This is a genomic window from Enterococcus termitis (genome assembly GCF_001730305.1).
In the GTDB taxonomy this organism is placed as follows: Bacteria; Bacillota; Bacilli; order Lactobacillales; family Enterococcaceae; genus Enterococcus_L; species Enterococcus_L termitis.
In genome coordinates, this window is record NZ_MIJY01000044.1 from 230,687 (window position 1) to 274,647 (window position 43,961).

The 43,961-nt window shown below is 37.7% G+C and carries 38 protein-coding genes; 32 read left to right on the forward strand and 6 right to left on the reverse strand.

Annotation, left to right across the window (positions count from 1 at the left end; genetic code table 11):
- Positions 1-90 precede the first annotated feature (90 nt).
- Positions 91-1,122: a tRNA preQ1(34) S-adenosylmethionine ribosyltransferase-isomerase QueA gene (queA, locus tag BCR25_RS16500; protein WP_069664698.1), complete on the forward strand. Its 1,032-nt coding sequence runs from the start codon at positions 91-93 to the stop codon at positions 1,120-1,122.
- An 86-nt stretch (positions 1,123-1,208) separates the two neighbouring features.
- Here the strand turns inward: queA and spxA are convergent, their stop codons facing one another.
- Complete coding sequence (gene spxA, locus BCR25_RS16505) at positions 1,209-1,607, reverse strand: transcriptional regulator SpxA (protein WP_069664699.1); 399 nt, start codon at positions 1,605-1,607, stop codon at positions 1,209-1,211.
- Between the two features lie 372 nt (positions 1,608-1,979).
- Here spxA and lanM point away from each other — a divergent pair, with 372 nt between their 5' ends.
- Both lanM and BCR25_RS20485 read left to right on the forward strand, forming a co-directional pair.
- Complete coding sequence (gene lanM / locus BCR25_RS16510; protein WP_069664700.1) at positions 1,980-4,883, forward strand: type 2 lanthipeptide synthetase LanM; 2,904 nt, start codon at positions 1,980-1,982, stop codon at positions 4,881-4,883.
- A 71-nt stretch (positions 4,884-4,954) separates the two neighbouring features.
- The gene (locus BCR25_RS20485) at positions 4,955-5,128 is read left to right on the forward strand and encodes a hypothetical protein (RefSeq protein ID WP_169819033.1); all 174 of its coding nucleotides are present in this window, start codon (positions 4,955-4,957) and stop codon (positions 5,126-5,128) included.
- A 114-nt stretch (positions 5,129-5,242) separates the two neighbouring features.
- On the opposite strand, the gene BCR25_RS16515 is transcribed toward BCR25_RS20485, so the two are convergent.
- Together BCR25_RS16515 and BCR25_RS16520 are read right to left on the reverse strand one after the other, a co-directional pair.
- Entirely contained in the window at positions 5,243-5,500 is a 258-nt protein-coding gene (locus tag BCR25_RS16515) for a hypothetical protein (protein ID WP_245792175.1), read from the reverse strand.
- 19 nt (positions 5,501-5,519) lie between these two features.
- Positions 5,520-5,774: a helix-turn-helix transcriptional regulator gene (locus tag BCR25_RS16520; protein ID WP_069664701.1), complete on the reverse strand. Its 255-nt coding sequence runs from the start codon at positions 5,772-5,774 to the stop codon at positions 5,520-5,522.
- A 693-nt stretch (positions 5,775-6,467) separates the two neighbouring features.
- On the opposite strand from BCR25_RS16520, the gene BCR25_RS16525 reads away from it, so the two are divergent.
- The 21 genes from BCR25_RS16525 (at position 6,468) to BCR25_RS16620 (ending at position 32,755) form a co-directional block, all read left to right on the forward strand.
- Complete coding sequence (locus tag BCR25_RS16525; protein WP_069664702.1) at positions 6,468-9,122, forward strand: cation-translocating P-type ATPase; 2,655 nt, start codon at positions 6,468-6,470, stop codon at positions 9,120-9,122.
- Positions 9,123-9,861: 739 nt separating this feature from the next.
- A complete protein-coding gene (locus BCR25_RS16530) occupies positions 9,862-11,814 on the forward strand; it encodes a KUP/HAK/KT family potassium transporter (RefSeq protein ID WP_069664743.1) in 1,953 nt (650 codons plus the stop codon).
- A gap of 237 nt (positions 11,815-12,051) precedes the next feature.
- The gene (locus tag BCR25_RS16535; RefSeq protein ID WP_069664744.1) at positions 12,052-13,347 is read left to right on the forward strand and encodes a hemolysin family protein; all 1,296 of its coding nucleotides are present in this window, start codon (positions 12,052-12,054) and stop codon (positions 13,345-13,347) included.
- A 160-nt stretch (positions 13,348-13,507) separates the two neighbouring features.
- Entirely contained in the window at positions 13,508-14,416 is a 909-nt protein-coding gene (locus BCR25_RS16540) for an L-lactate dehydrogenase (RefSeq protein WP_069664703.1), read from the forward strand.
- A 26-nt stretch (positions 14,417-14,442) separates the two neighbouring features.
- On the forward strand, positions 14,443-15,168 hold the full coding sequence (locus BCR25_RS16545; protein WP_069664704.1) for an epoxyqueuosine reductase QueH: 726 nt from the start codon (positions 14,443-14,445) through the stop codon (positions 15,166-15,168).
- Positions 15,169-15,499: 331 nt separating this feature from the next.
- Positions 15,500-17,764: a 5-methyltetrahydropteroyltriglutamate--homocysteine S-methyltransferase gene (metE, locus tag BCR25_RS16550; protein ID WP_069664705.1), complete on the forward strand. Its 2,265-nt coding sequence runs from the start codon at positions 15,500-15,502 to the stop codon at positions 17,762-17,764.
- Complete coding sequence (gene metF / locus BCR25_RS16555) at positions 17,765-18,628, forward strand: methylenetetrahydrofolate reductase [NAD(P)H] (RefSeq protein ID WP_069664706.1); 864 nt, start codon at positions 17,765-17,767, stop codon at positions 18,626-18,628.
- 454 nt (positions 18,629-19,082) lie between these two features.
- Positions 19,083-19,976, forward strand: a complete 894-nt coding sequence (locus BCR25_RS16560; protein WP_069664707.1) for a signal peptidase I — start codon at positions 19,083-19,085, stop codon at positions 19,974-19,976.
- Positions 19,977-20,042: 66 nt separating this feature from the next.
- On the forward strand, positions 20,043-21,290 hold the full coding sequence (locus BCR25_RS16565; RefSeq protein WP_069664708.1) for a hypothetical protein: 1,248 nt from the start codon (positions 20,043-20,045) through the stop codon (positions 21,288-21,290).
- A gap of 41 nt (positions 21,291-21,331) precedes the next feature.
- Complete coding sequence (locus tag BCR25_RS16570) at positions 21,332-22,066, forward strand: cell wall protein (RefSeq protein WP_069664709.1); 735 nt, start codon at positions 21,332-21,334, stop codon at positions 22,064-22,066.
- A 16-nt stretch (positions 22,067-22,082) separates the two neighbouring features.
- Positions 22,083-22,925, forward strand: a complete 843-nt coding sequence (locus BCR25_RS16575; protein ID WP_069664710.1) for a BsaA family SipW-dependent biofilm matrix protein — start codon at positions 22,083-22,085, stop codon at positions 22,923-22,925.
- A gap of 12 nt (positions 22,926-22,937) precedes the next feature.
- Positions 22,938-23,555, forward strand: coding sequence for a hypothetical protein (locus BCR25_RS16580; RefSeq protein ID WP_069664711.1), 618 nt, complete (start codon positions 22,938-22,940; stop codon positions 23,553-23,555).
- Between the two features lie 116 nt (positions 23,556-23,671).
- Positions 23,672-25,891: a MucBP domain-containing protein gene (locus BCR25_RS16585; RefSeq protein ID WP_069664712.1), complete on the forward strand. Its 2,220-nt coding sequence runs from the start codon at positions 23,672-23,674 to the stop codon at positions 25,889-25,891.
- 68 nt (positions 25,892-25,959) lie between these two features.
- Positions 25,960-26,136: a hypothetical protein gene (locus BCR25_RS20490; RefSeq protein WP_169819034.1), complete on the forward strand. Its 177-nt coding sequence runs from the start codon at positions 25,960-25,962 to the stop codon at positions 26,134-26,136.
- A gap of 6 nt (positions 26,137-26,142) precedes the next feature.
- The gene (locus BCR25_RS16590; protein ID WP_069664713.1) at positions 26,143-26,853 is read left to right on the forward strand and encodes a recombinase family protein; all 711 of its coding nucleotides are present in this window, start codon (positions 26,143-26,145) and stop codon (positions 26,851-26,853) included.
- Positions 26,854-27,082: 229 nt separating this feature from the next.
- Positions 27,083-29,182 carry a BglG family transcription antiterminator gene (locus BCR25_RS16595; RefSeq protein WP_069664714.1) on the forward strand — a complete coding sequence of 700 codons (2,100 nt, stop codon included), beginning with the start codon at positions 27,083-27,085 and terminating at the stop codon, positions 29,180-29,182.
- Positions 29,183-29,206: 24 nt separating this feature from the next.
- Positions 29,207-29,512, forward strand: a complete 306-nt coding sequence (locus BCR25_RS16600) for a PTS sugar transporter subunit IIB (protein ID WP_069664715.1) — start codon at positions 29,207-29,209, stop codon at positions 29,510-29,512.
- A 26-nt stretch (positions 29,513-29,538) separates the two neighbouring features.
- Positions 29,539-30,828: a PTS sugar transporter subunit IIC gene (locus tag BCR25_RS16605; RefSeq protein ID WP_069664716.1), complete on the forward strand. Its 1,290-nt coding sequence runs from the start codon at positions 29,539-29,541 to the stop codon at positions 30,826-30,828.
- Positions 30,829-30,843: 15 nt separating this feature from the next.
- Entirely contained in the window at positions 30,844-31,245 is a 402-nt protein-coding gene (locus tag BCR25_RS16610; protein WP_069664717.1) for a hypothetical protein, read from the forward strand.
- A 24-nt stretch (positions 31,246-31,269) separates the two neighbouring features.
- Positions 31,270-32,133, forward strand: coding sequence for a class II fructose-bisphosphate aldolase (locus tag BCR25_RS16615; RefSeq protein ID WP_069664718.1), 864 nt, complete (start codon positions 31,270-31,272; stop codon positions 32,131-32,133).
- A gap of 4 nt (positions 32,134-32,137) precedes the next feature.
- Positions 32,138-32,755, forward strand: coding sequence for a P-loop nucleotide/nucleoside kinase family protein (locus BCR25_RS16620; protein WP_069664719.1), 618 nt, complete (start codon positions 32,138-32,140; stop codon positions 32,753-32,755).
- A gap of 78 nt (positions 32,756-32,833) precedes the next feature.
- Here BCR25_RS16620 and BCR25_RS16625 read toward each other — a convergent pair whose 3' ends face one another.
- The 3 genes from BCR25_RS16625 to BCR25_RS16635 all read right to left on the reverse strand — a co-directional run bounded on the left by BCR25_RS16625 (position 32,834) and on the right by BCR25_RS16635 (position 36,267).
- Positions 32,834-33,985, reverse strand: coding sequence for a pyridoxal phosphate-dependent aminotransferase (locus tag BCR25_RS16625; RefSeq protein ID WP_069664720.1), 1,152 nt, complete (start codon positions 33,983-33,985; stop codon positions 32,834-32,836).
- A gap of 103 nt (positions 33,986-34,088) precedes the next feature.
- Positions 34,089-34,811, reverse strand: a complete 723-nt coding sequence (locus BCR25_RS16630) for an amino acid ABC transporter ATP-binding protein (protein WP_069664721.1) — start codon at positions 34,809-34,811, stop codon at positions 34,089-34,091.
- Positions 34,804-36,267, reverse strand: coding sequence for an ABC transporter substrate-binding protein/permease (locus BCR25_RS16635; RefSeq protein WP_069664722.1), 1,464 nt, complete (start codon positions 36,265-36,267; stop codon positions 34,804-34,806). The genes BCR25_RS16630 and BCR25_RS16635 overlap by 8 nt, the downstream gene beginning before the upstream one ends.
- 232 nt (positions 36,268-36,499) lie before the next feature.
- On the opposite strand from BCR25_RS16635, the gene BCR25_RS16640 reads away from it, so the two are divergent.
- The 8 genes from BCR25_RS16640 to BCR25_RS16675 all read left to right on the forward strand — a co-directional run bounded on the left by BCR25_RS16640 (position 36,500) and on the right by BCR25_RS16675 (position 43,708).
- A complete protein-coding gene (locus BCR25_RS16640; protein ID WP_069664723.1) occupies positions 36,500-37,588 on the forward strand; it encodes an iron-containing alcohol dehydrogenase family protein in 1,089 nt (362 codons plus the stop codon).
- Positions 37,589-37,745: 157 nt separating this feature from the next.
- The gene (gene tgt, locus BCR25_RS16645; RefSeq protein WP_069664724.1) at positions 37,746-38,891 is read left to right on the forward strand and encodes a tRNA guanosine(34) transglycosylase Tgt; all 1,146 of its coding nucleotides are present in this window, start codon (positions 37,746-37,748) and stop codon (positions 38,889-38,891) included.
- A gap of 81 nt (positions 38,892-38,972) precedes the next feature.
- Positions 38,973-39,344: a preprotein translocase subunit YajC gene (gene yajC, locus BCR25_RS16650; protein WP_069664725.1), complete on the forward strand. Its 372-nt coding sequence runs from the start codon at positions 38,973-38,975 to the stop codon at positions 39,342-39,344.
- A 131-nt stretch (positions 39,345-39,475) separates the two neighbouring features.
- Complete coding sequence (locus BCR25_RS16655) at positions 39,476-39,724, forward strand: post-transcriptional regulator (protein ID WP_245792177.1); 249 nt, start codon at positions 39,476-39,478, stop codon at positions 39,722-39,724.
- Positions 39,725-39,912: 188 nt separating this feature from the next.
- Positions 39,913-42,510: a bifunctional acetaldehyde-CoA/alcohol dehydrogenase gene (gene adhE / locus BCR25_RS16660; RefSeq protein WP_069664727.1), complete on the forward strand. Its 2,598-nt coding sequence runs from the start codon at positions 39,913-39,915 to the stop codon at positions 42,508-42,510.
- A 115-nt stretch (positions 42,511-42,625) separates the two neighbouring features.
- Positions 42,626-42,913, forward strand: a complete 288-nt coding sequence (locus BCR25_RS16665; protein ID WP_069664728.1) for a hypothetical protein — start codon at positions 42,626-42,628, stop codon at positions 42,911-42,913.
- A complete protein-coding gene (locus BCR25_RS16670; RefSeq protein ID WP_069664729.1) occupies positions 42,913-43,170 on the forward strand; it encodes a hypothetical protein in 258 nt (85 codons plus the stop codon). Before BCR25_RS16665 ends, BCR25_RS16670 begins: the two co-directional genes overlap by 1 nt.
- Before the next feature lie 121 nt (positions 43,171-43,291).
- Positions 43,292-43,708, forward strand: a complete 417-nt coding sequence (locus tag BCR25_RS16675) for a GNAT family N-acetyltransferase (protein WP_069664730.1) — start codon at positions 43,292-43,294, stop codon at positions 43,706-43,708.
- Positions 43,709-43,961 lie beyond the last annotated feature (253 nt).

A 43,961-nucleotide genomic window follows, 5' to 3' on the forward strand; every position in this document is an offset into this window, starting at 1 on the left:
TTTTTGATTTGTCAGCTGCTTTCTTCATAGCCATATAGAACAAAAAATGTTAGAATAGCCAAGACAAATCAAGTAGAGAGAGTGACAAATATGCTTAGTACAGAAGATTTTGATTTTGAATTACCGGAAGAACTGATTGCTCAAACACCATTAAAAGACCGAACAAGTTCACGTCTTTTAGTTTTAAATCGTGAAACTGAAGAAATGGAAGATAAACACTTTCATGATATTGTAGATGAATTACAGGCTGGAGACGCGTTGGTCATGAATGATACTCGAGTGCTACCAGCACGTTTATATGGAGAAAAACCTGATACTGGCGGTCATTTAGAGGTGCTTCTTTTGACCAACACAGAAGGAGATACTTGGGAAACACTAATAAAACCAGCTAAAAGAGCCAAAGTAGGCACGCACATTCATTTTGGTGACGGTCGATTGACCGCGACCGTCGTAGAAGAATTGGATCATGGCGGACGAATTGTGACGTTTGATTATGATGGGATTTTTTTGGAAATCCTAGAATCACTGGGAGAAATGCCGTTGCCACCGTACATCAAAGAACGTTTGGAAGATCCTGAACGTTACCAAACTGTGTACGCTAAAGAAAATGGCTCTGCGGCAGCTCCTACGGCTGGTTTGCACTTCACGCAAGAGTTACTTGATAAAATCCAAGAAAAAGGTGTGAAGCTAGTCTATTTGACGTTACACGTAGGTTTAGGTACATTCCGTCCTGTTAGTGTGGATAATATCGCTGAACATGAAATGCATAGTGAATTTTACCGTCTAACAGAAGCTGCCGCAGAACAGTTAAATGAGGTTCGTAAGCAAGGAGGCAAAATCGTCGCTGTTGGAACAACATCTATCCGTACATTGGAAACGATTGGTACAAAATTTGATGGTCAAATCAAAGCTGATAGTGGTTGGACAGATATTTTTATTACTCCTGGCTACGAATTTAAAGTCGTACAGGCTTTTTCAACAAATTTTCATTTACCTAAGTCAACCTTAGTAATGTTGGTTAGCGCTTTTGCTGGTCGAAATTTGACATTAGCAGCGTATCAGCACGCCATTGACGAACATTACCGATTTTTTAGTTTCGGTGACGCGATGTTTGTAAAATAATCAATCAAAAAAATAAAAACGCATTAGCTGCTTCCCCTAATTAGGTTGGCAGTCAATGCGTTTTTTTGGATTCGAGGTAGTAACAGTTATAAGCCGCTTAATAATAAGGTTTGAGATAACTCTCTTTTACGGACGGATCTTGGTAGGAAGCAACGAATTTCATCTTCATTGAATCCGATTTGTAGTCTTTTTTCATCGATCATAATTGGACGACGTAATAGTCCAGGATTATCTTTTACAAGTTCTAAAAGTTCGTGTAAAGGCAATTCATTGATATCTATAGCAAGTTTTTGGAAGATTTTAGAACGAATCGAGATAATATCTTCTGTTCCTTCTTCGGTAAGAATTAATATATTTTTTAGTTCATCAAGTGTAATAGGTGTAGTGCCAAAGTTTTTTTCTTCAAATGGAATCTCATGGTCAACCAGCCACTTTCTCGCTTTTCTACATGATGTACAGCTATTTGTCGTATAGAGTTTTAACATAAATTTCATATCCTTTCGAAAATATTGGTACATACCTCTTAACAACTATAATATACGAAAAGTAAAAAATTAACAAAACAAATGCTTTCGAAAAGGTGGCTTATTTCTATTAAAAGAGAGAAATAAATACATTTTTTATTTTTTTGTTATTCTTTTGTCGAAATCAGGCTATTTTATAGGTTATCTTGATATAGAAGCATGTTATCTAAATATATACATTTTATTAAGAATGTTAGTGAATAAAATGAGAATAAAATTACTTATTTTACATGAGGCAGAAAGAAAACACCGAAAAAATAAAATGGACATAGTATTTTAACTATTTTTTTATTATTATTAAGGATAAGGGGTTTTAAAAAAGGAGAGGAAATCATGATAGAAGAGTTGACTTATAGTTATGCGGCAACAAGTTCAGAACGAATCCAAAGCTGGCGTAGTTTACAACTAGGTGAAGAAGAGTGTCAACGTGCATTAACTAAATGGCAAGCGCGAAAAAGTTTACTGAAACCGCTTGATTTTAAAAGAATGCTAGAACAAAGTTCTTACGATGAACGTACGTTTAGCCGGGCGCTGGTCTCATTTACTGAAGAGCGGGCAAACGTATTATTACCGCTGATCGAAAAGAGTCAATGGTTTCAATTACACCAAGAGATTTTTAGAGAAGAAATTCAGATTTGTGAGTTTAGTTTAAAAGCTGCCTTGCGCTTCCATTTGGCTTTTTATGAAAAACAGATTCGAAAGTTTAGTCAATCATTTTCTAAGATTCAACTACCAGAACAAGTAATTGCTCATTTAGTCGACCAGTTGGCAGAGGAACTCTTCTTTATTGCACAAAAAACACTTGCTTGGGATGTTCATCAAATGATTGAAGAGTATCAGCTCCAGAGTGAATCAAAAGAAACGGAGTTTACCCGCTACATCGAAGAATTTCTTGGAGATAAAAAGAGAACCTTCCTCTTTTTCGCAGAATATCCGACCTTGGCTAGAGTATTAGCGACCAGACTGACCTTTGCTTGTGAAGTCATCGAAGAATTTCTTACAGCTATAAATGACTCAACAGAGCTTTTGTCAGAAACTTTCGCTATTAAAGCACCTTTCCAATTAGATCACATAGAACTGGGACAAGGTGATAGCCATGATCGAGGCAAAACAGTGATTCAGTTTCAAATACAAGAAACACCTCTGATTTTTAAATTTAAGGATTTGACCATAGGTGAACGATTTAATGAGCTATTAACTTATATTGAAACCCTAAGCTCGGCTCCTCCTTTTTATAAAATAAAAAGGGTGCTCCAATCCGGATTTACTATTGAAGAAAAAGTAACCTATCAAGAATGCTTCAAAGAACATGAGGTGAGTGATTTTTATCACCAGTATGGTCAGCTTTTAGCTATTACTTATTGGTTAGGCGCAACGGATCTACACATGGAAAATCTGATCGCTCACGGTTGTCACCCCGTTCTGATTGACGTAGAGACACTTATTCGACCGGATATCTTAAGCTCGACTAAAAAAGATTCTCGGCAACGTAGAATAGAAAAAAATTCAGTGCTTGTTACTGGGTTGATCCCGCAGCGAGAGCAGTGGAAACGGGAACTGGATTTAGATGCCTTATCTGGGACAAAACAGAAACTTCCTCAAAAAGTACGAAGGTTGCAAGAGGCTCATTCAAGTAACATTGGCTTTCGTTTAGAAGAAGCGTACATGGAGGCAGCTCAAAATATTCCTCGTTTTAATGGACAAGATGTTGATTATCACAAGTACAGTCAGGTGATTCAACGGGCTTTTAAAGAGATGAATACTCTTTTACTAGAAAATAAGGCGGTCTTTATTGCCAAAGTTAAAGAATTATTCCAAGAAACAAGAATTCGTTTAATTTACAGAGATACTCAAGATTATGGGAATTTATTGAATTTTACACTGCATACTGATTGCATGTCTAATTATATTGAACGGGAAAAAATCATTGAAAATGTATGGGCAAGTAAAGTAGTTCCACCCCAGCTCAAGTCGGTAGAGGTACAGAATCTGCTCGTTCATGATGTTCCTTTATTTACCGCAAATACATCTTCCACTAGTGTTTATGCGGATGGTCAAGAATTTCAACAAGTGTTAAACATCTCGCCGTTAGAACACACACTTACACATATGGAAAAGATAACTGAAAAAACGAGTCATTTTTCTTATCTTTTACTGAAAGAAAGCTTAGAGACACTAGACTATACTTTGCAGGAAATAACAATCTCAGAAAAAAATTCAGAGATTCAGTCACCACTGCTACGTAAAGCCGCTAATATTGGCGATAAAATCATTGGTAATCTAGTAGTAGATCTCAAAGAACAAACAATTGACTGGTTGTCTGTTTTGCCGGAGCAAGGCAATAAAGTTGGGGTAACTTATCCAACGACTAATCTTTACGAAGGGAGTGCTGGACTGTATTTATATTTTGTCTACTTACATCATTATGTCCCTAAAGATGAGTATCAAATGGTCATTACGCTTTTAGAAAAGGAAGTTTTTCTTTCCGAAGACTCAAAAGAGGATTATGAAAGTGCCTTTTTCGCTGAAGGAATGCGTCTTACAACAGCATTTTATGTCAATCGATTGCTTAAGGATAAGAAGCATCGAGTCTATTTAGAAAAAAGTTTGGACGTTCTATATCAAAAGCCGCTTACTCAAACGGAGCAAGTGAATGATTGGATTTATGGAAGAAGTAGTTTGCTTGCTGTAGTAGCAGCGATTTTCACTGAATATCGGTTGCCCATTGCAAAAAAAATACTTGCAAGATACATTGATTCGATTGAGTGTCAAGAGATGGCCAACAATAGTTTTGCTCATGGGTATGGAGGGATTTTATACGGACTACACCAAGCAAATCAAGTGCTGCAAAGCAACAGAAGTGAAGCTCTTTTTCAATGGTATCAAGAACAATTCAAAGAAAATCTAGCAATAGAAGAAAGTCTAAATGATTCATGGTGCCGTGGTACATCGGGAATCAAGTACCTATGTGATGTACTCCATATTGATTTTCCAAAAAAACAAAGAAAAGTGACGCAAGAAGTCACTGATGATTGCCTCTGCCATGGAACTTGCGGACGTTTAGATTATTATGTAGATGATAATTTTTTGGCAAGGAACAACTACTTTTTAAAAGCTGATCAGGAAAATTGTCCACTGGGGCTTTTTTGTGGGCTTTCAGGCATAGGTTATCAATTACTGCGGGCATTTGATCCGGAAAAAGTTCCATCTATTCAATTTTTTGGCAAAACAATCTGAAAAAAGAACTTTACTTATTATGAAGAACGTCTTATAATCAAATTATTAAAGCAAGGGGGAGAAAAAATATTATGAGAAAATTATCTATTGAAAAAATGGAAGCAGAAAAGAATGTAAAAAATGTGGATGCAGTTGTTGGTGCTTCGTTTGAAAGAAGTAAAAACTCAGAAGATACTATTGATCGTTCAGAAACGATTGTTGCAAATACTGTAGGTGGTTGGTCAAGATTAATTTGCTGGCCGTAAAATTTTACAAAAAAAAAGCTAACTTCGGTTAGCTTTTTTTTAAATTGATTTTTTCAAAACCATAATACCAATGGCTTCGGTAGTAGAAATGATCAATACCGAAAAGTTTAAAATCTATGAGTATGCCAACTCGTTATAAGAAGCAACTTCATAGAATAAATTACTCAGTGAGAAAAGTATTATCAAAGTAATGATGAAAGAAATAAAGCTTGCTGTTGAAATTATTTTCTTTCCGCGCTCATCTTTTCCTTCTTTGCTGAAGAAAAAGTAAACAGAATACACGATAAATACAATAGACAATACAACTACTACTAGGCTAGACCAATGATTTACAGGCAAGTTATCAAAAAAAGATTTTAGTGATTCGATCATAATTTATCCTTTCCTTCCGTTAGTCGGTTGCGTTACTTGTTTGCTCGTCTTCTGTTAGTTTTTTGAACGTGAAGATTTGTTCAATCGGCACTTCAAAAACATCGGCTATGTCGTGAGCTAATAAAAGGGAAGGATTGTACCTATTTCTTTCTAGTTGAATGATAGTTTGTCTAGATACTCCAACTTTATCAGCAAGTTCCTGTTGGGTCATGCGTTTCATAGCTCTGTAGACGTGAATGGAACTCTCAAAGGATGAGTTCTTCTTTTTTGGCAATGCAAATCCCTCCAATAGTCTAATTTATGTATCAAATAAAAAGCGCATAGTCACTATACCATATCTTACTTTCACTTACAAATATCTTGCAAAGAAAAAAGCCAAGCTTCTCGAGGAGCTTGGCCGTTGTTTCTGGAAGGAATCAGCGTATTGAATGATGTTTTTTTTACTTTTAGATATACATGCAAAGTAAATAGTTGAATTTCTTGTTCATAAACCAAATGTTGTCTTCATTACATTTTCTACATTTCTTTAAAAAACTTTTTTTAATCAAACTATCTTTATATGCATATTTTAATAAAATGTGAGTGAAACGTTGTTACTTTTACGCATATTCACTATTTGTAAAGATGTTTTTATGATTTTTTTTTACTCTGCACATACAGTTTTGTGAAAGGTGAATCTTGTTCTGCTAACAATTTTGTGTTTACTCATTTCATGCTTCGAGAAATTCTTCAATACAGCTGATGTATCCTCCTTCCTTCTATAATTATAGTAACATAAAAAGTAAGCGTTTTCAATATAAAAGCACTTTTTTTATGCGATTTTTAGAAATAGTTCCTAATGATTAGAAGAATCTCAGAAAGAAAAATGAAAAATTAGCCATATTTATTGAAGTTCAAAAAAAAAACATGGTATAGTGGATATAGCTACTATATTAATAGAAGGAAAAATTAAGAATGGGGGGATAGGATGGAAGCTTATAAACAACCTATCGAAACAACTATTAACGAGGTAAATACAAATAGAGAACAAGGACTGACCGAACAAGAAGCAAAAAAACGACTCTCAGAACATGGAGCCAACACGTTTCAGGAAACAAAGAAAGATTCAGTATTAAAAAAATTTTTTCATAGCTTGTCTGATTTTACAACAATCATTTTATTAGTCGCTGCTGCGATTTCATTTTACACAGCAATTGCTACAGAACATGGCGATTACTTTGAAAGTGTTTTGATTATTGCTATCGTAGTCATTAACGCGGTATTGGCGATTGTTCAAGAAGGTAATGCAGAAAAATCATTATCCGCGCTTCAAGATATGAATAAGCAAAGTAGTTCCGTTCTAAGAGATGGAAAAGTAGAAACGATCGATGCGGAAGAGGTTGTTGTCGGAGATATCCTTGTTTTAGAGACAGGATCAATGATCACAGCCGATGCTCGATTGATTCAGAGTGCTCAGTTAAGGGTAGAAGAGTCTGCGCTAACTGGTGAAAGTGAACCTGTTGAAAAAGATTCAGAGTACATAGGAACAGGTGAAGCACCACTTGGTGACCAGCTGAATATGGTTTTCAAAGGCTGTACAGTTGCTAATGGTCGCGGACGAGCGGTTGTTACTGCAACAGGAATGCAAACTGAGATGGGAAAAATCGCTGGTTTATTGAATGATGATGTCACACAGCAAACACCATTACAAAAACGATTGAATCAATTAGGCAAACGGATCAGTTTGATTGCTTTAGGGGCGGCAGCTTTAGTTTTTATTATAGGTGAATTACAAGGTGAGCCAATGTTGGAAATGTTTATGACAGCTGTCTCGTTAGCTGTAGCGGCGGTTCCAGAAACATTGATGGTGATCGTGACACTGACTTTAGCTTTTGGTGTGCAGAAAATGGCGAAGAAGCATGCGATCATTCGTCGTTTGCCGGCTGTTGAAACGTTAGGAACTGCTAATGTTATTTGTTCAGATAAAACTGGAACACTGACTCAAAATAAAATGCGTGTCAGACGTGTCTGGACACGTGGGGACGAAGTGACAGATACTGAAGATGCGATGACAGATGAAGCAATGGAAGTTTTAAAAATGGCTGCTTTGTGTACAGATGTTATTGTAGATAAAGACGGCGATGATTTAGTGATTCAAGGTAATCCTACAGAAGCAGCAATCGTTCGAGCTGTTGAAGAAAATTATCATACAAAAGCCGAACTAGAAGAAAAATATCCAAGAATCGGTGAAATTCCTTTTGATTCAGATCGTAAAATGATGACAACCGTTCATAAAATGGGTAAAAAATACATTTCTGTTACCAAAGGTGCGTTTGATGTGTTGCTGACACGTTTTCGTTTTGGAGACTTGGATCAAGCAGCAGTTGTTAATGACCGTTTCGGAAAACGCGCTTTACGAGTGATTGCTGTCGGTTATGCGATTTATGATGAAGAACCTTCTGAAATCACTTCAGAGGCCTTAGAGAAGAATTTAAGGCTATTAGGATTGATCGGGATGATCGATCCTCCGAGACCTGAGAGTAAAGGAGCAATCGCCAGAGCGAAAAAAGCGGGAATCAAAACAGTTATGATCACAGGAGACCATGTGGTGACAGCTGGGGCGATCGCAAAAGAACTAGGCATTTTACGTGATAAGAGTGAAGCATTGACGGGATCAGAATTACAAAAGATGTCCGATGAAGAGCTTGATCAGCGAGTTAAATCGCTCTCTGTCTATGCTAGGGTTACGCCGGAAGATAAGATTCGGATCGTCAAATCATGGCAACGAACAGGTGCTGTTGTAGCAATGACTGGAGATGGAGTCAACGATGCGCCGGCCTTAAAAGCAAGTGATGTTGGTTGTGCCATGGGAATCACAGGAACGGATGTAGCGCAAGGTGCTGCGGATATGATTTTAACAGATGACAATTTTGCTACGATTGTTGATGCGGTAGCACAAGGACGTGCTGTTTATAGAAATATTCGTAAAGCAGTAAACTTTCTGCTTAGCTGTAATATTTCAGAAATTTTTATTGTATTGATCGCTATGCTTTTAGGCTGGGGAGCACCATTTACAGCAGTGCAGCTATTGTTTGTCAATGTTGTTGCTGATGGTTTGCCAGGCTTTGCTTTAGGAAAAGAGCCCGCAGAAAAAGGAATCATGGATGAAGCACCGATTCCTAGAAATGAAGGGATTTTTGCTCGCGGTTTATGGCAAAAAGTCGGAATCAATGCGTTTGTCTTTACGGTAATCACACTGTTTGGTTTTTACTTAGGGGCAAATGTCGATTCAGTATCTTATTTCTTTGATGCAAGTCATGAAGTAGGCCAAACAGTTGCTTTCTTGATTTTAGCTTATTCATCGATTTTACATGTGTTTAATGTACGCAGTACACAATCGATTTTTAGAGTAAAGCTTGCTTCGAATAAATCATTATTTGAAATGGCAGTATTAGCTGTGATCATTACGACAGTTATTGCCTTATTGCCATTCACGCAAGACTTATTTGGGTTGGTACCTATCGGTATGAACCATTGGCTTTTAGTTTTTGGTCTTTCGATCGTGCCGATTTTTGTGAATGAAATGATCAAGTTTCATTATTCGTCAGAAGATGAGGATGAGGAAGAATTCGATAACGAGTAAGGGGTTCGAAATATTCAAACTGCTGGACTGTTGCTCAGTAGAGACTTCCTTTACTTCATTGTTTACGAAGAAGTTGCTTCTGCTTACATCGTTTATTTGAATCAAAAAGTGACTGAGATGTAACTCATAGAGTTATGTCTCGGTCACTCATTTTTTTGTATAAAAATAGTTTTAAAATTATTTATATAAAAGACTTGCTAAAATGATGTAAGAGTATTATAGTTGTTATCAAAATCAGTTGTTTTTTGCTGACTTTTTTTGTTTAATTAAATAAAAATTACAACCGATATTCTTGTTTAGCTGGCTAAATAAGAATCTTAGGGGAGTAGCGACATAGTTTACTATGTTCTTAGATCAACAGCTAGTGTGAATAACACTGGTCTAGGAATGAAATTGCGAGACCTAAGTGTAAGGACCAAGTGTCGTTTCACTTAGGTCTCTTGTTTTATTTTTTTAGTAAACAATAGTGCAGTTTAGAAAAAGAATGACCCAGCTACTTGCGGGAAAGTTCGTACTGAACAAGGATGTTCAGCTTTAGCATCATCTAGCTTTACAGGCTAGCTCTTCGGAAAAAAGATAAAATCCGTCTGTGACTAAGAGCGTCACAAACTGATTTTCCTATTTTTCAGTCAGAGCTGAACGAGCCTGTTCAGCTTTTAAATTGGAGGAGAATCTTGTGGGAGAGAAATCGAAAGTTTCGCATCATCAGAAATTGACCGCTGCTGGTCTTTTAGTGGCTATGGGGGTTGTTTATGGCGATATCGGAACCAGTCCGCTTTATGTAATGAAAGCAATTGTTGGGGACAATGGTGGTCTTCAAAATGTGTCTGAGAATTTTATTATTGGAGCTGTGTCATTGATTTTTTGGACACTGACGATTTTAACAACGATCAAATATGTTGTGATTGCTTTGAATGCGGATAATCATGGAGAAGGTGGGATTTTTTCTCTATATACGCTGGTGCGTAAAAAAGGAAAGTACTTGATCATTCCAGCGATGATCGGAGGGGCTGCGTTGTTGGCCGATGGCGTATTGACTCCTGCTGTGACAGTGACAACAGCAATTGAAGGATTGCGGGGGATTCCGCCCTTTTTCGAGCGCTTTGGCAACGATCAAAATATTATTGTAATTATTACATTAGTGATTATTCTTGTTCTATTTTCGGTGCAGCGTTTTGGAACAGACGCAGTTGGAAAAGCATTTGGTCCGATCATGTTTGCTTGGTTTACCTTTATAGGAATTATGGGGCTAATCAATTTTGGACAGGACTGGACAGTGTTGCGCGCGTTGAATCCCTATTATGCAGTCCATCTGCTGTTGAGCCCGGAAAATAAGCTGGGTATCTTCGTTTTAGGAAATGTCTTTCTGGCGACAACAGGTGCTGAGGCCTTGTATTCTGATTTAGGACACGTCGGGAAACACAATATCCGAGCAAGCTGGCCATACATTAAAATCTGTTTGATCCTTAATTACCTAGGACAGGCCGCTTGGATTTTAAGTGCTAAAAATGATCCATCGATTTTAGCGATTGAAAATCTAAATCCATTTTTCCAAATGATGCCGAATAGTTTGATGCTATTAGGTGTTGTGTTCGCAACGGTTGCGGCAGTTATTGCTTCTCAAGCATTGATCTCTGGCTCGTTCACATTAGTATCAGAGGCAATCAAACTAAAATTATTACCAAGACTAAAAATCATCTATCCTGGTGCAAATATTGGTCAAATGTATATTCCGGCTGTCAATACATTACTATGGTTGGTCTGTTCATTGATCGTTGTCACATTTAGAACCTCTACACATATGGAGGCGGCTTATGGACTTTCAATTACGGTGACAATGTTGATGACGACGATTTTATTGATGTTTTACTTGTTACAAAAAGGGGCGCCGCGTTGGGTTGCCTATTTGATCACCTTATTTTTTGGTAGTATTGAGTCGATTTTCTTTGTTTCAAGTATCGCGAAGTTCTTCCACGGCGGTTATGTTGCAGTTGGGATCGCCTTGTTGATACTTGCGATCATGACCATTTGGGAATGGGGCAATATTATCAAAGAGAAAACGTCGGATACGGTTCCGCTTAAGCAGTATGTGGAACAATTACGAATGTTAAAAGATGATACTTCTGTACCAAAATCTCAAACAAACGTAGTTTTTATGACTCCAGATTTAATTGGAGACGAGATCGGTCGACAAATCATCTATTCTATTTTGGATAAACAGCCTAAAAGAGCAAATGTGTATTGGTTCGTCAACGTTGAAGTGACGGACGAACCGTTTACAAAAGAATATTCTGTAGATATGATGGGCACTGATTTCATCGTTCAGGTTCAGCTGTATCTTGGTTTCCATGTGGCGCAAGAGGTTAATATCTACATTCGTCAAATCGTTCATGATCTAATGAAGGAAGGCAGATTGCCTAAACAACCGCAAAGATATTCATTGACACCGGGGCGTGAAGTGGGTGATTTCCAATTCATTATCATTCGTGAAGAGCTTTCAAAAGTAACCGAACTGAAAAAATGGGATCGTCAAATCATGCAGTTGAAACTAGCAATCAAAAAAAGAACGACTTCTCCAGAAAACTGGTTTGGATTGGAATATAGTGAAGTAAAATATGAATCAGTTCCATTGATCATTGGTGACACACGTAAAACACGTTTAAGAGAAAGAAAAATGCTAAAAGAAGTGTAGTAGCGTTCATCTAGGTCAAGTCAATTTTATATCAATTAAGAAAGCCCTACACAGTGCGTTAAATACATTGTGTGGGGTTTTCGTAATTATTAGAGCATCTGGTTTTTCTGCATCGCTTATGCAGCGGGAAATTGAACATTCATCAGAGATCACTCGCTTTTTTAATAGCTCTTATTCGCACTATTTTACACAGACCAGTATAATAAATACAGAGAAGAAAACGAGGTGTAGAGAATGCTGGCTATAAATTTTTTTATTTTATTTTTAATGATCGCTATTACAGCGTTTTTTGTAGCAAGTGAATTTGCTTTAGTGAAAATCAGAATGTCTAGATTGGAACAGTTAAAAAAAGATGGGGTCAAAAATGCCGAACTGGCTATACATGTAACACATCATTTAGATGCTTACTTATCTGCAAGTCAGCTGGGAATTACATTGACTGGGCTGATTATTGGGTGGGTCGGGGAAGGCTCTGTAGCTGCTTTATTGCATCCTTTGATTGGGAATTTACCGATCAGTGGTGCGTTAAGTAGAACGATTTCTGTTATTTTAGGTTTTGCCATTGTGACCTATGTGGATGTTGTCGTTGGTGAACTATTGCCTAAAAGCTACAGTATTGCGCAGACAGAGAAAGTTGTGCTAACGATCGTTAAACCATTGCATTATTTTTATAAAGTGATGTATCCTTTTATCTGGTTGTTAAACCATTCGGCAGCAAAACTGGGAAAACTATTAGGCATCAAACTGGTTTCAGAAGGAGAAGAAACGCTCACACAGGAAGAATTGCTGTTTGTTGCGGTGGATTCTTATAAAAAGGGTGAATTGACGAAAGAAGAATACCATTACATGGAAAATGTATTTGAGTTTGATGATACCTTAGCAAAAGAAATCCAAGTCGATCGTACCTCAATGGAAGTTTTTGAGGCGAATGAGACTGTCACACAAGCGATCCAGCATTCCTTAGAACGCGGCCATACACGTTATCCAGTGATCCAAGAGTCAAAAGATCAGGTTTTAGGGTATGTGACGTTGCCGGCATTGATCAAAGAATCATTCATAGATGGAGAAAGAAAGGTCTGTGACTTAGTAGAAGAACCGATTGTAGCATTAGCTGCTACACCGATCAAAACCTTGTTGACCATGATGCGAAAAGAAGGAAAGCATATCGCAATTTTAAAAGATGAATACGGTGGAACGACCGGCATGGTCACGATCGAAGATATTTTAGAAGAACTTGTTGGTGATATCAGGGATGAAACCGATTTGGAAACAGCGTTGATCGCAAAAGAATCAGAGGATTCATATATTATTTCAGGAAAAATTACACTTGATGATTTTGAACGCTATTTTAAAGTCAAGATTCCAGCATTTGAGGATTCCGAAATGTCGACCTTAGCAGGCTTTATTGTCGAACAGAAAAACAATCAAATTGCGGTGGGAGATCAAGTCACGATCGATGAGTTTACATTTGAAGTTATGGACTATGAACATGCGCATATTGATTATTTTAAAGTAACGAAAGTGAGAAAATAGAGTGTTTTTCTTAGTATTGATTTTAATTTTTAGTGACCGGAATACAGCTCGTAGAGTTATATTCCAGCCGCTATTTTTTTACATACACCAATAAAAATGCCGATTGACTCAAGACCGATGTTCAGCTAGGATTAAGTAAAACTGAAAAAGAGGAGTTAGTATGCATAAAGTTGGAATTATCGGGTTAGGGCACGTGGGCGCAACACTTGCTTATTCACTAGTGACTGAAGGATTGGTAGATGAGCTTGTCTTGATCGATAAAGATGAACAGCTTGCTGTTTCGCAAGAGTATGATCTATTAGATGCACAAGTCTTTTTACCTACGAAAACAGCAATCACTATTCAAGATTATCATGCCTTAAAAAACGCATCGATCCTTGTTTTTTGTGCAGGTCAAATCAGTGCGTTGGGTGATGATGGAGATCGTTTTAAAGAACTTGAGATCACGAGGGAAATAGTTGAGGAAACAGTACCTAAAATTAAAGAATCTGGTTTCGATGGAATTATTCTATCGATAACTAATCCTTGTGATGTGATCGTTTCCTATCTGCAAAAATTGACAGGCTTTGCCCCAAGCAAAGTCATTGGAACAGGAACAATGTTGGATACAGCAAGAATGAAACAAGCCGTTGGGAAAAAATTATCGATCGATAGTGGAAATATTGGCGGTTATGTGTATGGAGAGCATGGAGATTCGCAATTTGTTGCCTGGTCTACTGTAACGGTTGGCGACCAACCGATTTTAGCTTGGAACCAAGAGCTTGATTTAGCACAATTAGATGAGGATGTCCGTGACGGCGGCTGGAAGTCTTTTGCCGGAAAAGGTTTTACTAGCTATGGAATTGCGTCTTGTGCTATAAAAATGATCAGAATGATTTTAAAAGATACAAAAGTAATTGTTTCAGCGTCTGTTTATGATGAATCGTCATCAGTTTATTACGGTCGGCCAGCTATTATTGGTAAAAATGGTGTAGAGTCTCTTATTGACTATCCTCTGAACGAACTAGAACAGAGCCAGTTGATGCGCTCGCTTGAAATAATTGATACTGGCTTGAAAAAACTATTATAAATAATTACGATCACGGAGGTTATTTAGTGATAAATGTAACAGAAATAACGGAGAAGCTATCGCCAAATCAAAAAATCAATTATGATCGAGTGCTGCAAAAAGTGATAGCTGATTGGCAAAAAGCAGAAGTTCGCCCAACGATTTTATTGCACAGTTGTTGTGCACCTTGCAGTACGTATACCCTTGAATATTTAACGAAGTATGCAGATGTAACGATTTATTTTGCAAATTCGAATATTCATCCCCGTGCTGAATATCAGCGGCGGGAACTTGTTCAAAAAAAGTTTGTCGAGGACTTTAATGAACAGACGAATAATCACGTGAAGTTTCTAGCCGCTTCTTACGAGCCGAATACATTCATAAAAATGGTACAAGAAAATGGCTTGACAGAAGAACCAGAAGGCGGCAAACGCTGCTCGGCTTGTTTTCAAATGCGTTTAGATCTGGTTGCAGAAAAAGCTCAAGAGCTGGGCTATGATTATTTTGGTAGTGCCTTAACCTTGTCGCCCAAGAAAAATAGTCAGCTGATCAATGAAATCGGGATCGATATTCAAAAATTTTATGCAACCAATTATTTACCTAGCGATTTTAAAAAGAATAATGGGTATAAACGCTCGATTGAACTATGTAAGGAATATGATGTCTATAGACAATGTTATTGCGGTTGTCTGTTTGCCGCAACGAAACAAGGGATTGACCTCAAAACTGTCAATAAAGAAGCCAAAGAATATTTAAAAGAACAGCAAGAATGACTTGTAGAGGAGGCTGTGACAGAAACGTTTGCCTCGAGAACCAAGTAGGTACTGTGCAACGCTGTTTATCTGCGACGAGTATTTGACGAGAAAGCATCAACTCGTTCCTCGTTGTGTTTTATAGCAATTTCAGCTGATTTCCGAAGGGGGTATTTCTGCTTCCGCTGTTTATTCGGATTCTAAGTGACTAGATTGTAACTCATCGAGTTATGGCCTAGTCTCTTCTTTTTTTTTATAGTTTTAAACTATATTTAATGATAGGAAATAAGTGTTATTCTATATTTCTTTCTCGTGGTAAAGTAGGTGAAATACCTTTTGAAGGAGGAAACGTATGAAAACATCAATTATTGGATTTCCCCGTGTTGGAGAACTAAGAGAGTTAAAATTTGCAACAGAGAAGTATTTTAGAAAGGAAATCACAGCTGATGAGTTAGAAGCAACGGGATATGCTTTACGTAAAAAACATTGGCAGCTTTTGGTGAATCAGGAGTTGGACTTTATTCCAAGTGGTGATTTTTCTTTTTTTGATACGACGTTGGATACAGCCGTTTCACTGAATCTTGTTCCAAAAAAGTACCAAGATCTACACTTATCACCGCTTGAGACCTACTTTGCTTTAGCGAGAGGTTATCAGGGGGAAGCGGGTGATGTGACGGCGTTAGCGATGAAAAAGTGGTTCAATACCAACTATCATTATATGGTTCCTGAAATCGATGATGAAACGAACCTCGAATTAGTCGGTCATACGCTGGTGGAGACCTTCAAAGAAGCCGCAGCTGCTGGAGTCAAAACGCGTCCGACCATACTTGGTCCATTTACACTTTTGAAATTGGCTACATATCATGGGGAAAAGCAGGCAGAAGATTTTTATCAAGCAGCGATTTCAGCATATAGTCAATTATTTACAGAACTTTCAGAAGCAGGCTGTGAATGGCTGCAAATCGATGAACCAGCCTTAGTCTTAGATTTGTCGCAGAAAGAAATTCAACAATTTGAAGCGTTGTATCAATCGTTGCTTTCTGAAAAAGGCACTTTAAAAATTTTGGTTCAAACGTATTTTGGAGACGTCCGAGATGTGTATCAAGAATTGATTCGTTTGCCTTTTGACGGCATTGGTTTGGATTTTGTTGAAGGGAGAAAAACGAGGGATTTAATTGAGCAATACGGTTTTCCAAAAGATAAAATTCTGTTTGCAGGTATCGTAAATGGAAAAAATATTTGGATCAACGATTACCAACAATCTTTAAACTTACTTGAAAACCTTGGTTCAGTTGCAGAGGTTGTTTTGAATACTTCCTGTTCCCTGCTTCATGTGCCCTTTACATTAACAAATGAGACTTCGTTGACCTCAGAGGTGAAAGATTATTTTGCTTTTGCAGTTGAAAAGCTGGCGGAGTTAAATGATTTGAAAAAAATCAGTGAAGATAAAGTTGCCTCACAAGCAATAGTAGAAAAAAATAGGGCTTTGTTCAAAAAAGAACGTTTTACTAAAAATGAACGCTTGAAACAACAACTTGAAAAGCTGACAGATGCTGATTTTATACGTTTGCCTGTTTTAACACAACGGACAGCTATTCAAAAAGAAAAATTAAAGCTGCCTCTTTTACCAACAACGACAATCGGCTCGTTTCCTCAAACCAAAGAAGTTAAACAGAATCGAGCGAAATTTAAACGAGGTGAAATCTCAGAAGCAGAATATACAGTGTTTAATCAAGCAAAAATCGCTGAATGTGTTGCCTTTCAAGAAGAAATTGGCTTAGATGTATTGGTTCATGGGGAATTCGAACGTAATGATATGGTGGAATATTTCGGTGAAAGCTTGGACGGATATTTATTTACTGAAAAGGCTTGGGTCCAATCATACGGGACACGTTGTGTAAAGCCACCCATTATCTGGGGAGACGTTTCACGTTCAAAACCAATTACCGTCGCGTATTCAACTTATGCTCAAAGCTTGACTGACAAACCAATGAAAGGAATGTTGACAGGACCTGTGACGATTTTGAATTGGTCGTTCCCTCGCGAGGATATCAGCTTAAGAGAATCAACACTGCAACTGGCCTTAGCCATTCAAGAAGAAGTGTTAGATTTAGAAGCTAACGGAATCGAGATCATTCAAATCGACGAAGCTGCCTTACGTGAAAAGTTGCCATTACGTCAGTCCGACTGGCATTCAGAATATCTAGACTGGGCTATTCCTGCTTTTCGTCTAGTTCATAGTAAGGTTCAACCGACAACTCAAATTCATACGCATATGTGCTATAGCGAGTTTGCCGATATTATTCGAGATATTGATAATATGGATGCAGATGTCATTTCATTCGAAGCGTCACGCTCCAGCTTAACAATCTTAGATGCTTTAAACAGGATTGATTTTCAAACACAAGTCGGCCCGGGCGTCTATGATATCCACTCACCGCGTGTTCCTTTAGTGGGGGAGATAGAAACGACGATCCACAATATTTTAAACAAATTATCCATTGAAAAAGTTTGGATCAATCCAGACTGTGGGTTGAAAACACGCGGAGTGCCGGAAACGGAAGCCAGCTTGAAAAATTTAGTGCTTGCAGCGAAAAAGGTGCGTGGAGGGGTATAAATGAGAACAGATACCTTGTTTAAAGAAAAAACAGTTTTTTCTTTTGAAATATTTCCACCGAGACGAACGGCTCCGGTTGATACGATCTATCATACTTTAGAACGTCTGAAAGGGCAGCACCCTGATTTTATCAGTGTGACGCTAGGCGCTGGCGGGGCAGGAAATAATTTAAGTACAGCAGATATTGCCCAAAAGATTCAAGAAGAGCAGTTTTTACCTAGTGTGGCTCATTTGCCTGCTGTGAATTTTTCTAAAGACGAGGTCATTGCTATTTTAGATGAATTAACACAGAAAAAAGTAGAGAATATCTTGGCATTGAGAGGAGATATTTTACCAGATAAAGAGCCTAAGAAAGATTTTACTTATGCTAACGATCTGATCGCTTTTATTCATGAACAAGGAAAGTTCAATATTATTGGAGCCTGTTATCCGGAAACCCATAGTGACGCGGCCAGTTCAGTGGCAGATATCCAAAATTTAAAACGAAAAGTGGATGCGGGGACCAATCAATTGATCACCCAGCTGTTTTTCGATAATCACTATTTCTATACATTCAAAGAGAAATGTGAGATTGCTGGAATCAACGTGCCCATCCAAGCGGGAATCATGCCTGTTGTAAATAAAAAGCAAATTGAACGTATTGTGAAAATGTCCAATGTAACTTTGCCGACAAAATTTTTAAAAATGATGGAACGCTATGAACATAATCCGGAAGCTATTCGTGATGCCGGCATTGCTTATGCAATCAATCAGATCGTTGATCTAGTCGCGCAAGGGGTAGATGGAATTCATTTATATACGATGAATAACCCTTATGTGGCGCAAAAAATCAGAGAAGCAACCCGTAGCTTGTTTGAAGTGTAAAAAGTATATTAAATGTTCTTTTATTAAAATAGACCGCATAGAATAACGAAAAAAAGTTATTCTACGCGGTCTATTTATATTTACTGGCTAAATATCTGATGAAAACAATAAATATAAAGTTTTAGATTGTATTTAAATAACATTATTTACAAAAATTTAAATTCATATAAAATAACATTTATTTTTAGATGTGTTATTTTGGTTAATATTCTTTTTATGAATTATTTTGTGACTTTTATGCAAATTGAAGCTGTTTTAAAAGTGTTTTTAAAAGAAAAACGAATACGATCAAATAAAATAAAAAAGAAACATAAAAGTGTGTTGACCTTAAAAATAACATGTAGTATGATTTTGTTTAGTGGTTAAAAATAATTACATTTAGGGTTGGCTACTGCTTTTTTTGTTAAAGGTTTACTTATACGCGGAAAGCAATTAGTGAAAAGGGGGACTGACTATGTCAAGGAAATCGTCTATCAGAAAAAAGAATCATTTTAACGAAGAGCATAGACCGCAACATCCGAAACACCGTTCCCGCAACAAAGAAGAACGCGAAAGATCACTTCAAAAAGTTGAGAGATATCACGAAGATGAAGGGACATCCAAACTAAAAATCAAAGCAAATAAAGATACGATTAAAACGTCCAGCAGAAAAAGACCGACCGTATCGCAACGTGTGCAGTCTGAAAAGCGTATTCCAAAGCAAAGAGTCAGCGCTGGATATAGTAAATATAATCAGCGATCTGCTGAGAAGAGCCCGGCTATAGTGGTATTTTCTGTTTTAAGTAATCTATTTTTTTACAGTGTAACCATTGGAATTATTGTGACGGCGCTTATGTTTTCCTTCAGTTCTAAATCATCTGCATCGATTTTTGGTTATCGATTCTATACCGTTTTGACGAACTCGATGGTTCCGCAAGAAAATGGCCCAAAGGGTGGTTTCTATGCTGGAGATATCGTAATCATCAAAATGACCGATGGGAACTCTGTTAAAAAAAATGATATCGTAACTTTTGCTGTTGGTGATGGTTCCCGCTACTTAACCCACCGTTTGGTCGAGCACAAAGATGAGTTGAACGGAGAGAAAGGCAAGTTTTTAATTACTAAAGGGGATGCAAATAAAAGCAATGATCCACCGATCCCAGCAGATCGTGTGTTGGGTAAAGTAATTATAGCGGTGCCGAAAGTGGGGATGATTTTAGATTTTATTCGGGATGAATTTTGGGCTTGTCTCGTTTCTGTTCTTTCGTTATATGGCTCTGTTTTGGTATTGAAAGCCTATTTATTTTCACCAAAGGAAAAACTTGTTCGAAAAGATAAGAGAATGAGACGACCGATATATGACCGATGATATTAGCACGTCGCCTTTTTTAGGAGGCGTGAGAATATAAATTATTATCTTTAGGAGGATAAAAAAATGAAAAAAAACAAAAAGAAAAAGTTGGTTGCTGCCGCATGTTTAGCGTTATTGGCAGCAGGAGCAGGTACTTTTGCATGGATCAATTCTCAAGATCAACGAATCAACCGTGTGAAAACTGCTGCAATCAAAGACGGGAGTGTCAGCGTGGAAGAGGTTTGGAATCCTAAACCGATTGTGCCAGGAACCGATGCGACCAAAGAAGTAGCGGTAACGAATTCTGGTAATACACCTGTTTTTGTACGTGTATCTTATGAAGAGGTGCTAAACTACTTGACTGAAAAAGGTACGGTAACAAACCGAACTGAAGGTTGGAAAGCAAGTGGTACACCAGCACTATCTGATGATGTTCCTGTTGAATTCGATGGGGATAAGTATACGGATGCGGGCAGCGGATATACCAATGTTACTGCTAAAGTGAAAGATGACCAAGATAAAGCTTTACCAGCAGGCGTTAAAGTGTATGCCAAAGGCTCAGTCACTAAAGATCCGGTGACCGGTGATGAGAATACGACATTTAGTTATTCAGCATTTTTCGAATATAGTGCTGGAAAATTTCAAGCAATGACAACAGATGTGTCAGTAAAAGATGGAAATACCGTTGGTTCGTCTGCAGCTGATTGGAATTTTGTTATGAACAAAGCAGAATACTCTGTTTATAAAGGTGGTTACAGTAACCAAGTAACCAATTGGGCAGCTTCGACACTAGAAGGTGCTTCTGCAGAAGCAACAGCTGCTAAAGCCTCTCTTTTAGGAAGCATAGGAAAAAAATATGATGTAGATTACGATTATACTGCTAAAACGCTAGGAATTGCCGCTATTCCAGCAGCAGCCCCAGCAACAGCAGCAGGACAGATCCCGACAGCGGTATCAGATAAAAAAGGGGTTCAAGCAGATACGAATGCTTTAGGTATTAGCGGAATCAATATTGAATACGGAACAGATATGATCGACACCGCAGCGTTGGCAAAAGATAAGTGGACGTACAACAAAGAAGATGGCTACTTCTATTATACGAGCCCGGTAAATTCAGGTGCGACAACACCACATCTATTGAAAAAATTAGTCTTTACAAATGCTATAGGAACTGAGTATACAAATGCGACATATGATTTGATCGTAAAAATGGAAGCAATCCAAGCAACGAAAGAAGCGTTGACGGATACGGCTGGTTGGAATTTACAAGGTGCAGATGGTTCTGATACGAAAAAAATCAATGTATACCTAGAAGGCCAAGCTGCTAGCTAATTGTCGTTGAAAAAAGAATAATTAAAAGGAAGGGGAAAAGTATGCTGCAAATATCAGTGCGAAAACGTTGGTCACTTCTGGTTTTGTATAGCTTGGTAAGTACTTTGATCACTTTTACCAGTGGAACGCTTTTAGCTGTTGCAAGCCAAACCCTTCCTCCTGGAGTGATCATTGGCGATGAGACGGGCATATCTGCTTCTTCCGAAGGAGAATATTATGTTGATTTGCCAAATGTTCTACCAGGAGAAAGTTATGAGAAAACGATTACGATTCGTGGTTTGGATATAAAAGAACCATTCGAACTGGGCGTTTTAGTCACTCCTGATTCGTCTAAAGGAGTAGTCGATTTTAATAAACTGATTACATTGACCTTATCGATTGAGGATAAAGTTTTATACCAAGGCCCGCTATTAGGCAATGGAGAATTTGATTGGACGATTCAACCTTTGATCATAGGAACAAGTGAATATGGAAAAGATCAGATTTTAACCGCACGTTTTGATGTAGACAAACATTTTACCACAGCAGATTTTAAAGAAGAGAGTCAGCTGTTGTATCATTGGACCTTTGTTGCAACGAAAAATCAACCAAAAGAGACGAGTTCCTCAAGCGATGAATCTGTTCCGGAAAAGCTAGCCAAAGCAAAAGGGATGTTTCCAATGACAGGAGAAGAAATCAAACATTTGATCTATAAACTATTGACCGGGTTGCTCCTTGTATTGATTGTCACTTTACTATGGAAAAAGCGTCGAGAAGAACAAAGCAAAACAGAGTAGCGAAAGGGGGCGGCAAATGAGGAAAGGAAGAAAGCTGTTAAAAATTATTCACCAGAATAAATTGTTATGGGGCTTGTTTTCGATCGTTTTAAGTTTGTTGCTGGTAGTGGGCAGTACGTATTCTTGGATCACTTATAGCGATGATAAAATCAATCGAAATCAACCGAACAGTAAACATTTTTCTGTTGCAATCGATGAAGTTTTCACCCCAAATTTGCAATGGAGCCCAGGTGCAGTGACTCAAAAAAAGTTATTTGTGAAAAATGATGGGCAGATGCCTGCTCTTGTTCGGATATCTATATATGAATTTTTAGTTCACTTTGAACTTGATATGGCTGACGGTACTGGAAACGGTGGATTGAAAACAGTCTCTACATCAAGCGGCACTGATATGATTATGGACGATGCTGAAACGTGGGCGAAGGGGCGTACTTATAAACTCGAAGCCAATCGATACTACAAGGCAGCAGAAGTTTATAAAGGAGATAAAAAAAATCCAGCTACAGCGTATGTTTACAAAGGTGCTCGACGTGGAGAGGCTCTTAAACATTTAACCATTCATTTTAATGATACCGATATTTTTGATCAGAATAAGCAGCCCAGCAAAGGAAAGAAGCATTATTGGTATTACTCAGATGGTTATTTTTATTATTCAGAAGTACTGCAGCCAAAAGAGCGAACGAAGGACTTGATTCAGCAGGTCAGCTTGGAGAAACAGTTACCGAATAAATTTAAAGGTTCGTTGTACCAACTAGTGCCGATCATGGATGCTCACGACCGTACAAAAGCGTTGCTGGATGACTGGAAGATTCCTTCTGGTTCCTATGTTGAAGCGATGTATCGGGAAAAAGTTCATTAGGAGGGATTGAAGATGAGAAAACAAAAACATACGATTTATTCTTTTGGATTGCTGCTCGTCTCTATCCTATGTTTGGTGGGTGGAATTACTGCGTATGCGGCGATGACGATGAAAGAAGAAAAAGTAAACTTTTTTCAAATTGGAAACCTTCAAACGAAAATCGATGAAGTTTTTACTGAGCCGACAACGATTGCCCCAGAGAAAGCGGTAGAAAAAAAAGTCAGTATTGTCAATACAGGAACGCTCAACCAGTTTGTCCGTGTGTTATTACATCCTGAAATTCATTTAGAAAGTGATGGTATTACAAGGTTGTTACCAGCAAATATTGGAGATGAACTATCAGTGGATATAAACAATACGCAGTGGAAACTAGGTGAAGATGGGTATTATTACTATTTGAATGTATTAAAACCTGGTGATGCGAACGCTTCAGAAGCATTGTTTACACAAGTAAAATTGAACGATGGCTTAGGAGCAGAATACCATAAGGCGAAATTTAATTTACTAGTAAAAGTAGAAGCAATTAGCTGTACAAAAGATGCCTATCGAGATGCTTGGTGGCAAGGCGTTGCCCCAGCTAAAGGTCAATTATTGGAAATCAGTAATCAATTAGCAGGAAAAGTGGAGTAAAAAGAGGCACATGGAATGATTATTCCATGTCTGCCTTTTTCATTCAATCCTTATGAAATGAGTGTTTTTGGTTAAGAAATCATTGATTTGATGAGTAGTGACAAGAAGGAGAGAAAATGAAAAAAAGAAAGCAGAAATTGAATCAGAAAAGTAAGTTACAATGGTTGTTTATGTTGCTGATTGTTTTTGTTGTTGGAGGTTATTTTTTTAGTCAAAACAAATTACGCGCTTTTACGATTGTCACTAACGGTGATTTTCGCTTGAAAGCAGAAAATCTCTGGAATGGAGAAGAGAAAAAAAGTTACGCCTCCTTAGAATGGGGAGAGGTCAGCGGCTTAAAGCAATCTGGTTATCAGTTGTTTCAGTCAGAAGATGGAACTACTTGGAACGTCCGCTCTATGAATTATGGAAAAACGATCAATGTTTTAAATGTTTATCCAGACAGACAAGATGCTCAAACCTTAAAAGAATGGATGGATAGCTTAAATCTAGAAGATTCAAAAGGAAATCAACTGATTCAGGTTAGTTATGTTAGTCAAACAGATTTAGCGTTGAATCCTAATAAGTATATGAAAAATGCTAAAGGAGATTATATTTACGATGTTATGATGTTTGGTTCGTGGGATTATAACAATCATAAGGATATTTCAGTTAGCGTCAAAAATGCAACACAAGAGTACATTAACTCGGGAAGAGGTGTTTTATTTGGTCATGATACGATTACACCAAATGACCGAGGACATACGAATTTCAATAGCTTTGCAAGTCAGCTAGGGTTTAAACTGCAAGCATCGTCATTTCAATTAGGAAGCAGAACAGTAAAGATCAATAACAACGGCTACTTAATGAAATATCCGTTTGAATTACAGAATGATTTAACTCTTACAGTTCCTTTGACCCACACTTGGGGACAGGGAATCTTACCTAATTCAAATACGATCAAATGGCTGGAATTTTTACCGCCGTACAACTGGAATAAACCTGGTGATGGCAGTGCGGATGCTACCTTTTATCTAGCTACAAATAATAATCTAGGCATGATCCAAACAGGGCACAGTAATGGTCAGTCTACGATAGATGAGCGGAAAATCATTGCCAATACCTTGTATAATCTAGCTCAGGTGTCTTTGGAAACAAAAGCGCAGGATTATACTGTAAAAGATGATCGACCGCCAAAGCTTGCAACAGCGATACAAAAACCAAATACAGGCATAGAAAATTTAGCGATAGAAATAGACAGTGTTGACATTGGAAAAGAGTATCAATGGTATGTAGAAGCCGATACGAGAGACAACGGACTAAAAAAATCTGATATTGTCAAAGAGATGATCACCAGTAATATTGCAGGATATTTTTATAAGATTGATAGCTCCTCAACGTCTAATCTAAATAGCACAGTAGAAAGCTACAAGGATGATTTTGGTCGAATTGCAGCTGAGCGTTATGATATTTACGTGGCACCTCAAGGAACGACAGATAAATCAGCGCCGAATTATGATCCATCAAAAGATGCTAATCTGCTTACCTATAACACGAAGGGGAGTATAACTGGAATCAATGGTTTAGTTGATTTTGATAAATATCTGCATGTGGTAACAGTTGACCGAGCAAATAATGTCAGTGGTGTCAAGACGATTCAAATCAAAGAGCTGATGACAGAATTTAGAATTTCGGAAAAATATTTGGATACAGAGGGCAAAGAAATCCAGCAAGAAAGCTACCAAAACATAAAAAAAGGTAGTCGTTATACACAGTCATTCAAACAGATTCATGGGTATGCTGTGGATAGTTATACGATTGATAATGGTACGTCTGTACCTAGCGATAGTCAAACAACTGTTGCGATCGACAAAATCGCTAAACATATGACGGTTACGTATTATTACAATAAATTGATTCAATTAAATATTAGACAGATTGTTTTAGCCGATCATCAAGAGGTGGTCGTACCAAAATCAGGATACTTACAGATCGATAATGGGCGAGCAGACAAAAAAAGTAATCTGTTTAATTTAACCGTCATATCTGGAAAAGAACAGGAAAAAGTTCCTTATACGGAGAGGATCATTGCTAAACAAGCAAATCATCACCAGCTAGTCTTAACTGCGCTAATTCCTGAATATTATTCTTACAGTGGTTATGTAGCGACAACGGATAATCGTCTTCACAATAGTGAGCTGCGAATAAATAATACACCGTCTCTAGATATTACAGAGGCTGCCAGCTATTGGGTGACTATTTATATTGAACCGTCTGTTGATAAAACTCGTTCCCCACTTCCGTATAGTTGGGATTATCAGCAAAACAAGTTAGGTGAAATCTTAAGAACAAACTAGAAAGAGACGACTGTTAAGAAAACGTACTAAACAATAGCATTTTTGTCTCAACTTTTTGGAGGGTGTATATGTACATACTGTTGATCGTATCTGCGCTTATTCTATTTATTCATAGTCTGCTGCTCGTTTATATCATTCAAAAAAATGCAGAATTAACGAATAAAATCAATCAGTTATGGCAAAAGTCTATTGCTAAAAAAGAAGATCGGTCTATGGCTCAAAAAAGAAATAGACAAAGAAAGTAGAAAACGATGAAATTAGGATATGTTCATGGACAAAAAATGACACAGCAATATGACCATTTGGAAGCCTATGCAGTAGATGAAATTTTTTCGGATGCGGACAGAGGATATGCGGTGCTGCAAGAGCAAGAAAGTGAGTTCCAACGGTTACTAGATTATTCAGAAGCAGGCGACTATTTGGTTGTTTCATCCTTGGATGTGCTGTCAAGAGACTATGAATTCTTACTTGAACTAATCGATAGATTGAGTGCTTTAGAACTAGAGTTGATTGTTTTAACCTCTCCTCATTTAAGGGTGCAAGAATGGCAAGAAATACTTACTTGGGTAAATAAAAATGAACGTTTACTGCATCCAAAATTGATTAGTTTTAAACGCCATCAAGAAAAAAAGAAAGATAAAGACCGCTATACTATTTTTAGTAGAGCTTCCGAAGAGAAAAGTCTTTATTGGGAAGTCTTTTGGCTCCTCGTTGGGAAACAAAAAATTCGAATGATTGCGAAAGAAAAAGGTGTGCCTATTGAAACTGTTTTTAGAATACAACAAGAAGTTAAGCGAATAAAATTAGCTGTAATATTCGCGATTTGTTTCTTTTTGGCAATTACTACTATTAAAATCGCCGAGAGTTTCTCAGATAATATATGGATTCAAATCGTTGTATGTATCATTACAACGGTGGTTATCCTCTATAATGTATTAACAGATAGCGAACAAAATCTATAAAAATAAAGTATGGAGCATTTTGATGTGTGCCTCAAAAGTTGTATGTGAAAAATACAATTTTGAGGACACGTCATTTTGTACCATGCTTTTTTTGTATACTTAAGATGTATCTATTTATTTTTAGCGAAAATGTCTGCGCTTACATTTTTGCAAAAAAATGTTGCAACAATCTCTACTAATCAATTGTCCCTTCCGATTATATAATGAACTCAGATAAGGAGAGAAGCAAATGAAAGATCGAACAATGCAAATATTTAAACGGTTTATTTGGTCAGATTATTCATTGACTCTTGATGAATTAAGCGAGGATTTCAAAATCAGCAACAGAACAATCAGAAACGAGATTAAAGAAATCAATGAATTTCTTATCAGTCATGAATTGTCAGAGATTAAAACAATCCGAAACAAAGGAATGGTTTTAACGCTTGATCAGCTGGAAAAAGAACAATTAGATGCGCTTATCGACGAAAAAAATGAATTTGATTACTTGAATCGGGAGGAACGAATTTTTGATTTGATTTTAGCTTTTTCTTTATCGGAACAACCTGTTTTTTTATATCAAAAAGAATCAGAGTATCAGATATCCAAAAGTACAATGGACGAAGATATGCGGAGGGTCAGGAATATTCTTCTAGAGTATGGTATTGAAGTATTGAGTATTCCTAAACAAGGGATCGTTTTAAAAGGATCCGAACGAACTATTCGCACTATGATCTATGATGTGATCAACCAAGCCATTGACAGCTTGCGGTTTCTTGATGAGAATGCGTCTGGCTTGAGTATTTCAGAAATACATTTATTTCGCTATATTCCCAGAGAGGTATTAAAACAAATTGATCACGTCTATCATCAAACGATTTCCTCAAGAGAGGATATTTATCGCAATCAGCTGGTCATGTTTACAGCGGTTTGGTTAAGTCGTTACTTAAGCCAAGAGTTGATTCCCAGCTCTGATTGGGAAATTTGGGATATAGATCAAAATACGCTTAAAACCTCTTTTGTCGATCAGTTGTGTCAAACATTAGTTGTTAGACCGCCAGCCTCGGAATTAAATTATATCGTTTTTATGCTAGAAACGTTTAGCACTGGGAGCATAAGTAATTCTGTTGAATGGGTACAAGCCCAATTATTGTCGATCCAACTTATTCAGTTTGTTGAGCAAACGACTCAAATTCCTTTTTCGAAGAAGGAAGAATCTCTACACGAAGGATTGTATCGCCACATGGCTGGTTTGATTAGTCGGGTAAAAAGTGAAATCCAAATTTTAAATCCATTGAAAGAAACGGTGAAACGGTATTACGGAAATATTTATTTTGCGATTGAAAAATTTGCACCTGCGATCGAAGTAATCACTAAAAATGAATTAAGTGAGGATGAAATTGCTTTCTTGACGATTCATTTTTCAACTTCTGTAAGTGCAATTAATCAAGAGCTGAAATATACCTACAAGGCAGTTGTGGTTTGTAATCATGGAACCGCTACCGGGAGATTACTAGCAGAACATTTGAAGGAACTGTTTAACATTGAAGTAGTAGCTGTTTTAAGCACAGGAGAGATGGAGCTAATAAAAAAACTAGATGTTGATCTGATTTTTTCGACGCTCAGTTTAACGTATCCTGAAAAACCAATTTTAGTTGTTGATCCGATCATCAAAATAGAAAGTCGCAAAAATATTCAAGCATTTTTAGAACGAAATAAACAATTTAAACGTCTAGTAAATAACGTCAATGATTCTACGGAATTATTTTATGAAGTGCTTGATTTGATCAAAGATAGCGGCGGTACGATTTCTAGCCATATCTATCGAAATTTAGAGAACGCGTTTGATAAGAATCATTTAAAGATAAATAAAAGGGAGCTGCAGCCGATGCTAAAAGATGTCTTAAAGCCAAGTGATATCTTGTTATTAGAAAAATGTTCAGATTGGGAGAGTGCGATTCGACGAGTGGCCTATCCGTTGTTAAAAGAAAATTATATTAACGAATCCTATGTACAAGCAATGATCGCGTCTGTCAATGAATTTGGTCCATACATTGTGATGGGAAAGCATCTCGCTTTGGCCCATGCCAGACCGGAAGATGGTGTAAATAAATTAGGAATAAGTGTTGCGACTTTAGCCGAACCGGTCGTCTTTGGCAATGATGCAAATGATCCTGTGAAAATTATTTTTTGTTTGGCAGCGGTGGATTCGTTTTCCCATCTAAATATCATGAAAAGCTTGATTGATTTGATCAATGACGAAACAAAAATAAATCGTTTGATTGACTGTAGTAATGTATCTGATTTTGAAGCAATTTTATATGAAGAGGAAGAAAGGCAACAAAAATAATAAAAATGACTGGAGCGGATCATCATGAAAAAACTTACTATTTTATTTGTTTGCGGGGCTGGATTAGGCAGTAGTTTTGCGGCTCAAATGGCAGCAGAAGACGTCTTGAATCAGAAAGGAGTTGACGCAAAACTCGAGCATACAGACATCTCATCAGCAGTTTCTATGAATCCAGATATTATTATTACAGCTCAGAATTTTCAAAGCCAATTTGAAAAATTTAGTATCGATGAAGAAAAGACAGCGATTATTTATCTGAAAAATATTGTTTCGAAAGCCGAAATTGATGAAAAAATCACACCAGTTTTACAAGCAAAAGGTGCTATTTAGCCAAAAAATAATGGAGGGGCTTTATCATGGGAGTAGTTAATTTTATCATCGAAAATATTTTGACTCAGGCATCGATCACGATCAGCTTAATTGCTATGTTAGGATTGATCCTACAAAAAAAATCGATTGGTCAAGTGTTATCAGGCTCATTAAAAACGTTGTTAGGGTTTCAAGTACTAAGTGCCGGTTCTAGTATCATTGTTGGCAGTCTGACCTATTTTGGTGAAATTTTTACAGAAGGATTTCATATGCAAGGAATCATTCCTTCTATCGAAGCGATCAACGGACAGGCAATGAATGAACTGGGATTAGGCCGAGATATCGCGTTAACCTTTTTAGCCATTTTTGTATTTAATATTTTGATTGCTCGTTTTACAAAGTGGAAATATATTTTCTTAACAGGGCAAGCGATTTTATGGATGGCGACAATGACCACGGTTTTTGGCTACTTTGCTGGACTGCGTGGACTTGCATTGATTCTGGTTGGGGGCTTCATTGGCGGTGTATTTGCGGTGGCAATGCCAGCGATCGCCCAGCCATTTATTAGAAAAATAACAGGGTCAGACGATATTGCGTTAGGGCACTTTTGTACGATTGGCTACTTGTTTGAGGCAGGTGTTGCTTGGATTTTTGGGGAGCGCGGCGAAAATAAAAAATCTGTGGAAGATCTTAAATTACCGAAATCTTTTGAGTTTCTTCAAGATACCTACTTGTCAGTGATGGTCGTAATGGTGCCATTATATATTGTAACTGTATTGTTTGCAGGTGAAATCTTTGCTTCGACGTTATCAGGTAATCAAAACTATATTATGTTTGCCTTTTTACAAGCAATTCAATTTGTGGTTGGTGTTTATGTATTATTGGCAGGCGTTCGGTTATTACTTGGAGAAATCGTACCAGCATTTAGAGGAATTGCGATGAAATTGGTGCCGAATGCTATTCCGGCGTTGGATTGTCCTGTATTTTTCCCGTACAGTCCAAATGCGGTGATCTTAGGTTTTATCACGACAACCATCGGAGCAGTTCTAGCAATGTTCATTTTGCCGACGTTTGGCTTGGCGATGATTTTACCGGGAATGTTGACGAACTTTTTTGCAGGCGGGACAGCAGGAATTTTTGGAAACGCAGTTGGCGGCAGACGTGGAGCGATTATCGGTGGCATCGCACATGGCTTTTTCATTACCTTGCTACCTGCACTATTAGTGACGATTTTCAATAGTATGGGCTTTGTCAATGCTACAGCAACAGATGTGGATACTGTTACAGCGGCTCTTTTATATGCTTGGCTTATTAGTCCGATCATGAAGGCCTTTTAACAAAGGAGTGACAAGATGTTTGAATTTTTTAAGAAGAAAAAGACAAGTCCAGTAAAAAAAGAAGTGAAAGAGGTTCTGACAGAGGAGCAAAAAGATGAACTTCGTAAAGAAATTACTCAACTTACAGCAGAAATCGAGGCATCAGATTCAACAGCTCCTGTTTTAGCTGAAAAATATGAAAAAGTGGGTTTACTACTCGCACAATTAAACGAAATCGATCAGGCCATTACAGCATTAGAAAAAAGTCAGTCCTATCAAAATAATATTGGCGCAGGATACAAAAAATTGATGAGTTTATACAATCAAAAACGAGCAGAAGCCGCAAAAAATGGCGATGATGCTGGAATTGATCTGTGGATGAATAAAATGGATGACATGAGACAAATCGCTAAAAAAGTCACAATCAGCGGTCAGTAAAAGTGAAAGATAGGGGAGAACTATATGTATACAACGTTGAAAGAAGTCACAAGAATCGCAGAAGAATTGAATTTTACGGTGGGGGCTTTTAATGCCCATAATTTAGAAATGTTACCTGAAATGATTCGAGCTGCCAAAGAAATGGGGGCACCGATCATTATCCAAACGAGTGTGGATACAGCTAAATATATCGGATATGATGTGCTGGTTTCGGTTGTTAAAACGATCGCTGAAGAAGAAATGGTCGATGCAGTACTTCATTTAGATCATGCACGAAATTTTGATGATATCAAAGAAGCGATCGATCATGGATACACGTCTGTTATGTACGATGGTTCTCATTTACCATTTAAAGAAAATATTTTAAAAACAAAGGCTGTAGTAGCATACGCTCATAAAAAAGGTGTTTCTGTTGAAGGAGAGCTAGGAACGATTGGGGGAACAGAGGAAGGGATTCATGTAGAGGAAAACGACAAAGTCTACACAAAACCAGAGGATGCCCGTACTTTTGTGGATGCAACAGGAATCGATGCTTTAGCCATTGCGATCGGAACAAATCACGGACAATTTAAATCCAAGACAGAAGTTAACTTGCCATTGTTAAAAGAAATTAACGCGATCGTTGATATTCCACTAGTCATTCACGGTGGCACCGGCGTAAAAGAAGAGGACTATTCAGAGTTGATCAACAATGGTATCCGCAAATTCAATGTAGGAACGGAACTTTTAGTAAACTGGACTAAAACAGCGAAAGAATCCTTTGGAGAAACGGCAGTCAATAAATCATTGCGCTATAATGTAATTCCAGCTAATGAAGCTTGCCGCGAGATCGTCAAGCATAAAATAGGGCTGTTTATGAACGTGGAAAATCCTATCCATATAGGTTAGTCAAATGAAAAAATATTTGATCCTGATTGCTGGCAGTCCGGCAACAGGGAAAACCTACCTAATCACAAAAATCAGGGAACAAATTCCAAATATCTTTTTGCTTACGCCAGATGAAGGCAAAGAACTGTTCGCTGACTCCGTCGGATTTGATACACTTGCTGAGAAGTCTCAGTTAGAAAAAAGAGTTTGGCACTTTTATTATGGTATCTTAGCATTATATATGGACGCGGGAAAACAGGTGATCGTGTCAGAATACCCATTTAGTGACAAGCAAAAAGATAAGCTAGCGCAACTGGCTTGTACGTATGAATATGAAATCATTACGATTCGTTTAGTTGCTGATTTCGACGTATTGTGGGAAAGAAGAAAAGTCCGAGATTTAGAACCAGATCGGCACCTTAGTCATTTAATGACACATTATCATTTTCATGATCGATTAGAGGATCGTAGCAAAGCAGATAATCATATTACAAAAGAAGAATTCAAGCAAATAATCCAAAAAAGAAAATACGACCAATTTCAATTAGGAGAAGTTCATGAATTTGATGTGACAGACTATGAAAAAGTAGATTATAGCCATTTGATCCAATACTTAAAAAATAAGATCGAGAATGAAAATTGAAGAACGGTAAGTGAAGAGAATGGGACAAATACCTATAAGGGCTATCGCCCTCGTGGTAATTGTCCCATCCTTCTTAAGTTAAATGCTCATTTTTTCGATACGGTCAAACGCTTCTTTTAAAACACTGATATCTTGAGTAGCAGCTAAACGTACATACTCATCGCCTGTAGTTTCGCCAAAGGCTTTTCCTGGAATCATCAATACATTGGTTTCTTTCAGGACCTTTTCAACAAAAGGAACCGAGGTCAGTCCTGTTTTAGAAATGTTGATGAAGGCATACATACTGCCCTTCACAGGGTGTAAGGATAAAAATGGAATTTGAGCAACTCTTTGTTCAATATATTCCAATCGTTCTTTAAATACGGAGACGACTTTTGGTACTAATTGTTCAGCGTGATTCAATGCATAAATCCCTGCTTGTTGTGAAGGACTTGGCGCAGAATAGGTGATACTTTCATTGATCAATTTAGCGGCTTCATTGATATAAGCTGGTGCAATCATATAGCCAATACGCCAGCCGGTCATAGCAAACGCTTTTGAAAAACTGCTGAAGGTAATCGTGTTTTCTGGTGCAAAAGTTGCCATGGGGACAAAATCATCGTAAAAACAAAAGGTTTCATAGACTTCATCTGAAAGGATATAAAAGTCATGTTTGATAGCAAGCTCTGCGATTGCTTTAAAGGTTTCAGGAGAGAAAACGGCTCCTGTTGGATTATTCGGCGAATTGATAATGATGGCTTTTGTTTTGTCAGTGATGGCTGCTTTCAAGACGTCAATATTGATTTGGAAACCATCTTCCTCGTAAGTTGGAATAAAGACAGGTTGACCGCCAGCGAAAATTACTTGATCTTTATAAGGTGAAAAGTAGGGTTCGTGAATGATGACTTCATCGCCAGCATCTAATAATACCTGTAAGGTCAAGTACATACCATGTAGAGCGCCAACTGTTGCTCGAACTTGAGTGGGTTCAAAAGATAAACCATATTGTTTTTCATAAAAGGCTACAACGGTTTCGATAAATTCCTGACTGCCGCCAGAAGCTGTATATTTTGTATGTCCATTTTTAGCGTCAGTAAAGGCCGCGTTGATGATCGTTTCATCAGTGATCAAATCCGGATCACCAATCGATAAATCCAGTAGATTAGGTACCTGCTTAGCCAATGTTGCGATGTCCATCAGAATATTTTCTGCAGGATGCTGGTGACGTTTGGCGATATTTGAGATGTCCATGTGTTCCTCCTTTTAGTTCATGCTTTCTTTATTTTATTCCTGTTTTGATAATTTTTAAAGAGGGCGAAGCAAATTTGGAACAATTTGCTCAGCCCTCTGTTTTTTATAATACTTTTCTCAAGAAGTCTTGTGTTCTTGGGTTTTTAGGTTGTCCAAAAATCTCTTCAGGTGTTCCTTCTTCTTGAACGATTCCGGCATCCATAAAAATGACACGATCTGCTACTTCACGAGCAAAGCCCATTTCATGTGTCACAACGACCATTGTCATACCTTCGACTGCTAAGGCTTTCATGACAGATAACACTTCGCCGACCATTTCAGGATCAAGAGCTGAAGTTGGTTCATCGAACAGCATCACATCGGGATTCATGGCTAAGGCTCTAGCAATCGCTACACGCTGTTGTTGACCGCCGGATAAGCTGGATGGATAACTGCTGCTTTTGTCCTTTAAGCCTACTTGTTCTAATAAAGCTAAAGCTTTTTCTTTCGCCGCAGCAGGTGTCTCTTTTTTGACTTTGATCGGACTGATCGTCAAATTATCTAAAACTGTTTTATGTGGGAAAAGGTTAAAGTTCTGAAAAACCATTCCCATTTTTTGGCGTAATGTGTCTATATCTGTATCTTTGTCCAGCAAATTTTTTCCTTCGAATTCGATGACACCGTCAGTTGGTTGTTCTAGCAAATTTAAGCAACGAAGAAAAGTACTTTTTCCACTTCCGGAAGGTCCGATGATAACAACCACTTCACCAGCTTTTACATCTAGATCGATGCCTTTTAGGACTTCATTTTTTCCAAAGGTTTTGTGTAAGTTTTTAATATTAATCACTTGTACTCATTCTCCTTTCAGCAACACCTAATAGGCGGGAAATAGTAAAGGTTAAAACAAAGTAGATCAATGATACGACAAGATATGGTAAGAATGGTTTAAAGCTAGCTCCCTGTACGTTTCCGGCTTGGAAAATCAATTCAGAAACACCGATAACAGAAACCACAGAAGATTCTTTGATAACTGTTACGAATTCATTTCCTAGTGCAGGTAAAATGTTTTTGATCGCTTGCGGCAATATGATGTAACGCATCGCTTGCGGTTGGTTCATACCAAGGGAACGTGCGGCTTCTAATTGTCCTTTGTTGACAGCATTGATACCGGCACGGACGATTTCAGCGACATAGGCTCCACTATTCAGTGCTAAGGCGATACAGCCAGCTGCAATTTTGGAAAGATCTAACCCTAAAACACCTGTACCAAAATACACGATAAAAATTTGAACCAGTAAGGGTGTGCCGCGGACATACTCGATATATGCGATCGCGATACCACGTAGGATTTTTGATTTAGATAATTTCATTAAGGCTAATAAGCCACCTAAAATAGCACCAAATAATACACCCATAAAGGCTAAGAAAATCGTATAACCAGCACCGCTGATGTAAAATTTCCCATATTTACCTAAGAAGCTTTCATCGTCTGTAAACATTAGCTTCCCAGCTTCTTTTTTGTAGCCATCTAGTAAATTGTTGTCATTGATCGTTTGGATCGATGCATTTACCTTTTGTTCTAAGACAGGTGCAGTTTTAGGAATAGCAACTGCGGCATCTTTTTCTCCTTGTTCGAAGGTGACATCAGCAAAAGTCAATGTATCGTCTCGATCAACATATGCTTCTGCGACAGGCCCCTCTAAGACTGCGGCATCAACTTTTTTATTTTTTAAATTCATAATGATATCTGGAACCTTTTGTAAAGAAGTAGGAATAGAACCAGTCAATTCTGTTTTTGCCAACTCTTCTTGTGTCGTCTGTTTTTGGACACCGACTTTGACACCATCAAAATCTGTTGTGGATTGGAACGTGTCTTTATCATCTTTTCTGACAACAACTTTTTGTTGGACCGTCATATAAGGATGAGAAAAATTAACTTCCTTCAAACGTTCTGGCGTTGGCGCCATACCAGAGATGATCAAATCGATTTTGCCCGTTTTCAATGCGCCTAATAATGCATCAAAACCCAGTTCTTCGATTTTTAATTTTACCCCTAGATCATCAGCGATTTTTTGAGCGATAGAAATATCAAAACCAACGATCTGGTCTTTCCCATCCACATCAGCGTGAAATTCATAAGGCGCATAGTCAGCAGATAAACCGACGATCAATTCGCCACGTTTCATGATACCTTCGTAGACAGGATCCTTTTCTTCTGCAAATGTTGTGCTAGCTGGAAGAAAAGCGAACAATACCATAAAGAACGGTATAATGAGTGCTAAAGCTTTTTTGCATAGTTTCATTTTTTAATCTCCTTTGTAGTCAAATTTTGAAAGCAAGTCATACATTAAAGCAGTAAACGGAACTTTTTCAATAAATATACTGAAAAAATCGAATAAATGTATAAAAATTTATTGTTTTCGGATGTGAATTATCATATCATAGATTAAGGGAAAGGAAAAGTGGAATTGTTCAAAGAATTAATAAAATTTCACTTTTGCATAAAAATTTAGAAAAAATGGAAGGTCGAGAAGAATGAATCAATCATTGATAGTCAGAGGAGCTCCACAAGAATATGAATGCCGTGAGGGTGCCTGGAATGATTTAGAAGCGCATTTAAATAGAAGAAAGTTAAAACGTGTAATGATTTTACACGGGAAAGATTCATGGGAAGCAGCGAAAAACTATTTTCCTTCGTTAGTGAATATAGATGCACTTTTTGTTTATTATGGCGGTGAGTGTACGGATGAAAAGACAGCAGAGTTAAAACAACTGTTTGAACAAAATGAACTGGAAGGTATCGTTGCAGTTGGCGGTGGGAAAATTGCAGATTTAGGGAAAGCTGTGGCGAATAAGTGCCAAGCGCCGGTTTTGATTTTACCAACCTTAGCTGCCACTTGTGCGGCATACACACCATTAAGTGTTATCTATGATCAAGCTGGTTCGATGGTTCGCTATGATGTTTTTGCCCAAAGTAATGCCTTGGTGTTGATTGAACCTAATGTGATTTTGAATTCGCCCATTGATTTGATGATAGCTGGAATCGGTGATACTGTCGCAAAATGGTATGAAGCAGATGCGATGATTTCTCAACTAGCGGTTCAATCTATTGAAATACAAGTGGCTGACTTTGCTGCTCAAAAATGTCGGGAAATCCTGTTGTACGATAGTCAAGCAGCACTTGAAGCTATGGAGAAAAAAGAAATCAATCAAGCTTTTCTAAATGTTGTAGAAACCAATATTTTATTAGGTGGAATGGTTGGCGGTTTTGGCGATGATTATGGACGTACTGCTGGAGCGCATTCGATCCATGATGCATTGACGATTTTACCTGAAAGTCACAAGCAGCTCCATGGAAATAAAGTTGCTTATGGGGTGCTGGTTCAATTAGTGATTGAAGACAAGTGGGATGAAATCGAACAGCTGATACCATTTTATCAGCAATTAAAACTGCCGATATCGTTAAAAGAGATGCAAATGACTTTAACCGATGAAGAGTATCAGCGTGTGGCAGAACGTGCTGCTGAACCCCATGAAACGATTCATTATATGAAGGAAAAGATTACACCGAATGTTGTGAAAAACGCTATGCTACAGCTGGAAGCGGCTATGAAGAAGAAATAAACAAAGGAATCGATCAAAGCTGCATGAATAATAGCGTAGCTTTGATCGATTATTTGTCTAAGGATATCCTAAAGAAAGCCTGTAAAACCTTGCAAAGACACAGAAAAAAAAGTATGATGGGTGAAGCGTGAATTTACAAAAGAAAGTAGGGAAATGAATGACGGAACCAGCCATTCGTTATCGTTTAATAAAAAAAGAAAAACATACAGGTGCTCGTTTAGGTGAATTGATTACCCCACATGGTACTTTTCCAACACCAATGTTTATGCCGGTAGGAACGTTAGCGACAGTAAAAACGATGTCACCAGAGGATTTAAAAGAGATAGGTGCAGGCGTGATTTTAAGCAATACCTATCATTTATGGCTTCGTCCTGGAGATGATTTGATTGCAGAAGCAGGCGGCTTACATAAATTTATGAATTGGGATCAACCCATTTTAACCGATTCAGGCGGCTTCCAAGTGTTCTCATTAAGTGATATGCGTAAAATCACTGAAGAAGGGGTTCATTTTAGACACCATTTGAATGGATCGAAATTATTCCTTTCACCAGAAAAGGCCATCAACATCCAAAATAATCTAGGCTCTGATATTATGATGAGCTTTGATGAGTGTCCGCCATTTGACGAAAGTTATGATTATGTCAAAAAATCGATCGAACGTACGTCACGTTGGGCAGAGCGTGGCTTGAAAGCTCATGCCAATCCAGATCGTCAAGGCTTATTCGGGATCATTCAAGGTGCCGGATTTGAGGATCTACGTCGCCAAAGTGCTAAAGATTTGATCAGTATGGATTTTCCAGGTTATTCGATCGGTGGATTATCTGTTGGAGAACCAAAAGCAGAAATGAATCGAGTACTTGATTTCACGACGCCGTTGATTCCGGACAATAAACCAAGATACCTAATGGGTGTTGGAACCGCTGATTCATTGATCGATGGTGTGATTCGCGGGATCGATATGTTTGACTGTGTATTGCCGACTAGAATTGCTAGAAATGGTACTTGTATGACTTCAAAAGGTCGTTTAGTGGTTAAGAATGCGCAGTATGCAAGAGATTTCCGTCCGTTGGATGAGAAATGTGATTGTTACACATGTAAAAATTATACGCGTGCCTATATTCGCCATTTGATCAAAGCCGACGAAACGTTCGGTATTCGCTTGACGTCCTACCATAATCTATATTTCTTGTTAAACTTAATGAAACAAGTTCGCCAAGCAATCATGGATGATAATTTACTTGAATTTCGTGAAGCCTTTTTTGAGGAATACGGCTTTAATAAAGAGAATGCGAAAAGTTTCTAATAATTTAATCAAAAGACTAGTGTTGTAAAGAAAATTTTGTTACAGTAAACTAGTGATTATACAATAGAGAGGTGAATCAGAATGGGCGGAGGAATTTCGTTTATTTTACCATTAATTCTTTTGGGAGGAATGATGTTTTTTATGACACGTTCCCAAAAGAAACAACAAAATGAGCGTCAAACACTTTTAGATGCAATGAAAGTGGGCGATGAAGTTGTCACAATTGGCGGCTTACATGGTGTGATTTCTGAAATCGATAGCAGCAAAAAAACTGTATTTATCGATTGCGAAGGAATCGTGTTAGAGTTTGATCGTGCGGCGATCAAAACTGTCAAACCAGGTACAGCAGTAGTCAATGACAGCGACGTAACCGTTGTTGAAACCAAAGAAGAAACAGTTATTGAAGAACCGACAGTAACTGACGTTTCTGACAACGATGAAACGAAAGAATAAATTCCAGCTTGCTGGAATTTTTTCTTTCTAGCTGGTAAAATCTGTCAAAACGAATTAATTTACTACATATTTATTCTGTTAGAAAGAAGGGATGAGCCATCGAAAAGTTATCCTGGCGCCAACGGTTTCTAGTGAAAAAAGAATTAAAGGCGACGTGCCAGTCTTTTCGAGAGCTTGGGTATTCATCAGTCGATGAGAAGGAATTGATGCATTACCTCGTTTCTTATCGATGGAAAAAGAATGCACCATCGTCGATCCAAGCATGCCGAGAAGACATTTTACATATTAAGCCAAATGAATTTTTTGATTATCAGCAGTTGATTGCACAAACCAGTAGTTTGACACTTAACGATTGGCATGATTTAAAAGACTTATTCTAGAGATAGAATGGTCTTTTTTCGATTCTATCAAAATGAAACGCTTACTTTTTCTGATTGGATAAAAAATTGCATAAATGTGAAAAAAATCACAAAAAACTATTTACAAGAAAAAAATATTGTTGTATGATGTGTATGTGAAATGGTTAACAAACAAAAATACATGATATATTTTTCAGGAGGATTTTTAAATGGCTAAAACAACCAAGAAAGATGAGACCAAAACTACTGATGTGTCAGCGATGATCGATGAGTTGGCAAGAAAAGCAAATGTCGCTTTAAAAGAAATGGAAGATTTTGACCAAGCAAAAGTTGACCACATTGTGCACCAAATGGCAATGGCAGCTTTAGACCAACACATGCCGCTAGCAAAAATGGCTGTAGAAGAAACTGGCCGTGGAATTTATGAAGACAAAGCAATCAAAAACATGTATGCCTCTGAATATATTTGGAACAGCATCAAACACGATAAAACAGTTGGCGTGATCAATAAAGATGACCAAACTGGTTTGATCGAAATTGCTGAACCAGTCGGTGTGGTTTGTGGTGTTACACCAACAACGAACCCAACATCAACAACGATCTTTAAAGCATTGATCGCACTTAAAACACGTAATCCAATCGTGTTCGCTTTCCATCCAAGTGCACAAAAATGTTCTGCTGAAGCAGCACGTATCGTTCGCGATGCAGCAATCAAAGCAGGTGCTCCTGAAAACTGTGTACAATGGATCGAACAACCTTCATTAGAAGCAACTTCAGGCTTGATGAATCACCCTGGAATCGCCATCGTTTTAGCCACTGGTGGTGCTGCAATGGTGAAATCAGCTTACTCAACTGGTAAACCAGCATTGGGAGTAGGACCTGGTAATGTTCCTTCTTATATTGAAAAAACAGCAAAAATCAAACGTGCAGTGAATGACTTGATCGTTTCTAAATCATTCGATAACGGTATGATTTGTGCCTCTGAGCAAGCTGTAATCGTAGATAAAGAAATTTATGCAGCTGTAAAAGCTGAATTTGAAGCACACCAAGTGTACTTCGTAAAACCGAATGAATTACAAAAATTAGAAGACGCAGTAATGAACGAAGGAAAATATGCAGTTAATCCTGCAATCGTTGGTTACTCTGCTGAACATATCGCTGATCTAGCAGGGATCAAAGTACCAAAAGGCACGAAAATTTTAGTTGCAGAACTTGAAGGAGCAGGTGCTGAATACCCACTTTCACGTGAAAAATTATCACCAGTTCTAGCAATGATGAAAGCTAAAGATACAGATCACGCTTTTGATTTATGTGAAGCGATGCTTGAATTAGGTGGCTTAGGACATACTGCAGTGATCCATACAGAAGATGAAGATCTACAAGTGAAATTCGGTTTACGTATGAAAGCTTGCCGTATCTTAGTAAACTCTCCATCTGCAGAAGGCGGAATCGGAAATATCTACAACGAAATGATCCCTTCATTAACATTAGGTTGTGGTTCATATGGTAAAAACTCTGTATCTAAAAACGTATCTGCTGTCAACTTGATCAACGTCAAAACTGTAGCGAAACGGAGAAATAATATGCAATGGTTTAAATTACCACCAAAAATTTTCTTTGAAAAGAATTCATTACAATACCTACAAAAAATGGAAAATGTTGAACGTGTAATGATCGTTTGTGACCCAGGTATGGTTCAATTCGGTTACGCTGATACAGTTCGTAAAGAATTACAAAAACGTAAAAATGATGTGAAGATCGAAGTCTTCTCAGATGTTGAACCAAACCCATCAACAAACACAGTATATGCTGGGACTAAGATGATGGCAGACTTTGAACCTGATACAATTATTGCATTAGGTGGGGGATCTGCAATGGATGCTGCCAAAGGCATGTGGATGTTCTATGAGCACCCAGATACAGAATTCTTTGGAGCAAAACAAAAATTCTTAGATATCCGTAAACGTACGTACAAAATTGAAAAAGCAGTTAAAACACAATTTGTATGTATCCCAACAACATCAGGTACTGGTTCAGAAGTAACACCATTTGCGGTTATTACAGATAGCGAAACACACGTGAAATACCCATTAGCGGATTACGCTTTGACACCAGATGTAGCGATCGTTGATCCTCAATTTGTTATGTCAGTTCCAGCTTCTGTAACTGCTGACACTGGAATGGATGTATTGACACATGCGATCGAATCATATGTTTCTGTTATGGCTTCTGATTATACTCGCGGACTAAGCTTACAAGCAATCAAACTTGTTTTCGATCATTTAGAAAACTCTGTGAAACGTCCAGATGCAGAATCTCGTGAAAAAATGCATAATGCTTCAACAATGGCAGGTATGGCGTTTGCCAATGCATTCTTGGGAATTTGTCACTCTGTAGCGCATAAAATTGGTGGAGAATATGGTATTCCACACGGACGTACAAATGCGATTCTTTTACCGCACATTATCCGTTACAATGCCAAAGATCCTTCAAAACATGCAATGTTCCCTAAATATGATTACTTCCGTGCAGACACAGATTACGCTGACATTGCGAAATTCTTAGGTCTTAAAGGAAAAAATACTGCTGAATTAGTAGATGCATTAGCAAAAGCAGTTTACGATTTAGGTGTTGCAGTTGGAATCGATATGAACCTTAAAGCACAAGGTGTAACACAAGAAATTCTTGATTCTACTGTTGATCACATGGCTGAATTGGCTTACGAAGATCAATGTACAACTGCTAATCCAAAAGAACCACTAATCAGTGAATTAAAACAAATCATTATTGATGCTTATAATGGTTAAGAGATAGCTTTTATCAAAGAATCGACTCGAAAACTTCGAGTCGATTTTTTTGTGCAGCAATAATCTGTCATTCTACACACACAACGAAGAATGATCTAATTGACTTTGGCTTTAAGTGTATGTTTTGAAAGAGGATATTCTTTTTCAAAGAGATAGTGGCATTCGTGACCTGGAAGAAGTTGCAGATATGACACACTATTATTTAAAAGACTATGTTCCAGATCAAGAGTTTATTATGCAGGCTGTACATAAGTTAGATAGAATGAAAGAAGAAGTCTATGAAGTGGCACGACATGACCGAAAGCAGATTGAGCGAGAGATAGAAGACTTAGACGAGAACTATTATCGCGCGATTCGCACATTATCTGATCAGGAATCTGCTAAGAAAGAGAGTGATTTTTGATGTTAGATGATGTAAAAAAAGAACTTAAAAAAACAGCACAGAAAGAAGCAATCGCCTTAGCAATTGGTCACTCCATGAATCAAAAAAAGCAAACGAATAAACAAAAAGTCAAACAAAGTGGGGAAGCGAAACTATCTTCGCTTAAAACCAATATGGCAAGTGTTTCAGAGAGTATGGGGAACTCTGTAAAAGGAGAATTTGGTAAAAAAGTAAAAGAAAGCTTCAAAAAGCAAGGTCAAAATTTAGATAAGTTTTAATAGAAAATTATTTTCATACCGTTTAGCCTAAATACATCGGGTTGTTAAGAATGATTAAACAAGCTATGCTTTCTGTTTTAAAGGGATTATAATAAATCAAAAAGAAATAGTGAGGAGCATTATGACCATTCGAGAAGCGAAATCCGCAGATATACAGGCAATCAACCACTTAAACACCGATGCGTTACAACATGAATACCCATTGAAGGAAGCCGAAGAACGATTGAATGCCATTCTTTCTTCGCCGTCTAACCAATTATTCGTAAAAGAAATAGACGGACAAGTTGTTGGATATATTCAATTAAGTGAATATATTTGTACGTATGGTCCAGTCTTGATGAATGTTTTAGGTTTGGCAGTCGACGAAGCATTTCGCCAGCAAGGAATCGGCAAAGCATTGTTGGAACACGGTGAACAGTGGGCACAAGAAAATGGTGCCCAAGGCGTCCGGTTGAACTCAGGGATTGAAAGAAGCGAAGCGCATAAATTTTATCAGCGGGAAGGCTACGAAGAAGTTAAAAAGGTTTCTGGGATATAACTCTATGAGTTATAATCCAATCAACTAGAATCTGAATAAACGGTGGAAGCAGAAGCAACCCCTTCGGAAATAAGCTGAAATTCACAAAAATTTGAAGAGCAATTTTCGTGAATTCCTTCTTATTTCTTGGGGTTAAACACTTCTGAGGTGACCCCCAAAAGTTGTACATGAAAAATACAACTTTGGGAGGTCATTTTTTTGAACTTTTATGAAGCAGATTTTAAATTGAACATAGTAAAGGAATACCTTGAAG

Coding starts and splice junctions, on each gene's coding strand:
- queA (WP_069664698.1), top strand. CDS start 91: ATGCTTAGTACAGAAGATTTTGATTTTGAATTACCGGAAGAACTGATT.
- spxA (WP_069664699.1), bottom strand. CDS start 1,607: ATGTTAAAACTCTATACGACAAATAGCTGTACATCATGTAGAAAAGCG.
- lanM (WP_069664700.1), top strand. CDS start 1,980: ATGATAGAAGAGTTGACTTATAGTTATGCGGCAACAAGTTCAGAACGA.
- BCR25_RS20485 (WP_169819033.1), top strand. CDS start 4,955: ATGAGAAAATTATCTATTGAAAAAATGGAAGCAGAAAAGAATGTAAAA.
- BCR25_RS16515 (WP_245792175.1), bottom strand. CDS start 5,500: ATGATCGAATCACTAAAATCTTTTTTTGATAACTTGCCTGTAAATCAT.
- BCR25_RS16525 (WP_069664702.1), top strand. CDS start 6,468: ATGGAAGCTTATAAACAACCTATCGAAACAACTATTAACGAGGTAAAT.
- BCR25_RS16530 (WP_069664743.1), top strand. CDS start 9,862: ATGGGGGTTGTTTATGGCGATATCGGAACCAGTCCGCTTTATGTAATG.
- BCR25_RS16540 (WP_069664703.1), top strand. CDS start 13,508: ATGCATAAAGTTGGAATTATCGGGTTAGGGCACGTGGGCGCAACACTT.
- metE (WP_069664705.1), top strand. CDS start 15,500: ATGAAAACATCAATTATTGGATTTCCCCGTGTTGGAGAACTAAGAGAG.
- metF (WP_069664706.1), top strand. CDS start 17,765: ATGAGAACAGATACCTTGTTTAAAGAAAAAACAGTTTTTTCTTTTGAA.
- BCR25_RS16560 (WP_069664707.1), top strand. CDS start 19,083: ATGTCAAGGAAATCGTCTATCAGAAAAAAGAATCATTTTAACGAAGAG.
- BCR25_RS16565 (WP_069664708.1), top strand. CDS start 20,043: ATGAAAAAAAACAAAAAGAAAAAGTTGGTTGCTGCCGCATGTTTAGCG.
- BCR25_RS16570 (WP_069664709.1), top strand. CDS start 21,332: ATGCTGCAAATATCAGTGCGAAAACGTTGGTCACTTCTGGTTTTGTAT.
- BCR25_RS16575 (WP_069664710.1), top strand. CDS start 22,083: ATGAGGAAAGGAAGAAAGCTGTTAAAAATTATTCACCAGAATAAATTG.
- BCR25_RS16580 (WP_069664711.1), top strand. CDS start 22,938: ATGAGAAAACAAAAACATACGATTTATTCTTTTGGATTGCTGCTCGTC.
- BCR25_RS16585 (WP_069664712.1), top strand. CDS start 23,672: ATGAAAAAAAGAAAGCAGAAATTGAATCAGAAAAGTAAGTTACAATGG.
- BCR25_RS20490 (WP_169819034.1), top strand. CDS start 25,960: ATGTACATACTGTTGATCGTATCTGCGCTTATTCTATTTATTCATAGT.
- BCR25_RS16590 (WP_069664713.1), top strand. CDS start 26,143: ATGAAATTAGGATATGTTCATGGACAAAAAATGACACAGCAATATGAC.
- BCR25_RS16595 (WP_069664714.1), top strand. CDS start 27,083: ATGAAAGATCGAACAATGCAAATATTTAAACGGTTTATTTGGTCAGAT.
- BCR25_RS16600 (WP_069664715.1), top strand. CDS start 29,207: ATGAAAAAACTTACTATTTTATTTGTTTGCGGGGCTGGATTAGGCAGT.
- BCR25_RS16605 (WP_069664716.1), top strand. CDS start 29,539: ATGGGAGTAGTTAATTTTATCATCGAAAATATTTTGACTCAGGCATCG.
- BCR25_RS16610 (WP_069664717.1), top strand. CDS start 30,844: ATGTTTGAATTTTTTAAGAAGAAAAAGACAAGTCCAGTAAAAAAAGAA.
- BCR25_RS16615 (WP_069664718.1), top strand. CDS start 31,270: ATGTATACAACGTTGAAAGAAGTCACAAGAATCGCAGAAGAATTGAAT.
- BCR25_RS16620 (WP_069664719.1), top strand. CDS start 32,138: ATGAAAAAATATTTGATCCTGATTGCTGGCAGTCCGGCAACAGGGAAA.
- BCR25_RS16625 (WP_069664720.1), bottom strand. CDS start 33,985: ATGGACATCTCAAATATCGCCAAACGTCACCAGCATCCTGCAGAAAAT.
- BCR25_RS16635 (WP_069664722.1), bottom strand. CDS start 36,267: ATGAAACTATGCAAAAAAGCTTTAGCACTCATTATACCGTTCTTTATG.
- BCR25_RS16640 (WP_069664723.1), top strand. CDS start 36,500: ATGAATCAATCATTGATAGTCAGAGGAGCTCCACAAGAATATGAATGC.
- tgt (WP_069664724.1), top strand. CDS start 37,746: ATGACGGAACCAGCCATTCGTTATCGTTTAATAAAAAAAGAAAAACAT.
- yajC (WP_069664725.1), top strand. CDS start 38,973: ATGGGCGGAGGAATTTCGTTTATTTTACCATTAATTCTTTTGGGAGGA.
- adhE (WP_069664727.1), top strand. CDS start 39,913: ATGGCTAAAACAACCAAGAAAGATGAGACCAAAACTACTGATGTGTCA.
- BCR25_RS16670 (WP_069664729.1), top strand. CDS start 42,913: ATGTTAGATGATGTAAAAAAAGAACTTAAAAAAACAGCACAGAAAGAA.
- BCR25_RS16675 (WP_069664730.1), top strand. CDS start 43,292: ATGACCATTCGAGAAGCGAAATCCGCAGATATACAGGCAATCAACCAC.